This window comes from Ectopseudomonas khazarica (assembly GCF_004521985.1).
Taxonomy (GTDB): domain Bacteria; phylum Pseudomonadota; class Gammaproteobacteria; order Pseudomonadales; family Pseudomonadaceae; genus Aquipseudomonas; species Aquipseudomonas khazarica.
On the sequence record NZ_SBHZ01000001.1, the window covers coordinates 1 to 54,709 of the forward strand.

The 54,709-nt window shown below is 65.8% G+C and carries 52 protein-coding genes and 3 tRNA genes (1 of these 55 cut by a window edge); 26 read left to right on the top strand and 29 right to left on the bottom strand.

Annotated features, from left to right (window positions below; all coding sequences use genetic code 11):
- The coding region (locus tag EPK82_RS00005) for a quinone-dependent dihydroorotate dehydrogenase (RefSeq protein ID WP_134675425.1) at window positions 1-942 on the top strand (942 nt) is incomplete at its 5' end.
- Window positions 943-1,022: 80 nt separating this feature from the next.
- Here the strand turns inward: EPK82_RS00005 and rmf are convergent.
- Window positions 1,023-1,238 carry a ribosome modulation factor gene (gene rmf / locus EPK82_RS00010; RefSeq protein WP_080756998.1) on the bottom strand — a complete coding sequence of 72 codons (216 nt, stop codon included), beginning with the start codon at window positions 1,236-1,238 and terminating at the stop codon, window positions 1,023-1,025.
- Between the two features lie 416 nt (window positions 1,239-1,654).
- Between rmf and rlmKL the strand changes: the two genes are divergently transcribed.
- Window positions 1,655-3,832, top strand: coding sequence for a bifunctional 23S rRNA (guanine(2069)-N(7))-methyltransferase RlmK/23S rRNA (guanine(2445)-N(2))-methyltransferase RlmL (gene rlmKL / locus EPK82_RS00015; protein ID WP_134675426.1), 2,178 nt, complete (start codon window positions 1,655-1,657; stop codon window positions 3,830-3,832).
- 57 nt (window positions 3,833-3,889) lie between these two features.
- On the opposite strand, the gene dacB is transcribed toward rlmKL, so the two are convergent.
- Entirely contained in the window at window positions 3,890-5,326 is a 1,437-nt protein-coding gene (gene dacB, locus EPK82_RS00020; protein ID WP_037053231.1) for a D-alanyl-D-alanine carboxypeptidase/D-alanyl-D-alanine endopeptidase, read from the bottom strand.
- Between the two features lie 185 nt (window positions 5,327-5,511).
- On the opposite strand from dacB, the gene EPK82_RS00025 reads away from it, so the two are divergent.
- Entirely contained in the window at window positions 5,512-5,853 is a 342-nt protein-coding gene (locus EPK82_RS00025) for a YggL family protein (protein WP_037053228.1), read from the top strand.
- Window positions 5,854-5,915: 62 nt separating this feature from the next.
- Here the strand turns inward: EPK82_RS00025 and EPK82_RS00030 are convergent, their stop codons facing one another.
- The 3 genes from EPK82_RS00030 to EPK82_RS00040 all read right to left on the bottom strand — a co-directional run bounded on the left by EPK82_RS00030 (window position 5,916) and on the right by EPK82_RS00040 (window position 11,331).
- Window positions 5,916-8,867 (bottom strand): HD domain-containing phosphohydrolase, encoded by a 2,952-nt coding sequence (locus EPK82_RS00030; RefSeq protein WP_134675427.1) that lies wholly within the window; start codon window positions 8,865-8,867, stop codon window positions 5,916-5,918.
- A 71-nt stretch (window positions 8,868-8,938) separates the two neighbouring features.
- Window positions 8,939-10,003, bottom strand: a complete 1,065-nt coding sequence (locus EPK82_RS00035) for an FUSC family protein (protein WP_037053224.1) — start codon at window positions 10,001-10,003, stop codon at window positions 8,939-8,941.
- Window positions 10,000-11,331, bottom strand: a complete 1,332-nt coding sequence (locus EPK82_RS00040) for a deoxyguanosinetriphosphate triphosphohydrolase (RefSeq protein WP_037053222.1) — start codon at window positions 11,329-11,331, stop codon at window positions 10,000-10,002. Before EPK82_RS00040 ends, EPK82_RS00035 begins: the two co-directional genes overlap by 4 nt.
- Before the next feature lie 254 nt (window positions 11,332-11,585).
- Between EPK82_RS00040 and EPK82_RS00045 the strand changes: the two genes are divergently transcribed.
- Window positions 11,586-12,368 carry an SDR family NAD(P)-dependent oxidoreductase gene (locus EPK82_RS00045; protein WP_134675428.1) on the top strand — a complete coding sequence of 261 codons (783 nt, stop codon included), beginning with the start codon at window positions 11,586-11,588 and terminating at the stop codon, window positions 12,366-12,368.
- 64 nt (window positions 12,369-12,432) lie between these two features.
- Here EPK82_RS00045 and EPK82_RS00050 read toward each other — a convergent pair whose 3' ends face one another.
- From EPK82_RS00050 to EPK82_RS00065, 4 genes are all read right to left on the bottom strand, one after another.
- Entirely contained in the window at window positions 12,433-13,596 is a 1,164-nt protein-coding gene (locus tag EPK82_RS00050; RefSeq protein WP_047586710.1) for an EAL domain-containing protein, read from the bottom strand.
- Window positions 13,597-13,710: 114 nt separating this feature from the next.
- Window positions 13,711-13,998, bottom strand: a complete 288-nt coding sequence (locus tag EPK82_RS00055; RefSeq protein WP_047586713.1) for a hypothetical protein — start codon at window positions 13,996-13,998, stop codon at window positions 13,711-13,713.
- The gene (locus tag EPK82_RS00060) at window positions 13,995-14,366 is read right to left on the bottom strand and encodes a phage holin family protein (RefSeq protein WP_134675429.1); all 372 of its coding nucleotides are present in this window, start codon (window positions 14,364-14,366) and stop codon (window positions 13,995-13,997) included. Before EPK82_RS00060 ends, EPK82_RS00055 begins: the two co-directional genes overlap by 4 nt.
- Window positions 14,363-14,680, bottom strand: a complete 318-nt coding sequence (locus EPK82_RS00065; protein WP_037053213.1) for a DUF883 family protein — start codon at window positions 14,678-14,680, stop codon at window positions 14,363-14,365. The genes EPK82_RS00060 and EPK82_RS00065 overlap by 4 nt, the downstream gene beginning before the upstream one ends.
- A gap of 370 nt (window positions 14,681-15,050) precedes the next feature.
- On the opposite strand from EPK82_RS00065, the gene EPK82_RS00070 reads away from it, so the two are divergent.
- Window positions 15,051-16,259 (top strand): ammonium transporter, encoded by a 1,209-nt coding sequence (locus EPK82_RS00070; protein ID WP_037053212.1) that lies wholly within the window; start codon window positions 15,051-15,053, stop codon window positions 16,257-16,259.
- Between the two features lie 67 nt (window positions 16,260-16,326).
- On the opposite strand, the gene EPK82_RS00075 is transcribed toward EPK82_RS00070, so the two are convergent.
- The 3 genes from EPK82_RS00075 to purM are packed head-to-tail and all read right to left on the bottom strand — an operon-like array spanning window position 16,327 to window position 18,754.
- Window positions 16,327-17,043, bottom strand: a complete 717-nt coding sequence (locus tag EPK82_RS00075; protein ID WP_037053210.1) for a DUF3108 domain-containing protein — start codon at window positions 17,041-17,043, stop codon at window positions 16,327-16,329.
- Window positions 17,044-17,051: 8 nt separating this feature from the next.
- The gene (gene purN / locus EPK82_RS00080; protein WP_037053209.1) at window positions 17,052-17,696 is read right to left on the bottom strand and encodes a phosphoribosylglycinamide formyltransferase; all 645 of its coding nucleotides are present in this window, start codon (window positions 17,694-17,696) and stop codon (window positions 17,052-17,054) included.
- Window positions 17,696-18,754 (bottom strand): phosphoribosylformylglycinamidine cyclo-ligase, encoded by a 1,059-nt coding sequence (purM, locus tag EPK82_RS00085; RefSeq protein ID WP_134675430.1) that lies wholly within the window; start codon window positions 18,752-18,754, stop codon window positions 17,696-17,698. The genes purN and purM overlap by 1 nt, the downstream gene beginning before the upstream one ends.
- A 387-nt stretch (window positions 18,755-19,141) precedes the next feature.
- On the opposite strand from purM, the gene EPK82_RS00090 reads away from it, so the two are divergent.
- The 3 genes from EPK82_RS00090 to hda all read left to right on the top strand — a co-directional run bounded on the left by EPK82_RS00090 (window position 19,142) and on the right by hda (window position 22,044).
- Window positions 19,142-20,182 carry a DUF2066 domain-containing protein gene (locus EPK82_RS00090; protein WP_134675431.1) on the top strand — a complete coding sequence of 347 codons (1,041 nt, stop codon included), beginning with the start codon at window positions 19,142-19,144 and terminating at the stop codon, window positions 20,180-20,182.
- A 72-nt stretch (window positions 20,183-20,254) separates the two neighbouring features.
- Entirely contained in the window at window positions 20,255-21,343 is a 1,089-nt protein-coding gene (locus EPK82_RS00095; RefSeq protein WP_134675432.1) for an AI-2E family transporter, read from the top strand.
- Complete coding sequence (gene hda / locus EPK82_RS00100) at window positions 21,340-22,044, top strand: DnaA regulatory inactivator Hda (protein ID WP_037053203.1); 705 nt, start codon at window positions 21,340-21,342, stop codon at window positions 22,042-22,044. The genes EPK82_RS00095 and hda overlap by 4 nt, the downstream gene beginning before the upstream one ends.
- Before the next feature lie 28 nt (window positions 22,045-22,072).
- Here hda and EPK82_RS00105 read toward each other — a convergent pair whose 3' ends face one another.
- Genes EPK82_RS00105 through arsC form a run of 4 tightly spaced genes read right to left on the bottom strand, consistent with a single transcriptional unit; the run spans window position 22,073 to window position 24,115 of the window.
- Entirely contained in the window at window positions 22,073-22,756 is a 684-nt protein-coding gene (locus tag EPK82_RS00105; protein ID WP_134675433.1) for an alpha/beta fold hydrolase, read from the bottom strand.
- Entirely contained in the window at window positions 22,756-23,166 is a 411-nt protein-coding gene (locus EPK82_RS00110; RefSeq protein WP_037053201.1) for a DUF2069 domain-containing protein, read from the bottom strand. Before EPK82_RS00110 ends, EPK82_RS00105 begins: the two co-directional genes overlap by 1 nt.
- Before the next feature lie 2 nt (window positions 23,167-23,168).
- Complete coding sequence (gene wrbA, locus EPK82_RS00115) at window positions 23,169-23,765, bottom strand: NAD(P)H:quinone oxidoreductase (RefSeq protein WP_134675434.1); 597 nt, start codon at window positions 23,763-23,765, stop codon at window positions 23,169-23,171.
- Window positions 23,762-24,115, bottom strand: coding sequence for an arsenate reductase (glutaredoxin) (gene arsC / locus EPK82_RS00120; RefSeq protein WP_037053199.1), 354 nt, complete (start codon window positions 24,113-24,115; stop codon window positions 23,762-23,764). Before arsC ends, wrbA begins: the two co-directional genes overlap by 4 nt.
- Window positions 24,116-24,252: 137 nt before the next feature.
- Between arsC and EPK82_RS00125 the strand changes: the two genes are divergently transcribed.
- Window positions 24,253-25,470, top strand: a complete 1,218-nt coding sequence (locus tag EPK82_RS00125; RefSeq protein WP_134675435.1) for a YihY family inner membrane protein — start codon at window positions 24,253-24,255, stop codon at window positions 25,468-25,470.
- A 275-nt stretch (window positions 25,471-25,745) separates the two neighbouring features.
- Complete coding sequence (locus EPK82_RS00130) at window positions 25,746-25,946, top strand: hypothetical protein (RefSeq protein WP_037053195.1); 201 nt, start codon at window positions 25,746-25,748, stop codon at window positions 25,944-25,946.
- 48 nt (window positions 25,947-25,994) lie between these two features.
- On the opposite strand, the gene EPK82_RS00135 is transcribed toward EPK82_RS00130, so the two are convergent.
- Window positions 25,995-26,387, bottom strand: coding sequence for a hypothetical protein (locus EPK82_RS00135; RefSeq protein ID WP_037053193.1), 393 nt, complete (start codon window positions 26,385-26,387; stop codon window positions 25,995-25,997).
- 114 nt (window positions 26,388-26,501) lie between these two features.
- Window positions 26,502-27,908: a PilZ domain-containing protein gene (locus EPK82_RS00140; protein WP_134675436.1), complete on the bottom strand. Its 1,407-nt coding sequence runs from the start codon at window positions 27,906-27,908 to the stop codon at window positions 26,502-26,504.
- Between the two features lie 30 nt (window positions 27,909-27,938).
- Here EPK82_RS00140 and EPK82_RS00145 point away from each other — a divergent pair, with 30 nt between their 5' ends.
- The 4 genes from EPK82_RS00145 (at window position 27,939) to EPK82_RS00160 (ending at window position 31,964) form a co-directional block, all read left to right on the top strand.
- Window positions 27,939-28,415, top strand: coding sequence for a TlpA disulfide reductase family protein (locus EPK82_RS00145; RefSeq protein ID WP_167494311.1), 477 nt, complete (start codon window positions 27,939-27,941; stop codon window positions 28,413-28,415).
- 100 nt (window positions 28,416-28,515) lie between these two features.
- The gene (locus tag EPK82_RS00150; protein WP_134675437.1) at window positions 28,516-29,688 is read left to right on the top strand and encodes an MFS transporter; all 1,173 of its coding nucleotides are present in this window, start codon (window positions 28,516-28,518) and stop codon (window positions 29,686-29,688) included.
- Between the two features lie 219 nt (window positions 29,689-29,907).
- A complete protein-coding gene (locus tag EPK82_RS00155; protein WP_037053189.1) occupies window positions 29,908-30,585 on the top strand; it encodes a response regulator transcription factor in 678 nt (225 codons plus the stop codon).
- Entirely contained in the window at window positions 30,582-31,964 is a 1,383-nt protein-coding gene (locus EPK82_RS00160; RefSeq protein ID WP_134675438.1) for an ATP-binding protein, read from the top strand. Before EPK82_RS00155 ends, EPK82_RS00160 begins: the two co-directional genes overlap by 4 nt.
- A gap of 231 nt (window positions 31,965-32,195) precedes the next feature.
- On the opposite strand, the gene EPK82_RS00170 is transcribed toward EPK82_RS00160, so the two are convergent.
- On the bottom strand, window positions 32,196-33,194 hold the full coding sequence (locus tag EPK82_RS00170) for an AraC family transcriptional regulator (protein WP_037053181.1): 999 nt from the start codon (window positions 33,192-33,194) through the stop codon (window positions 32,196-32,198).
- Between the two features lie 165 nt (window positions 33,195-33,359).
- Between EPK82_RS00170 and EPK82_RS00175 the strand changes: the two genes are divergently transcribed.
- The 3 genes from EPK82_RS00175 (at window position 33,360) to EPK82_RS00185 (ending at window position 36,223) form a co-directional block, all read left to right on the top strand.
- Window positions 33,360-34,499: an acyl-CoA dehydrogenase family protein gene (locus tag EPK82_RS00175; RefSeq protein ID WP_047590734.1), complete on the top strand. Its 1,140-nt coding sequence runs from the start codon at window positions 33,360-33,362 to the stop codon at window positions 34,497-34,499.
- A gap of 91 nt (window positions 34,500-34,590) precedes the next feature.
- Window positions 34,591-35,772, top strand: coding sequence for a CaiB/BaiF CoA transferase family protein (locus EPK82_RS00180; protein WP_134675439.1), 1,182 nt, complete (start codon window positions 34,591-34,593; stop codon window positions 35,770-35,772).
- A gap of 55 nt (window positions 35,773-35,827) precedes the next feature.
- Entirely contained in the window at window positions 35,828-36,223 is a 396-nt protein-coding gene (locus EPK82_RS00185) for a lysozyme inhibitor LprI family protein (RefSeq protein WP_134675440.1), read from the top strand.
- A gap of 18 nt (window positions 36,224-36,241) precedes the next feature.
- Here the strand turns inward: EPK82_RS00185 and EPK82_RS00190 are convergent, their stop codons facing one another.
- From EPK82_RS00190 to EPK82_RS00200, 3 genes are all read right to left on the bottom strand, one after another.
- Entirely contained in the window at window positions 36,242-36,736 is a 495-nt protein-coding gene (locus EPK82_RS00190) for a SprT family zinc-dependent metalloprotease (RefSeq protein ID WP_037053176.1), read from the bottom strand.
- Window positions 36,737-36,905: 169 nt separating this feature from the next.
- A complete protein-coding gene (locus EPK82_RS00195; protein WP_037053175.1) occupies window positions 36,906-37,505 on the bottom strand; it encodes a Yip1 family protein in 600 nt (199 codons plus the stop codon).
- 167 nt (window positions 37,506-37,672) lie between these two features.
- A complete protein-coding gene (locus EPK82_RS00200; protein ID WP_047590731.1) occupies window positions 37,673-38,266 on the bottom strand; it encodes a DNA-J related domain-containing protein in 594 nt (197 codons plus the stop codon).
- A 101-nt stretch (window positions 38,267-38,367) separates the two neighbouring features.
- On the opposite strand from EPK82_RS00200, the gene ttcA reads away from it, so the two are divergent.
- The 4 genes from ttcA (at window position 38,368) to EPK82_RS00215 (ending at window position 41,820) form a co-directional block, all read left to right on the top strand.
- Window positions 38,368-39,192: a tRNA 2-thiocytidine(32) synthetase TtcA gene (gene ttcA, locus EPK82_RS00205; RefSeq protein ID WP_037053173.1), complete on the top strand. Its 825-nt coding sequence runs from the start codon at window positions 38,368-38,370 to the stop codon at window positions 39,190-39,192.
- A 399-nt stretch (window positions 39,193-39,591) separates the two neighbouring features.
- Window positions 39,592-39,723 (top strand): hypothetical protein, encoded by a 132-nt coding sequence (locus EPK82_RS25095; RefSeq protein WP_268988776.1) that lies wholly within the window; start codon window positions 39,592-39,594, stop codon window positions 39,721-39,723.
- Between the two features lie 261 nt (window positions 39,724-39,984).
- Window positions 39,985-41,046: a 3-deoxy-7-phosphoheptulonate synthase gene (locus tag EPK82_RS00210; protein WP_134675441.1), complete on the top strand. Its 1,062-nt coding sequence runs from the start codon at window positions 39,985-39,987 to the stop codon at window positions 41,044-41,046.
- A gap of 102 nt (window positions 41,047-41,148) precedes the next feature.
- Window positions 41,149-41,820: a DNA-3-methyladenine glycosylase I gene (locus tag EPK82_RS00215; protein ID WP_134675442.1), complete on the top strand. Its 672-nt coding sequence runs from the start codon at window positions 41,149-41,151 to the stop codon at window positions 41,818-41,820.
- On the opposite strand, the gene EPK82_RS00220 is transcribed toward EPK82_RS00215, so the two are convergent.
- The 5 genes from EPK82_RS00220 to EPK82_RS00240 form a co-directional block, all read right to left on the bottom strand.
- A complete protein-coding gene (locus EPK82_RS00220) occupies window positions 41,810-42,061 on the bottom strand; it encodes a YheU family protein (RefSeq protein WP_037053170.1) in 252 nt (83 codons plus the stop codon). The two genes, EPK82_RS00215 and EPK82_RS00220, sit on opposite strands and share 11 nt — an antisense overlap.
- Before the next feature lie 71 nt (window positions 42,062-42,132).
- The gene (locus EPK82_RS00225) at window positions 42,133-44,877 is read right to left on the bottom strand and encodes a hybrid sensor histidine kinase/response regulator (RefSeq protein ID WP_134675443.1); all 2,745 of its coding nucleotides are present in this window, start codon (window positions 44,875-44,877) and stop codon (window positions 42,133-42,135) included.
- Between the two features lie 157 nt (window positions 44,878-45,034).
- Window positions 45,035-46,234 carry an osmoprotectant NAGGN system M42 family peptidase gene (locus EPK82_RS00230; protein WP_037053167.1) on the bottom strand — a complete coding sequence of 400 codons (1,200 nt, stop codon included), beginning with the start codon at window positions 46,232-46,234 and terminating at the stop codon, window positions 45,035-45,037.
- 64 nt (window positions 46,235-46,298) lie between these two features.
- Complete coding sequence (ngg, locus tag EPK82_RS00235) at window positions 46,299-48,038, bottom strand: N-acetylglutaminylglutamine synthetase (RefSeq protein ID WP_134675444.1); 1,740 nt, start codon at window positions 48,036-48,038, stop codon at window positions 46,299-46,301.
- Between the two features lie 126 nt (window positions 48,039-48,164).
- Complete coding sequence (locus tag EPK82_RS00240; RefSeq protein ID WP_134675445.1) at window positions 48,165-49,934, bottom strand: N-acetylglutaminylglutamine amidotransferase; 1,770 nt, start codon at window positions 49,932-49,934, stop codon at window positions 48,165-48,167.
- A gap of 108 nt (window positions 49,935-50,042) precedes the next feature.
- On the opposite strand from EPK82_RS00240, the gene EPK82_RS00245 reads away from it, so the two are divergent.
- The 4 genes from EPK82_RS00245 (at window position 50,043) to EPK82_RS00260 (ending at window position 50,973) form a co-directional block, all read left to right on the top strand.
- Complete coding sequence (locus EPK82_RS00245; RefSeq protein WP_134675446.1) at window positions 50,043-50,516, top strand: MarR family winged helix-turn-helix transcriptional regulator; 474 nt, start codon at window positions 50,043-50,045, stop codon at window positions 50,514-50,516.
- A gap of 97 nt (window positions 50,517-50,613) precedes the next feature.
- Window positions 50,614-50,689 (top strand) — tRNA-Val (locus tag EPK82_RS00250).
- 32 nt (window positions 50,690-50,721) lie between these two features.
- A tRNA-Asp gene (locus EPK82_RS00255) sits at window positions 50,722-50,798 on the top strand.
- Window positions 50,799-50,896: 98 nt separating this feature from the next.
- Window positions 50,897-50,973: transfer RNA gene (locus EPK82_RS00260), tRNA-Asp, on the top strand.
- A 189-nt stretch (window positions 50,974-51,162) separates the two neighbouring features.
- On the opposite strand, the gene EPK82_RS00265 is transcribed toward EPK82_RS00260, so the two are convergent.
- Together EPK82_RS00265 and EPK82_RS00270 are read right to left on the bottom strand one after the other, a co-directional pair.
- Complete coding sequence (locus EPK82_RS00265; RefSeq protein WP_134675447.1) at window positions 51,163-52,248, bottom strand: AraC family transcriptional regulator; 1,086 nt, start codon at window positions 52,246-52,248, stop codon at window positions 51,163-51,165.
- Window positions 52,245-53,270 carry a carbon-nitrogen hydrolase family protein gene (locus EPK82_RS00270; RefSeq protein WP_134675448.1) on the bottom strand — a complete coding sequence of 342 codons (1,026 nt, stop codon included), beginning with the start codon at window positions 53,268-53,270 and terminating at the stop codon, window positions 52,245-52,247. Before EPK82_RS00270 ends, EPK82_RS00265 begins: the two co-directional genes overlap by 4 nt.
- 202 nt (window positions 53,271-53,472) lie before the next feature.
- Between EPK82_RS00270 and EPK82_RS00275 the strand changes: the two genes are divergently transcribed.
- Window positions 53,473-54,709, top strand: partial view of an NADPH-dependent 2,4-dienoyl-CoA reductase gene (locus tag EPK82_RS00275; protein ID WP_037056259.1) — the 5' portion only. Its footprint extends 797 nt past the window's final position; 1,237 of the gene's 2,034 nt are visible here — the first part of the coding sequence; the start codon lies at window positions 53,473-53,475; its stop codon lies off the right edge, out of view.

Sequence of the window (54,709 nt, forward strand, 5' to 3'; positions counted from 1 at the left end):
GGGGGGCGTCTGGGGCTCAATGGTTTGCTGACCAAGGCGCCGGCCAGCTTGCCGGTCAACGTGATGGGCCTGCAGTTCGCCAACCCGGTGGGGCTGGCGGCGGGGCTGGACAAGAATGGCGACGCCATCGACGGCTTTGCCCAGCTTGGCTTCGGTTTCGTCGAGATCGGCACCGTGACGCCTCGGCCGCAGCCGGGCAACCCCAAGCCGCGCCTGTTCCGCCTGCCGGAAGCCGAGGCAGTGATCAACCGCATGGGTTTCAACAACCAGGGCGTCGATCATCTGCTCGAGCGGGTCAAGGCTGCGAAATTCAAGGGTGTACTGGGCATCAATATCGGCAAGAACTTCGATACCCCGGTGGAGCGTGCGGTGGATGACTACCTGGCTTGCCTGGACAAGGTGTACGCCCACGCCAGCTACGTCACGGTCAATGTCAGCTCGCCCAACACGCCCGGGCTGCGCAGCCTGCAGTTCGGCGACTCGCTCAAGGAACTGCTGGAAGCCTTGCGTCGCCGTCAGGAGGACCTGGCCCAGGAGCATGGCAAGCGCGTGCCGCTGGCGATCAAGATCGCCCCGGACATGAGCGATGAAGAAACCGCGCTGGTGGCGTCGGCGCTATTGGGCGCGGACATGGACGCGGTGATCGCGACCAACACCACGCTCAGCCGCGAAGGTGTCGAGGGGCTGGCCCATGGCGACGAAGCCGGTGGCCTGTCCGGTGCACCGGTGCGCGACAAGAGCACGCATATCGTCAAGGTGCTGGCTGGCGAGCTGTCCGGCCGACTGCCGATCATCGCCGTTGGCGGTATCACCGAAGGTCGGCATGCGGCGGAGAAGATCGCTGCCGGCGCCAGCCTGGTACAGATCTATTCGGGGTTCATCTACAAGGGGCCGGCGTTAATCCGTGAAGCGGTGGATGCGATCGCGGCACTGCGTAAATAAATAGGGCTCCCGAAGGAGCCCCTGGGCTTGCGCCCGCCGCCCGGATGGGGTCGGCATGGTGAAGTCGGGTGTGATCCTGATCAGCCGACAGCGTGAAGTTCGTTGAGTCGATGAATACCGGCCGCGCCGGTCAGCCCATCCCAGTTGTCACCACGGCCCTCACGCCAGCCATTGAGCCAGGCTTGACGTACCGATGGCAGGGTAAAGGGGCAAAGTTCGCGGGATTTACCATTGATGCCGTACTGATAGCCGCGCAAGAAAGCTCGTTCTAACGGATCACGCTTAAGTCTTCTCATAGGGTGTTGCCCTCACTGTTGACTGTTATGTCCCGTTGGCCTTGTGGCAAGGCCGGGCAGAAAATGTCTGCCTGCGAAGGCCCGCTGCCGGCGTGGCGGACCTTCTGTGCACTCGCCGTTGCAACGAGCGCCTTAGGTAGTGTTCTAACGAATGCACCGAGGCCTGTGAATGATCGATTTGTCATAAGGGCGTAACCTAAATGAGGGTGGCGCCATAAGGGGGCTGGGCATACATCCAGGCCCATTCGGCCAGACGCCGTGGGGCCTGGCTGAGCGCAGGCATGCCTGCAAAGTGCTAGTGCGAATGAGAGCGCTTGCTTATTCCGACGAAGGGTCGCCGTGTGACGTTTTGTCACTTATTTTTGAGTCGAGGTGCGCCGCCGCATCTCCCGGATTGCCATAGGCAGTAGGACACCATGTCTGATCGTTACGAAATCGTGCTGACTTGCCCCAAGGGGCTCGAAGGTCTGTTACTGGAAGAGGCCAGGGGGCTGGGGCTGGAGGAAGCGCGCGAGCAGACGGCGGCAGTCCGTGGCCATGCCGAGATCGAGGTCGCCTATCGCCTGTGCCTGTGGTCGCGCCTGGCCAACCGTGTGCTGCTGGTGCTGTCGCGTTTCACCATGAACAGCGCGGAGCAGCTGTATGACGGGGTCAAGGTGGTCGACTGGCGCGATCACCTGGAGCCGGCCGGCAGCCTGGCGGTGGAGTTCAGCGGCCAGGGCTCGGGCATCGACAACACCCATTTCGGCGCGCTCAAGGTCAAGGATGCGATCGTCGATCGGCTGCGGACCGCCGCCGGCGAGCGTCCGAGCATCGACAAGGTCAATCCCGACTTGCGCGTTCACCTGCGTCTGGACCGGGGGGAGGCGGTGCTGTCCCTGGACCTGTCCGGGCACAGCCTGCACCAGCGCGGATACCGCCTGCAGCAGGGCGCGGCGCCGCTCAAGGAGAACCTCGCGGCTGCGGTGCTGATCCGGGCCGGTTGGCCGCGTATCGCCGCCGAGGGCGGCGCCCTGGCCGACCCCATGTGCGGTGTCGGTACGTTCCTGGTGGAGGCCGCGCTGATGGCGGCGGACGTCGCCCCGAACCTCAAGCGCGAGCGTTGGGGCTTCTCCAATTGGCTCGGGCACGTGCCGGCGCTGTGGAAGAAGCTGCATGCCGAGGCCGAGCAGCGTGCGGCGGCTGGCCTGGCCAAGCCACCGTTGTGGATTCGTGGCTACGAGGCCGATCCCCGCCTGATCCAGCCGGGGCGCAACAACGTGGAGCGTGCCGGGTTATCCGACTGGGTGAAGATCTATCAGGGCGAGTTGGCTCACTTCGAGCCGCGTCCGGACCAGAACCAGAAAGGCCTGGTGATCAGCAACCCGCCCTATGGCGAGCGCCTGGGGGATGAAGCCAGCCTGCTGTACCTCTACCAGAACCTCGGCGAGCGCCTGCGCCAGGCCTGCCTGGGCTGGGAGGCTGCGGTGTTCACCGGGGCGCCTGAGTTGGGCAAGCGCATGGGCCTGCGCAGCCACAAGCAATATGCCTTCTGGAATGGCGCGCTGGCCTGCAAGCTGCTGCTGATCAAGGTGCAGACCGAACAGTTCGTGACCGGCGAGCGCCGGGCGAAGAACGTCGATGAGGCCGAGCAGGAAGCGCCGCAACAGGCGCGCCTGTCGGAGGGCGGGCAGATGTTCGCCAACCGCCTGCAGAAGAACCTCAAGCAACTGGGCAAGTGGGCGCGCCGCGAGGGGGTCGAGTGCTATCGACTCTACGATGCGGACATGCCGGAGTATGCCCTGGCGGTCGATCTGTACCGCGACTGGGTGCATGTGCAGGAGTACGCCGCGCCGCGCTCGATCGATCCGGAGAAGGCGCAGGCGCGCCTGCTCGATGCGCTGGCGGCGATTCCCCAGGCGCTGGGCGTGGCGCAGAACCGTGTGGCGATCAAGCGCCGTGAGCGCCAGGCCGGTACCAAGCAGTATCAGCGTCAGGCGGCCCAGGGCCAGTTCATGGAAGTGAACGAGGGCGGGGTCAAGCTGCTGGTCAACCTCACCGACTATCTGGATACCGGGCTGTTCCTCGATCACCGGCCGCTGCGCATGCGCATCCAGCGCGAGGCGGCCGGCAAGCGCTTCCTGAATCTGTTCTGCTACACCGCCACGGCTACGGTCCATGCGGCCAAGGGCGGGGCGCGCAGTACCACCAGCGTCGACCTGTCGAAAACCTACCTGGACTGGGCGCGGCGCAATCTGTCGCTGAACGGTTTCTCCGACAAACAGCGCCTGGAACAGGGCGATGTGATGGCCTGGCTGGGCGAGGACCGGGGCGAGTACGACCTGATTTTCATCGACCCGCCGACCTTCTCCAATTCCAAGCGTATGGAAGGGGTGTTCGATGTGCAGCGCGACCATGTCGAGCTGCTCGACCTGGCCATGGCGCGCCTGGCGCGCGGCGGCGTGCTGTATTTCTCCAACAACTTCCGCAAGTTCCAGCTGGATGAGAGCCTGATGGCTCGCTATCAGGTCGAGGAGATCAGCGCGCAGACGCTCGACCCGGACTTTGCGCGCAATGCCAAGATCCATCGCGCCTGGCGCTTCAGCGCGCGTTGATTGCGTAGCCGGTGCAGTCCGCAGGTTGGCCCCCGGACTGCACCGGCCACGGCATCGTCAGCGCTTGGGCTGCGTGTAGGTGTCGAGCAGCACCTGGTCGAGAATCGAGGTCGCGCCCCAGGGCTTCGGGTCGTTGAGGATGGCCACTACCGCCCAGTCCTGGCCGTTGCTGTCGCGGCTGTAGCCGGCGATGGCGCGCACGTTGTTCAGCGTGCCGGTCTTGATGTGCGCCTCGCCCACCAGCGGGGTGCGTTGCAGGCGCCTGCGCATGGTGCCGTCCATGGCCACCAGCGGCATGGAGCTGCGGAACTCGGCGGAATACGGGCTGCGCCAGGCCGCCTGGAGGATCAGGGCCATTTCCCTGGCGCTGATGCGTTCCGCGCGCGACAGCCCGGAGCCGTTCTCCAGCACCAGATGCGGCGCGGTGATGCCCTTGCGCGCCAGCCAGTCACGGATCACCCGTTGCGCGGCCATGGCGTCGTCCTTGTCCGCGTCGGTGCGGAACTGCGCGCCGATGCTGAGGAACAGCTGCCGGGCCATGGTGTTGTTGCTGTACTTGTTGATGTCGCGGACGATTTCCACCACGTCCGGTGACAAGGCGCGAGCCAGCAGGCGCGCGTCTTCGGGCAGCGGGGCGAGGCGGTCCTTGCCGAGGATCTTGCCGCCCAGTTCCTTCCAGATGCTGCGCACCGCGCCAGCGGTGTAGCTGGGGTGGTCGAGCAGCGACAGGTAGGTCTGTGCGCTGCAGCCTTCGGCCAGCTGGCCGCTGACGATCAGCGTGGTGCCGTCGTACTGCTGCACCGCGTTGTAGCGGATGTCCGGCCAGGACGGGCAGGTGGACGCCTTGAGCAGGCGCACCTGGTTGTCGATGCGCACGCTGGCGATGGGCGGGTCCATGGCGATCTGCACCTTGCCGTCTTCGGCGCGGGTGATGAAGCGTTGCGCCTTGAGGTTGACCAGCAGCGAATCGGGGGCGACCAGGAAGGGCTTGTTGCTGTCGCCGCCATCATCGTTGAAGGCAGGCAACTGGGGCGCGACGAAGAAGCTGCGGTCCAGCACCAGGTCGCCCTGGACCTGACGCACACCGTTGATGCGCAGGTCGCGCAGCAGCAGCCAGAGTTTCTCCATGTTCAGTTTCGGATCGCCACCGCCCTTGAGGTAGAGATTGCCGTGCAGCACGCCGTCCTTCAGCGGGCCGTCGCCGTAGAACTCGGTTTGCCACTGATGGTTGGGGCCGAGCAGCTCCAGCGCGGCGAAGGTGGTCACCAGCTTCATGGTGGAGGCCGGGTTGACCGAGACGTCGGCGTTGAACTGCAGGCCGCCGGTCTGTCCGCCCAGTGGCACGGTCATGACCGACAGCGAGCCATCGGGAATCTTGTTGGCCTTGAGGGCTTTCTCGACGTTGTCAGGCAGGGTGCCGTTGGCCGCCTGGCAGGCGAGGGCGAGGGGAAGTAGCACGGCGCTCAGCGCCAATTGACGAAACCGCTGGATCATAGTGGAGAACCTTGCGCCTCCGGGCGCTTGCAACGAGGTCTGGGGCAGACAGCACGAACCGCATTAGGGACTGTCTGGCGCAGGAAAAAGTTGCCTCTCATTATGCAGCAAGGGCGCTGTGCTGCGAGCGGTAACTCCGCCGATCTGCTAGAGTGCCGCGCGTTATCACCTTTGAGGATTGTTTCATGGCGACCAACCGTTCCCGCCGTCTGCGCAAGAAGCTCTGTGTCGATGAATTTCAGGAGCTGGGCTTCGAGCTGACCCTGAACTTCAAGGCCGACCTGAACGACCAGACCATCGACGATTTCGTCGATCAGTTCCTCGACCACGCGATCGCCGGCAATGGCCTGGACTACGTGGGCGGGGAAGACTACGGCCTCGTGTGCCTGGCCAAGCGTGGCTCGGTGGCCGAAGAGCAGCGCACTGCAGTCGAAGCCTGGCTGAAAGGGCGTGACGAGCTGCAGGGTTTCGAGATCAGTCCGCTGCTGGACGTCTGGTACCCGGAAAAGCCGATCAACCAGGCCTGATCGACAGGCGGCGCTGGTCTCTCCAGCGCCCCCGGCCTACCAGGCTTCGTTCCGAGGCCTGGTCAGGCAAGCCCCGCCTTATCCAGTAGCGCCTGCTCGTCCACCGCGTCGATCTGATCCGCCTGCATGAAACGCTCGGCATAGCGCCGGTAGATCTTCTGGCGCACGAACAGGGCGAACAGCTGCGGGTCGACATGCGCGCCCCGGCACATCCCCGCCATGATATCCAGCGCTTCCGAAAGCGACTTGCCCTTCTTGTAGGGCCGGTCGGCGGCCGTCAGCGCCTCGAAGATATCGGCAATCGCCATCATCCGTGCCGGCAGGCTCATCTGCTCGCGCGTCAGGCGTTTCGGGTAGCCGCTGCCATCCATCTTCTCGTGGTGTCCCCCGGCGATCTCGCTGACGTTCTGCAGGTGCTTGGGGAAGGGCAGGCGGTCGAGCATCAGGATGGTCTGCACGATGTGATGATTGATGATGTAGCGCTCCTCGGCCGTCAGCGTGCCGCGGGCGATGCTCAGGTTGTGCAGCTCGCCACGGTTGAACTTGTACGGTGGCACCTCCAGGCGGAACCCCCAGGGGTTGTCGGGACCGATCGTGTCCTGCTCGTCGCGTTCGATCAGGTGCTCGGGGCAGTCGGCCAGCAAGGGTTCGTCGACCGGCAGGCAGTCCGGCGTCGAACGCTGCAGGCGCTTGGCCTCTTCCCAGGACACGCCCAGGCGCTTGTCGAGGGTACGCGACCAGCGCCGTTCGGCGATCTGCCGCAGGCGAGCCTGGTCCGCATCGGCCATGCTCTCGCCGCCCAGGTTGATGCGTGCGATGAAGGCGAATTCGTCGTCCAGCTCCGCCAGCAGGTGGTCGCGCAGCGCCGCCAGCGCGCGCTCTTCGCCGCCCTCGCTGAGACCGCGCCAGTAACTGATCCAGGCATCGCGCTTGAGCACTTCGAAACGCATGCGCACTTCATGGATGCGGTCGTACAGGGTCTCCAGCTTGGTCGCCTTGTCGACCACGTACTCGGGCGTGGTGACCTTGCCGCAGTCGTGCAGCCAGGCGGCGATATGCAACGCTTCCCAGTCCTCGTCGCTGGGGTTGTAGTCGCGAAACTCGGGCCGTTCGCTGTCGGCAGCCGCACGGGCGAGCATCAGGGTGATCTCCGGTACACGCTGGCAATGCCCGCCGGTATAGGGGCTCTTGGCATCGATGGCACCGGCGATCAGCTGGATGAAGGCGTCCAGCAGCTGCTTCTGCCTGGCCAGCAGGCGCTGGCTCTCGATGCACAGGGCCGCGCTGCCGGAGACGGCATCGACGAAGGCGACGCGGTCCGGGCTGAGCATGCTCTCGCTGTTCTCGCCGCTGTCGCGCTGCAGCAGCACCAGCACGCCGACGGTGTCGCCCTGGCGGTTGTGCAGGCCGGCCGAAATCAGGTGCAGGCGGGGGCTGTCCATCGCCGACAGCAGCCCCTGGAAGCTGCCGGCCTGATCGAAGCCGATGGAGGTGGCAATGCTGTCGCCGCCCGTGGCGGGCCGCTGCAGCCAGCCGGGCAGGGCGGGGTCGTCATGGGCCACGCCGTCGATGCCCAGCTCGCTCAGGCCGCGGCTCTGGCCGTCGATGACCAGGCCCTGCGGTTCCAGGCGGCCAGTGTCGTTGTCGAGCAGATAGAGCAGACCGCCCTGGGCATCGCTGATGGATACGGTGGCGTCCAGTACGCGCTTGAGCAACGCTTCGAAATGGGTCTCGGCGGAAAGGCTGGCGGCGATGTCGAGGAATCTCGACAGGCGATCCTTCATGCTGCTCATCGAGACCGCCAGTTGGTCGACCTCCAGGATGGGCGAGCGGCCGCTGGCCGGAAAGGCGAAATCGAAGCGGTGAATCGCCTGCGCTTCCAGTACCAGGCTGCGCAGGGGCTTGACCACCAGGCGCGAGGTCAGCCAGCCCAGCGGCAGGCAGAGCAGCAGGGTGGTCAGGGTGATCAGCGCACCCTGCCAGCGGATGCGATAGGCGTCCGCCAGCAGTTCGTGCTCGGGCACCAGCAGCGCCAGGTGCAGGCCCTGGGGGCCACCTTCGCGCAGGTGCCGCTGGGACATGACCCAGCGCTGCTTGGCCAGCTCGACGATGCCGTCTTCCTGTTCCGAGAGCTTGCCGGACAACAGCTCGCCGAGGGCCGGGTTGAGATCTCTGACCTTGACCCGCTCGGTCTTGCCATCCACCTCGCGCAACAGGCGGCTGCTGTCGGGGTAGGCGACGGCATCGCCATTGGCATCGGCCAGCACCACTTCGCTGTTGGGAGTGACGCGGTGCTTGGCCAGGGTGGCGGAGAGGTCGTCCAGGGTCAGGTCGGCGCCGAGGACGGTGGTCAGGCCCGTGCGTCTGGCCAGCGTGGTACCGATCTCCTGGGTGGAGAAGAACAGGTAGGGCGCGGTGGTGATCTGCCCGCCATCGCCCCGTGCGCGGATGAACCACTCGCGCTTGCGTGGATCGTATGATTCCTTGAGGTTCTGGCGGCGGCTCAAGGGGTTGAGCGAGCCGTCGTAGAACAGGTAGTCGCTGGCCGTTCCGGTGGCGCTGCGGTCGATGCTCCAGACCTGGTAGGCGGCCTTGTCCGGCGCGTCGAAGCGCTGCTTGAGCGCGTCGCTGCGCAGCGGGCGGACCATGAAGAAGTCACCGTCCTCGTAACCCAGGTAGAGCGAGGCGAGCTTGGGGTTGTCGCGCAGGGCCTGGGCGAACAGGGGCAGCAGTTTCAGGCGTTCGTCGAGCTCCCTGGCCTGGGTGGCGGGATGCAGGGCGATCAGGCTGAGCACGTGGCGTATGGGGCGGTAGGTGCTGTCGAGGTCCCGTTCGACGTCCTGCTGGATGCGTTCGAACAGGGTCGCGCTGCTGGAAAAGATCAGCTGACTGGTCTGTCGGTAGTTGAACAGACCCAGCACGACGCCGGTGAACAGGAGCAGGAGGGTGAACAGAACGCTGATATGGACGTGCAGGGGAAAACGGCGTTCGCGGGGAACGGCGGTATTGAGCATCGCACTTCACTCCTTGCGGGCGCTGCAGGCTCACTCAGCATAGTGAAGGCTTGGCGATTCTGCCGAACGCTCTAGGACGGTTTTTCCGGCGTTGCCGTCGTCGTCACGGTTTTGCTCAGGTGCACGCGCAGGCCATGCACCAGCAGGGCGACGGTCAAGGCCAGGGCGACGCCGATCAGCGCATTGAGCAGGCGCACTTCCGCCAGGTGCCAGTCCCTGGCCAGGCTTTCGGTCAGCAGCACGAAGCACAGGCTGGTCTGCAGCACGAACAGGCCATAGTGGTTGGCCTGCAGGGCGCGGCTAAGGAAGACCAGCAGCAGGAGCGTGCCGACCATCACCGGCGGGCTCTGCAGGCTGTGTCCGAAGGCGATCAGCAGGCCTGCTGCGGCCAGGCTGGCGAGGCTGGCCTGCAGGGCGCGCACCAGGCTGCCCTGGAATTCCAGTTGCAGGGTGGTGATGACGGTCAGGGTCAGCCAGTAACCGCGTGACAGTCCGGCCAGGTTGACCAGCAGGCCCGAGGCCGAGAAGGCGAGCACGCAGGCCAGCGCGTGCAGCCGCCATTGCTGGCGCGGCAAGCGCTGGGCATGGCGCTTGAGTACCTTGAGAACGCTGATGAAACGCGGCATGTAGGGCCACATGCGCAGGCCGTGTACGCCGCGCAAGCCGAAGGCCAGCAGCATGACCCAGAGCCCGCCGAGGATGAACAGCATGGCCACGGCGTAAGGGTTGTGCAGATGGCCGGTGCCGAATTGCCCCTGGCCCAGGCACAGGCAGATGCACAGGCCGATGCCCAGCTTGCCGGCTTCGCTGCCGAAGCGTTGCAGCCAGGCCAGCAGCAGGCCGAAGGCGGCGAAAATGCCCAGGCTGATCAACGGATGCGTGGCCGCCCAGAAGCCCAGCCCGGCACTGCAGGCACCCAGCAGGGTGAGCAGCAGCATGCGCAGCATGCCGAAGCGATGCAGGGGGTTGGCCTGTGCTGCCTGGAACGCGCCCGCAGAGGCCCACAGGAAGCCGGTATGGGCGGTGAACAGACCCAGCAGCAGGGGCAGTGCGCAGCCCAGCCCGGCGACGACGGCCGGGCCCCATGCCGGCGGGCCGGCATGCCAGGTGAAACTGCTGCGGATCAGGTTCTTCATGAGGTCGCGGAACGCCCGGTCATTTCTCTCGCCATTTCCGTAGCGTAGCTGTCGGTCATGCCGGCGATGAAATCGATGACCCGCATGAACGAGCGGTACAGCGGCCAGCCGGGTTCCGGGGCGTAGTAGCTGAGCAGATCGAGGATGCGCCGGTGCTTGAACGACAGCGGGCGGCCGCTGTGCTGCTCCAGCGCCGCGCCGCAGAACGCGTTGAGGAGAATCTCCAGGGTGGTGTACGCGCCGATCTCGTGCAGGGTCTTGCGCTTGTCGTGGAAGATCTTCTCCCGGGCCAGTGACTTGGCGCTCTGCACGCAGTGCTTGGCCGCGCCGTGCATGTGCTCGACCAGATCGCCCTGCAGGCGCCCGGCAAGCAGATCGTGCTGCTGTTCGACGAAGGCGTTGGCGGCGGCATTGGTCAGGTGCTCGATGGCCTTGCCGCGCAGGATCGCCAGTTTGCGTCGCCGCGAGTCCCGTGGGCCGAGCTGGCGATAGGTTTCCGGCAGGTCATCGCCCACCAGGGCGAGCAGCAGCGCCTCGACTTCGGCATAGTCGAGCAGCTCCATCTCCACGCCATCTTCCAGGTCGATCAGGCCGTAGCAGATGTCATCCGCCGCCTCCATCAGGTACACCAGCGGGTGGCGCGCCCAGCGCTGCGCCTCCAGCTGGGGCAGCTCGAGCTTGGCGGCGATCTGTTCGAGCAGCGGCAGCTCGCTCTGGTAGCAGCCGAACTTGTGCTTCTTGTAGCCCAGCGCTTCAGCGTGGCGGGCCGTCCAGGGGTATTTGAGGTAGCTGCCCAGGGTGGCGTAGGTCAGCCGTGTGCCGCCGTCGAACTGGTGGTACTCCAGCTGGGTGAGGACGCGGAAACCCTGGGCATTGCCTTCGAAATTGAGGAAGTCGCCGCGCTCGGCGTCGCTCATCGCATCCAGCCAGCCGCGTGCCGCCGCCTGCTGGAACCAGTGGCGGATGGCATCTTCTCCGGAATGGCCGAATGGCGGGTTGCCGATGTCATGGGCCAGGCAGGCCGACTGCACGACCATGCCCAGATCGCTTGGCGTGCACCAGCTGGGCAGCGTCTCGCGCAGCATCTCGCCCACGCGCATGGCCAGCGACCGCCCGACGCAACTGACCTCCAGCGAGTGGGTCAGGCGGGTATGGATATGGTCGTTGCTCGAGACCGGGTGCACCTGCGTCTTGCGCCCCAGGCGGCGAAAGGCACCGGAGAAGATGATGCGGTCGTGGTCTTTGTGGAAGGGGCTGCGCCCGAGCTCGTCAGAGCTGGGGGCGGGTTTGCCGAGACGTTCGCGGGTGAGCAGGGTATGCCAATCCAAGGCCGATCCTCGCCTGTTGATCCGGGCTCCTAGCTTGGGTGTTCGAGCGGGCGCCTGCAAGTGCAGGGTGCCGATGGGGGCGATGTTTCCGCTCTGCGTCGGGTGCCGCTGAGTCGCTGCCTCTAGTCCATATCGACGATGCACGGCAGGACGCTCTGCGTATGCTGACTGCGCATTGCCGGCCCGATATTCGTCAGGCGCCTGCTGCCAATCGCCTTGGCACCTTGCAGTGTACCGCCAACAGGAGTTCCTCGATGTCATCGACTCACGCACCTGCCGCCCTCACCAGCCCGGTCATCGTGACGGGGGCTGCCTCGGGCATTGGCCTGGCGTGCGCCGAGTTACTGGCTGAGGCCGGCAGGCCCGTGGCGCTGTGGGACCTGCAGGTCGACAAGGCGATCGTTGAAGCGGTGCGCATCAGCGAGACCACCGGAGTGGCGACGACCAGTCTGGGCGTCGATGTGGCGGACCTCGGCCAGGTGACTCGGGCGATCGACCAGAGCCGCGCAGCGCTGGGCACCATTGGCGGCCTGGTGCACGCTGCCGGCGTTCCCGGTACCTGCCCGCTGGAACAGCTGAGCCCGGCTGCCTGGGCGCAGGTGATGGATATCAACCTGCGTTGCTGGCCGTTCATGATTCAGGCCTTGCTGGAGGACTTCAAGGTCAGCAAGGGGGCCGCCTGCGTGGGGATCGCCTCGATCAACGCCACCCTCGGCAATGCCTTCAACCCTACCTACAGTGCCTCCAAGGCCGGCATGCTCGGCCTGAACCGCGCCTTGGCCGATGAGCTGGCGCGCTTTGGCATTCGCATCAACGCCGTCTCGCCAGGCCAGATCATGACCCAGATGATCGCCGATGCCATCGCGGCAGCGTCGACGGGGCTCAAGGAGCGTTTCGAGAGCCGCATCCTCCTGGGGCGCCTCGGTCAGCCACGTGAAGTGGCGACTGCCGTGCGCTTCCTGCTGTCGTCCGAGGCCAGCTACATCACCGGCGCCGAGCTGGTGGTCGATGGCGGCAATATCTCCTCGCAGCGCTGACTGCTGGGCTCGTCGCCCCGTGCGGGCCCGAGTGATCGGCCATGCAGAAACAGGGATGGGTCGGTCAGAGCCCGGCGGCGTCGATGTCCACCAGCAGCAGGCGCCGGCCGTTGTCGATGAACTGGCCGGCCGTCAGGCAGTACTGGTTGCTGGTGGCGTCGCGGTAGGTGGTGGAAAGCGTCAGGCGGCGCTCCTCCCAGCCTTCGGCGAGCAGCTGGTAGAAGTACGGGCGCCACGACCAGTTGTGGCCCAGATAGCGGTCGTCGGCGTGCCAGGACTGCTGGCGCCACTCCAGGTTCGGCGTGAGCTGGGTGCCGTGACGGTCGCACTGGTAGATGCGCAGCAGCCACGGGTAGTTGTCGGGGGCCTTCAGGCTGGAGGCCGGGGCGCCGCTTTCCGCCCACAGTTTCAGCTCGCCCATCAGTTCGGCCAGTTGCTGGCGCAGGTTGACCAGGCGCGCCCGCTCGGCCAGTTTCTGTTGCACGTAGCTGTCGCGCAGACGGGCGAAGCGGCCGACGAAGGCGTCGCTGGCGAACAGCTCCACTTCCGGCTTGGCGAACAGGAAACCCTGCACGTAGCGGGCGCCGCACTCCAGCGCGAAGTTCAGTTCCGCCTCGGTTTCCACGCCCTCGGCGATGATCCAGCAGCCGGTCTTCTCCGCCATCTGCGCGAGGGCCTTGACCACCTCGCCACTGGGGCCGCCCCGCGCGGCCTCCTGGAACAGGCGCATGTCCAGCTTGAGAATGTCCGGCTGCAGCGCCAGGACACGGTCGAGCTGCGAGTAGCCGGCACCGAAGTCGTCGATGGCGATGCGTGCGCCGGCCTCGCGGTAGCGCGACACCACGTCGGGCAGGCGCTGGCTGGCGCCGCCCAGCTCGGTGATCTCGAAGACGATGCGTGTCGGGTCGATGGCGCTGCGCTGCAGCTGGATCAGGCTCGGCAGCGGTTGCGCCGGGCGCAGGCGGCTGATCCAGCGAGGGGAGATGTTGAGGCTGAGGAACCAGTCCGCCGGCGCCTGATGGAAGCGGCGCAAGGCATCCTCGCGAACCTGGCGGTCGAGTCGGCGCAGCGCCGCCGGTGGCGTTTTCGGATCGGCGAACAGTGGCCCGGCCGAGTGCATCCGGCCATCGGCGTCACGCAGGCGAGCCAGCGCCTCGACACCTGCGATACGGCCCGTGGCGGTGTCGATGAAGGGTTGGAAGACGGCGAAAGGCAGTCCGTCGATCACCTGGGTGTCCTTAGCGTCAGCGGTTGAGCCACCGAGTGGTGGAGGATCACTCGAGCAAGCAAGATCGCGGCCAGCTCAGGACTAGACCAGCCATGCTGGCCGTTTGCCTGCCTTTCAGCGACGTCGCAGGAGTGGCGCGACGATCAGCGCCAGGCGCGCCCAGCGACGCCAGCCCCGTTTGCCGCCCAGCAGGCCGGCCAGCGCCAGCACGCCGCCGGTGAGCAACAATGGTGCATTGCCGGTGCGCAGGCGTTTGCCGTATTCGCGCACCTGCTGCAGCGGTTCGCTGATCTGCAGCACTTCATGGCGCACCTCCTGGCGATGCATTTCCAGGCGCATGCGCAGCACGGCCTTGCGCAACTGGCGGCGCGAAGCGCCCGGGGGCAGGGTAGGCAGGGTCATGGCAGCAGTTGCTCGCGGTCTCGTTGCAGTTCCTCCAGGCTGGCGCTGAAGGGCGGTTCTGCGTTGCGCAGGCTGAGCAGCAGCCAGGCGACGCAGCCGAGCAGGCCCAGGCCGTAGAACAGGCACAGGCCGATGGCGACTTCCAGGCGATGGCTGTCCCAGTAGAGGATCAGCAGCAGCGCGGACAGACCGATCAGCAGCAGCAGGGCGAAGCCCAGGCACAGTCCGCCCAGAAGCAGCGAGCGCAGGGCCTGGTTGCGCTGGTCTTCGAGTTCGTGGGCGAACAGTGCCACGTGCCCCTGCAGCAGGCCCAGCAGCGCTGCGCCGAGGCGACGTGGCGATGGCCCGGTGGGCGTGGGCGCGCTCAACGGCGGCTGATCAGCAGGCCGATGACCAGGCCGATGGCGGCCGACAGACCCAGTGCCTGCCACGGGTGCTTGTGCACGTAGTCCTCGGTGGCATCGACCGCGATCTTGCCTTGCTCGCGCACGCCGGCCTCGGCCTTGTGCAGCGTGTCGCGGGCGCGGCCCAGACTGCTGCGGATGTCGTCACGCAGCGCCTCGGCTTGCTCGCCGGCCAGGCTGGCGGAGTGTTGCAGGAGCTTTTCGGTGTCGCTGACCAAAGCCTGGAATTCATCCAGCAGGGCGTCCTTGGTGCTAGGCGTAGCGGCTTTGCGTGGCATAGAGCAGTCCTCTGCGTAGGGTGTGTAAGGGTTACGAGTGTTCTGCGGCGCGAGGGTTCCAAAAGGATAGTCGGGAAGTGACTGGCTTGGCGTTTGGTATAGCGCTTGCAACTTGTCGGTGCGCGAGGGTGGCCGAATGCTCCCTGATGGGGCTGTTTCGGCCTGGCTCAGGATGGCCGGATTCGCACATAACTATTTGATTAACAAGAATTAAGCATCGATTGACGAGTTTCTGGTGGTGCCATTTTGGGGCCGCCTGCCAGCACTCTTCGAGGGCGCGCACAATCGCCTGGCTGCATTGTGGTGCGTGATTTCGGGGTCGTGCCTTCGTTTGGTGCCTTTTCTTCTGCCTCTGGAGTTTTCTCGCCCGATGGAAAACATCAACAGTGCCGTGGCCACGCTGATCCACGGCTCCAATACCCTGTTCATCCTGCTGGGTGCGATCATGGTTCTGGCCATGCATGCCGGCTTCGCCTTTCTCGAAGTGGGGACGGTACGGCAGAAGAACCAGGTCAACGCGCTCTCCAAGATTCTCTCGGACTTCGCCATCTCGGCCCTGGCCTATTTCTTCATCGGCTACTGGATCGCCTACGGCATCACCTTCCTCGAGCCAGCCGCAGTGTTGACCGAGAACCACGGCTATGGGCTGGTGAAGTTCTTCTTCCTGCTGACCTTCGCCGCTGCCATTCCGGCGATCATCTCCGGCGGTATCGCCGAACGGGCCAAGTTCGGTCCGCAGCTGTGCGCCACGGCGCTGATCGTCGCCTTCGTCTATCCCTTCTTCGAGGGCATGATCTGGAACGGCAACTACGGCCTGCAGGCCTGGCTGGAGGGGCGCTTCGGTGCGGGCTTCCATGACTTCGCCGGGTCGGTGGTGGTCCACGCGGTAGGTGGCTGGCTGGCGTTCGGCGCGGTGACGCTGCTGGGGCGCCGTAATGGCCGCTATCGCGATGGCAAGCTGGTCGCCATGGCACCGTCGAACATCCCGTTCCTGGCGCTGGGCTCGTGGATCCTGATCATCGGCTGGTTCGGCTTCAACGTGATGAGTGCGCAGACCCTTGAGGGCGTCAGCGGGCTGGTCGCCGTCAACTCGCTGATGGCCATGGTCGGCGGTACCGTCGCAGCGTTGCTGGTCGGGCGCAACGACCCGGGCTTCCTGCACAACGGCCCCCTGGCCGGCCTGGTGGCCGTCTGTGCCGGTTCGGACCTGATGCATCCGGTGGGGGCACTGGTCACAGGGGCCATCGCCGGCGCGCTGTTCGTCTGGGCATTCACCGCGACCCAGGTGAAGTGGAAGATCGACGACGTGCTCGGCGTATGGCCGCTGCATGGCCTGTGCGGGGTGTGGGGCGGCATCGCCTGCGGCATCTTCGGCCTCGAGGCCCTGGGCGGTCTGGGCGGGGTGAGCCTGGCCAGCCAGGTGATCGGTACTGCGCTGGGCGTTGCGGTGGCCCTGGCCGGCGGTTTCCTGGTGTATGGCGTGCTCAAGGCATCCCTGGGTATCCGTCTCAGTCAGGAGGAGGAGTACAACGGCGCCGACCTCTCGATTCACAAGATCGGTGCGGTCAGCCAGGACTGAGCACGGCGCCGCGAGGCTGGGGCAATAAAAAACCGGGCACTTGCCCGGTTTTTTATTGCCTGTGAGATCAGTCGCGGCGACCTTCGACCTGCTTGCCGTCGACCGTGCCTTCCTTGAGCATGATCTGGTATTCCTTGCCGTCGGTTTCCACCTGGTGCAGGCGCACCAGCAGGTGCCCCCAGTCCTTGGCGAACCACAGCACGGTCTTGCGGCTGCTCTGCGTGGGGTCACGGACGCGCTCGACCTTGATCGCATCGATCAGGCCGGCCTTGGTGCGCACCACTTCCTCGCCGAGCACGCGGAAGTCGTAGGTCTCGATCTCGTCGCCATCGACCACCTGGTAGCTGACGCTCTTCTTGCCGGCGGCGACGTCCTGTTGCAGGGCGATCTGGTAGGTCGACTTGTCCAGCAGGCCACGATTGAGCGGGAAGGTCACGGCGTCGCCACGGTCATTGCCGATGACTTGCTTCTGCTCCCAGTCGAAGTCCTGCTCGACCTTCTTGCCCTTGCCCAGACCGCTGCGATTCAGGCGGTAGGTCAACGGCATGAGGGTCTGGTTGTCGACCCGGAAGGTGCTCTCCTCGGTCAGGCCGGCGACCAGCATCGAGGCTTCGAAGTTGAGGGTCCAGCGGCCGTCGGCATCCTGCTTGAGGCTGCGTTCGGCGCTGCCGCTGACGGGCAGCTGTTTCCAGTCCGCGGTGTAGCTGGCGGAGAAGGGCAGCAGGTCTTCGGCAAGAGCGGGCAGGCTGAGCAGGGTCAGGGCGAACAGCAGGGCACGACGCATAGAGTCTCCTAGGTTCGGATCAGGTGGCCGCCAGCGGGCAGCGGCTTGCCGTCCAGCATTGCGCCTTGCGCACCAAGACGCAAGCGACCTTCGGCAAACCAGCGAACCGCCAGCGGGTAGATCGCATGTTCCTGCTGGTGCACGCGACGGGCCAGGCTCTCGGCCGTGTCGTCCGGCGCGACCGGCAGCACTGCTTGTACGACCAGAGGGCCACCATCGAGTTCCTCGGTGACGAAGTGCACGCTGCAGCCGTGCTCGGCGTCTCCGGCCTCCAGGGCGCGCTGGTGGGTGTGCAGGCCCTTGTGCCTGGGCAGCAGCGAAGGGTGGATGTTGAGCAGGCGACCGCTGTAGTGGGCGACGAAACCAGGGGTGAGGATGCGCATGAAGCCGGCCAGCACCACCAGCTCGGGCTGGTGGGCGTCGATGGCCTGGATCAGTGCGGCATCGAAGGCTTCGCGGCCATCGAACTGCTTGTGGTCGAGCAGTTCGGTGGCGATGCCAGCCTGCCTGGCGCGTTCCAGGCCATAGGCATCGGCGCGGTTGCAGACCACCGCAGCGATGCGAGCCGGGTTGCCGTCGTGGGCGATGCTGTCGATCAACGCCTGCAGATTGCTGCCTGAACCGGAGATCAGGACGACGACATTGCAGGGCATCAGTGGCCTTTCAGGTTGTTCAGCTGAACCTGCGCCGCGCCTTCGGCCGCCGCGTTGATCTGGCCGATGACCCACGGCTCCTCACCGCTGGCACGCAGGCTGGCCAGGGCGGTTTCGACCTGATCCTGGGCCACGCAGATGACCATGCCGACGCCGCAGTTGAGTACGCGGTGCATTTCGTGCTCGTCGACGTTGCCTTGTTCCTGCAGCCAGTCGAACACCGCCGGGCGCTTCCAGCTGGCCACGTCGATCATGGCCTGGGCGCCTTGCGGCAGCACGCGCGGGATGTTGTCCAGCAGGCCGCCGCCGGTGATGTGGGCCATGGCCTTGACCGCGCCGGTGTCCTTGATCAGCTTGAGCAGCGGCTTGACGTAGATGCGCGTCGGCGCCATCAGCAGGTCGGTCAGCGGCTTGCCGTCCAGTTGTACCTGCTCGATGTCGGCGCCGGAGACTTCGATGATCTTGCGGATCAGCGAGTAGCCGTTGGAGTGCGGGCCGGAGGAGGGCAGCGCGATCAGCGCGTCACCGGTGACCACCCTGGAGCCGTCGATGATCTCGCTCTTTTCCACCACGCCGACGCAGAAGCCGGCCAGGTCGTAGTCCTCGCCTTCGTACATGCCCGGCATCTCGGCGGTTTCACCACCGACCAGGGAGCAGCCGGCCAGCTCGCAGCCGGCGCCGATGCCGGTGACCACGGTGGCGGCCACGTCGACGTTGAGCTTGCCGGTGGCGTAGTAATCGAGGAAGAACAGCGGCTCGGCGCCACAGACCACCAGGTCGTTGACGCACATGGCGACCAGGTCCTGACCGATGCTGTCGTGCTTGTTCAGGTTCAGCGCCAGGCGCAGCTTGGTGCCGACACCATCGGTACCGGAGACCAGAACGGGCTGCTTGTAGCCGGCCGGGATCTCGCACAGGGCGCCGAAGCCACCCAGGCCACCCATGACTTCCGGACGGGCGGTGCGCTTGGCCACGCCTTTGATGCGTTCGACCAGGGCTTCACCGGCATCGATGTCGACACCTGCGTCCTTGTAGCTGATGGAGGGTTGCTTGCTCATAGATCCGGGCCTTTGGATGGGGAGTTCGTGTAGGCGCCGACTGGGCGCGGGCTCATGCACAGAGCCCGGCGCGCATAGCGGCTGGCGAAGGCGCGCGATTTTATCAGGCTTGCCCGGTAGCGGCCACTCGCACGCATGCGCTTTGTCGCCGGGCCTGCCTGCGGTTGCCGGGGCACCAGCGGCTGTTTAAGGTATAGGCCTTTGCGCACGCCGGCAGACCGTTGCATGACTGCCTGCGTTGCCATTGCTGCGTCGAAGCCGGCCCGCAATGCTCGTTCACCCTGCGTGAAATCGAGCGCTGCGGGCCGGCTTTTGCCTGGCACTGGCCGACGCTCGGGCTGTTCAGCTGCCTGCGCCGCGTGCCGCCATCCCTAGCGAGAGTTCGCCATGCGTCTGTCTGTCCGCCTGATGTTCATCTGTCTCACCTGCCTGGGCCTGCCGGCCATGGCCGCGCCGGTCGCCGAGCTGTACCAGGTCCGTGAGGCGGTTGCCGACCAGCAACCGGAAAACCGCGATGTCGCCATGCAGCAGGCGCTGCAGACCCTGGTCCAGCGTCTGACTGGTGACACCAAGGCGCTGCAGAGCGCTGGCCTGGAGGGATTGCGCAAGGACCCGCAGCAGATCGTCAGCCGTTACGGCTACGAAGGCGATGCGCTGGTGGTCGAGTTCGACCCGGCCAGCACCGACCGCGAGTTGCGCAAGGCTGGTCTGGCGCTTTGGGGCAGCAATCGCCCGGCGATCCTGACCTGGTGGCTCAGCGAATCCGTTGGCGGCAGCCAGTTGATCGGCGAGAGCCAGGGGGCGGCAGCGATGCTGCGCGCGGCGGCTCAGCACCGTGGCTTGCCGTTGCGTCTGCCGCTGGCCGATCTCAGCGAGCAACTGGTGGCAACCGGCGAAGCCCTGGCGGCCAATGACCCGCAGGCCTTGCGCGAGGCCTCCGAGCGCTATGCCGCCGACGCCATGCTGGCTGTGCAGGCCACCGAGGCAGGTGGCGCCTGGCAGGCGACCTGGCGCCTGTGGCTGGGCGATGAGCGCGAGCAGGGCAAGGCCGAGGCGGCCGACCAGGCGGCGTTGGCCGATGCCGTGATGCTGGCGGTCAATCAGCGTCTGGCGCCACGTTTTCTGGTCAAGCCAGGCGCGGCGCAGAGCCTGACGGTGGTGATCGAGGGGGCCGACCTGGGCCGCTTCGCCGCGCTGGAGCGCCTGCTCGAGCCGTTCGCCGCGCGCCTGGTGGACGTCGACGGGCAGACGCTGACCTACCAGGTCAGCGCCACCGCCGAACAACTGCGTGCACAGCTGGCCCTGGGACACCTGCAGGAAGTGACCGAGCCAGTGGACGCTGGCGAGCCGGTCGCCGGGCCGGACGGGAGCGGCAGCGAAGCGCCGCAGGTGAAACCGCGCACCGATCAGCTGCGATTCCGTTGGTAGACTACAGGGCGGGCTGAGTGTGCAGCCCTGTCACGCGGCGCCTGGGCGCCGTTTCGCATCGAGGACGCGAGCATGACCGATTCCACTCGTTGGCTATGGATGGCCGGGCTGTTTCTGCTCGGCTGGCTGCTGTACCTGCTGCACCCGATTCTTTCGCCTTTCCTGATCGGCATCCTGCTGGCCTACCTCGGCGATCCGCTGGTCGATCGCCTGGAGCGTCATCGCCTGTCGCGCACCGGCGGTGTGGTCGTGGTGTTCGCCCTGTTCGCGCTGGTGCTGCTGATCCTGTTGCTGGTCCTGGTACCCATGCTCGGCCGCCAGCTGGTGCGCCTGTATCAGCTGGCGCCGGAGATGCTCGACTGGCTGCAGGGCACGGCGCTGCCCTGGACCCAGTCGCACCTGGGGCTGCAGGATGTGCTGCAGCTCGATCAGCTCAAGCAGGTGTTCACCGAGAACATCGGCAAGACCACCGACGTGCTCAAGCTGGTGCTGGCCCAGGCGACGTCCTCGAGCCTGGCGTTCCTCGCCTGGCTGGGCAACCTGCTGCTGATTCCGGTGGTGAGCTTCTACCTGATGCGTGACTGGGACCTGCTGGTCGAGCGCATGCGTCGCCTGTTGCCGCGCCAGCGTGAAGGGCTGGTGGTGAAACTGACCAGCGAATGCCATGAGGTACTGGGCGCCTTCCTGCGTGGGCAGCTGCTGGTGATGCTGGCGCTGAGCGTCATTTATGCCTCGGGGCTGATGCTGGTCGGCCTGGAACTGGGGCTGTTGATCGGCCTGCTGGCCGGCCTGGCGAGCATCGTGCCGTACATGGGCTTCATCGTCGGGATCGGTGCGGCGCTGACCGCCGCGCTGTTCCAGTTCGGCCTCGATCCCTACCCGCTGCTGGGCATCGGCGTGGTGTTCATGATCGGCCAGATGCTCGAAGGGATGGTGCTGACGCCAATGCTGGTGGGGGATCGCATCGGCCTGCACCCGGTGGCGGTGATCTTCGCTATCCTCGCGGGCGGCCAGCTTTTTGGCTTCACCGGGGTGCTGCTGGCGCTGCCGGTGGCTGCCGTGATCATGGTTTTGCTGCGTCATGCTCATGATTTATATAAACTTTCCGGTCTTTACGGAGAGTCCAATAGCGGTTCCGATGAACCGCCGAGCCCTGCATGAAACCAATCCAGCTTCCCTTGGGGGTGCGTCTGCGTGACGACGCGACCTTCGCCAACTACTACCCCGGTGCCAATGCGGCGGCGCTGGGCTATGTCGAGCGTCTGTGCGAGGCCGATGCCGGCTGGACGGAGAGCCTGATCTACCTGTGGGGTGGCGAAGGCGTAGGGCGCAGTCACCTGCTTCAGGCGGCCTGCCTGCGTTTCGAGCAGCGCGGCGAAGCGGTGGTCTATCTGCCGCTCGGCGAGGTGGTGCAGCACGGCCCGGAACTGCTCGACAACCTCGAACTGTGCGAGCTGGTCTGCCTCGATGACCTCGATGCGGTGGCCGGGCGCAGCGATTGGGAGGAGGGCCTGTTCCACCTGTTCAATCGCCTGCGCGACAGCGGCCGGCGCCTGTTGCTGGCCGGCACCATGTCGCCGCGCGAGCTGCCGATCCAGCTGCCGGACCTGAAGTCGCGGCTGACCCTGGCGCTGGTCTTCCAGCTGCACGAGCTGTCCGACGAAGACAAGCTGCGCGCCCTGCAGCTGCGTGCCTCGCGACGCGGCCTGCAGATGAGCGATGACGTCGGTCGCTTCATTCTGACCCGTGGTGAGCGCAGCATGAGTGCGTTGTTCGAGCTGCTGGAACGCCTGGATCAGGCTTCGCTGCAGGCCCAGCGCAAGCTGACCATTCCCTTCCTCAAGGAAACGCTGGGCTGGTAGGGGCTGGCGTGGGTATCTGCCACAGTCGCTAGCCTTGCTGCTGCGCGATGTCCGCCATGAAGGTGCGAATCGCCTGTGCGCAGGCGTGTGGGCGTGCTTGCAGAATGAAATGCGGCCCGTCCAGGCGGACCTGGCGCAGGTCATCGCAATGCGCGGCAAGGCTGCCGGCTGCCCTGGCCGCAACCAGACGATCCTGTTGTGGCCATAGCTGCAGGGCGGGCACGGCGAGACGTCCTTGCGCTGCCCGCAGTCCTGCCAGGCTGCCGAGGCGGGCACGTAGCAGCGCTTGATCCAGACCGCGAATTTCCTCCTGTACCCGTCTCAGTACTGCATCCTCGACGTCGCGACCCAGGCACAGCGCGCGCAGTATCGGCGCGTGCGTGAGCAGTGCCGGTGGCATGGGCATGTGCCTGAGCAGCGCGAGGAATGGGGACGGGCGGGTCAGGAAGGTGGCGGCGAAGATGACGGCGCGCAGGCCTTCGGGTTTTCGCAGCGCCAGGCGAAACGCCAGTGGGCCCGAGAAGGATTCACCCAGCAGCACGAAGGGGGCATGCCCCAGTTCAGCGAGCAACCTGTCGGTCAGGCTGGCGTAATCCTGCGGGCCTTGATCCGGGAGTGCGAGCGGCTGGCAGTCGACATCCCGCAGCGCTTCGAGCAGAGGGGCGAAGAGGTTGCTGCTGCCGTTGAGTCCTGGCAGCAGCACCAGACGCATCAGGCGTCTCCTGCCAGCTTGCGGTCGTACTGGAAGCGCCAGCGGGTGTAGAGCAGGGCGCAGCAGAACAGGTTGAAGCTGATCAGCGCCTCCAGCACGCCGAACAGGGCGCGTGCCGGGTCGATGGCGGCGAGCACGCCCTGGATGAAGTAGAGGTTGACCACGAAGCAGGCCCAGGCGTGGGCGCGGGCGTTGCCCAGGACGATGCCGGGGGCGAGCAGCGCCAGCGGCAGCAGCTGGATGGCCAGGACCACGCCGATGCGTGCGCCGTGCAGGTCGGCGAAGGCCAGGTTCCAGACCAGCAGCAGGAGCAGCAGGGCGACGAAGCTGAACAGGCTGAGCGCGCGGCTGAGCTTCATGCGTGGTTGCAGCCACTCGAGGCTGGGCAGGGGTTTCTTCTCACGGGCCACGATCAGCGCTCCAGTTTGCTGGCGGTCTGGGCCAGGCGTTGGCCAAGTGCGCGGCACAGGGCGGTTTCATGTTCGTCCAGTGCCCGTTTGCCATCGCCGCCGGCATGGTGGCTGGGGCCGTAGGGGGTGCCGCCGCCGCGTGTGTCGAGCAGCGCCGACTCGCTGTAGGGCAGGCCGCAGAGCAGCATGCCGTGATGCAGCAGGGGCAGCATCATCGACAGCAGCGTGGCTTCCTGGCCGCCATGCAGGCTGGCGGTGGAGGTGAACACGCCGGCAGGCTTGCCGACCAGCTCGCCGGTCAGCCACAGGTTGCTGGTGCCGTCGAGAAAATACTTCAGCGGCGCGGCCATGTTGCCGAAGCGGGTCGGGCTGCCCAGGGCCAGGCCCGAGCAGTGCTTGAGGTCATCCAGGGTCGCGTACATCGCGCCGTCCGCGGGCACGTCGGGGGCGACCGCCTCGCATTCGCTGGAAACCGCCGGCACCGTGCGCAGGCGCGCTTCCAGACCGGCCATCTCCACGCCGCGGGCGATCTGTCTGGCCATCTCCGCGGTGGCACCATGACGGCTGTAGTAGAGCACCAGGATATAGGGCGAACTCATGCCAGCAGCTCCAGCACCTTCTCCGGCGGGCGACCGACCACGGCCTTGTCGCCGGCGACCAGGATCGGACGTTCGATCAGCTTCGGGTGGCTGACCATGGCGTCGATCAGCTGCGCCTCGTCGAGGCTGGCGTCGGCCAGGCCCAGGGCCTTGTACTCGTCTTCGCCGGTGCGCAGCAGGGCACGGGCGCCGATGCCGAGCTTGCCGAGGATGCTCGCGAGCTGTTCGGCAGTGGGCGGCGTTTCCAGGTAGCGCACGACGGTGGGCTGCAGGCCTCGGGCCTCGAGCAGTTCCAGGGCACCGCGCGATTTGGAGCAGCGCGGGTTGTGATAGAGGGTCAGGTCGGTCATGGTGGCTCGCATCCGGCGTGAAGTGGCGGGTATTCTAACCGCCTGGTGCGCGGATGCACGAAAACCACCGGGTGACTCGGGTGCGACCTTTTCTCGCGGCGCACGGTCTGTTCAGGTTTGAAGGCTAAGGAGAGGTCATGCAGCGTCATCTCAGGGACTGGCTGGGGTTCTGGCTGAGTCTGTACCAGCGTTTCATGGAGAACCGCGGGGCGGGTAACGCGGCGGCGCTGACCTACACCACGCTGTTCGCCGTGGTGCCGATGATGACCGTGACCTTCGCCATGCTGTCGGCGATTCCGGCATTTCAGGGCGTCGGCGAAGAGATTCAGGCGTTCATCTTCCGTAATTTCGTACCCTCGACCGGCGAGACGGTGCAGGAATACCTGCGCGAGTTCACCACCCAGGCGCGCCAGCTGACCTGGTTCGGCGTCGGGCTGCTGGCGGTGACGGCCTTTCTCATGCTGGTGACCATCGAGAAGACCTTCAACGTGATCTGGCGCGTGCGTCAGCCGCGTCGCGGGATGTCCAGCTTCCTGCTCTACTGGGCGATCCTCAGCCTGGGCCCCTTGCTGCTTGGCGCGGGGTTCGCGGTGAGCACCTATATCGCCTCGCTGGCGCTGATTTCCGGGCCGGATGCCGTGCTGGGAGCCAAGACCCTGCTGGCCTTCGCGCCGCTGCTGTCCAGTATCGCAGCCTTCACCCTGCTGTACGCGGCGGTGCCCAACACGCGGGTTCCCTTGCCCCATGCACTGCTCGGCGGGCTGTTCGCCGCGATTCTGTTCGAGGTCGCCAAGGCACTGTTCGGCCTTTATGTCCGCCTGTTCCCCGGTTACCACCTGATCTACGGGGCGTTCGCCACCGTGCCGCTGTTTCTAGTGTGGATCTACCTGTCCTGGCTGATCGTGCTGTTGGGTGCCGAGCTGGTGTACGGCCTGTCGCAGCCTCGCCACTGGCGGCGAGAACCGATCGCCAAGGCGCTGATCCTGCTGGTGATCCTGCGCTTGCTGTTGAAGCGTCAGCAGAAGGGCGAAGCGCTGCACCACGGCGACCTGCAGCGCGCCGGCTGGCGTCTGCCGGAGGACCAGTGGGCCGAGGTGCTGAGCTTTCTCGAGCGCGAGCGCCTGGCATGCAAGGTCGGTAATGCGGGCTGGGTGCTGTGCCGCGACCTGCACAACTTCACCCTGCATCAGTTGCTGGAACTCAGCCCGTGGCCATTGCCGAACGTCTCGCAGCTGCCCGCGCAGCTCGACGAGCCCTGGTACCCGAGCCTGTGCAAGGGCCTCGAGCACCTGCAGAACGAGCGCGAAGAACAGTTCGGTATCAGCCTGGCGCTCTGGTTGCCGGGCAAGGAGTGAGCGCACGCCGTCGCTGAGGGTGGCGTGAAGGATCACCGGCATTTCCGGGAGAAATGCTTGACGTCGCGTAGCGACGGCCCGGAGGGGCACTGCCAGGGATGGCAGGTGACAAAAAACGTCAGTTTGCGGCGTCACTACTCCGTGCTTTCATCAATGCAGCAGGCGTGACGCCGAGTAACGGCGTGATACACAGGGCTGGCATGTTTCTGGCAACGGCAGTTTCAGTTGCTATCGAACTGCCAGCAGGGCAGGGATCGCTGAGGACGCATGCAGGAATGACTGGCAGAAACAAAGTAATCCATCTCCATCGACGCGACCCGCAGGACGCGCTGGAGCGTCTCAACCGCATCACCGGGCTGCGTTTCGCGCGCTGGCCCGAATCGCTGCTCGAACAGGTCGCCCCCGAGAATCTGCCGCAGGCTGCGGAGCCGGCCGTCGAGCAGCCTTCCTCCAACCCGGAGGCTTCCTCCGGCTGAAACGAAAACCCCGCGCAATGCGCGGGGTTCTGGTCTTGCCGCTTCGCCTCAGGCGAGTGCCTGGCGACTTTCGCTGCTGGCCTGCTCGACGGCTTGCACGAAGAACTCCTCGACCACCAGGCTCTGCGCCGGCACGGCGGAGCGCAGGCGCACCTGCATGTCTTCGACTTTCTGCCGCACCGGCATGCGTGCGATGCCGGACAGCAGGATCTTGCCCTGGGCATTGACCTTGCCGTGGTCGACATTCACTTCGCGGCGCTTGTCACCGTCGCGGTAGCTGACCAGCAGCGATACCGGCAGGTTGGCCAGGCCCGGCAGTTGCAGCCAGGTCGCGACGTTGTATTCGGCCACACGACCCTCGTAGGGCGTGACCACCAGGCGAGCGACGTCGACGATGCGTGAGGGTACGGAGCCGATCAGCTTGTCTTGCGCTTGGGACATGATGCTATTCCAGGCAGGTTGAGACTTCAGTGCCAGGAATTATAAGCAGCCCTCGCGTGACGAAACTGTGCGCTCGACAGACAGGATGCGTGATTGGGATCGCACTTTTGTGTATCAAGCCAGACGCAAAGGATGGCGCGTGACCGACGAGGTTCCCAGGTTGCTTTCGGGCAGCGGCAGGATGGCCTGGTTGTGCACGCTGGCGAGTTGCAGCCAGAGGTGTTCTCCGGTGGCGAACTGGCCGTTGGGCAGCCACAGGCCGTGATGCCAGCCGTTGCCAGGGGCCGGGGTGCTCTGCAGCACGCCGGGGTGGGTTTGCGCGTTGGGTGCCCGCCGCAGCCACACCGGACGCGGCAGGCCCTTGAGGTAGCGCAGGCCCAGGTGCAGGCCTTCGGCGTTGAGGTGGCGCCAGCGCACCAGGGCCAGCGTGGGCGTGCCATAGGTGAGCAGCAGCACCAGTTGCCCGACCTGCAGTTGCCCCCCTTCGTTGGCATTGCACAGCAGCCTGGCGCCGCCGGGGCTGGCGTCGAGTATCTGCGCCTCGGTGCGTTGCGGCAGCTTGTCGAGCAGTTGCGCGTGAATGGCCGGCAGCCCGACCACCAGGCTGCACTGGCCGTCGAGTTCGGCACGTTCATGGCGACGTTGCTGGCGCGTCAGCCAATGCTGGCGCACGCGCTCGAGCAACTGACGTTCCTGGCCGCTCTGCAGCGGGGCCGGCTCGTGCAGGGCGATCAGCAGGGCACCCAGTTCGAAGCGGCGAAGATTTTCCGGCTCGCCCTCGGCCTGCTGTTCGAATGCCAGGCAGGGCTGCGACTCGCTGAGATCGACCAGTGGGCCCTCGGCTTCGTCTTCCTCGTCCCAGGGCAGCAGCCTGGCCAGTGCCGCGAGCGGGGCGAGCGCACTGAACAGCGTCAGGCACTCACCTTCGTCCAGGTGGAAGGGGTTGCTCTGCGCCAACAGCAGCATCTGCTGGTAGAGGCCGCGCAGGGTGCTGGCCGGCTTGGGATCGAAGGCCGCCGCGACCGGTTCGTCCAGGCACTGCTGGTGCTCGCCGATCCAGTACAGCAGGTGGCTGTCGCGCCACAGGGCCGCGGGTGGTTCCTGGTACAGCTGGTAGTGGCGCAGCAGCTGTTGTGCGAGAAAGTGCTGGGCCATGTACAGGCACCAGGCCAGGTGCGGCAGGGATGGCTGGCGGCCTTGCAGGATCTGCAGCAGCAGGCGCTTGAAACCGGTCGCCAGCTCGCCGCACAGGCGTACGAACAGCGCGCTGGGCGGTGGCTGGCGATTCGCCAGGCTGGCGTAGTAGCGATACTCGTCACTGAAGCTTTGCAGCGCACGTTGCCTTTCCAGTAAGGTCAGGCCGCTGCGATTGAGCGTGAACAGCAGGCCCAGCACTTGCTGCAGGCCGTGTTCCGCCTCGAGCAGGCGCGCGGCGGCGAGTCGTTCGACGATCTCCGCTGGCGATACACTGCTGTCCTCGCGGATGTCCGGTACTTCCAGACGCAGGGCATCCAGCGTCATATCAACCCCGAGAGGACGAGGATCGAGTACATGGGCTTACGGCTCCGGATTGTCGGCAAGGCTGTTCTGGGTATTTGCGCCGGTCTAGTGTTGGCCGGTTGCAGCGAAGACTTCGGACCTGATCAGCATGGACGAAAGGTAACGGCTGACAGCCTGGATGGCCAGTGGCTGGTCATTAATTATTGGGCCGAGTGGTGCGCGCCTTGCCGCACGGAAATTCCCCAGCTCAATGCATTGGCGAAGGCGCTGGAAACGCAGTCGGCGCAAGTCATCGGCGTCAACTTCGATGGCTTGCAGGGCGATGCGCTGAAGCGTGCTGCGGATGGCTTCGACATTCGTTTCACCGTGCTTGCCGAGGACCCAGCAGCGCGTTTCGAACTGCCGCACAACGATGTGCTGCCGGCGACCTACATCGTCGATCCCGAGGGCAGGTTGCGTGAGCGCTTGGTCGGCGAGCAGACCTCGGCGGGGCTGCAGGCGCATCTGCAACGCCTGCGCGAGGAGTGACGCGCCGATAAAAAGCACTGCGACGAGCAGTCGCAGTGATAGATAGCATGCTAAGCTTTTGTCGCGGCCGAACCTGCGCCGTGTTCCATGAGCTTGCCCGATGTCCACACCCCATCTCGTTCGTGGCAGCGCCGGTTACCGGCGTGCCACCCTGGCGCTGTTCTGCGCCGGCTTCGCCACCTTCGCCATGCTCTATTGCGTGCAGCCGCTGCTGCCGCTGCTGGCTGCGCACTTTCGCGTCTCGGCGGCCAGCAGCAGCCTGGCCCTGTCGCTGACCACCCTGAGTCTGGCCCTGTGCCTGCTGGTATCCGGCGCCCTGGCGGAAAGCTGGGGGCGCAAGCCGGTGATGGCTGCTGCACTGGGGCTCGCTGCACTGTTGGGAATGGCCTGTGCGCTGGTGGACGAGTGGAGCAGCCTGCTGTTGTTGCGCGCCCTGCTGGGCCTGGCCCTGAGTGGCCTGCCGGCGCTGGCCATGGCCTATGTCGGCGAGGAGTTCGATCCCGAGGCGCTGCCCGCCGCCATGGGCCTGTACATCGGCGGTACGGCCCTGGGTGGACTGCTCGGGCGTTTGCTCGCCGGGCTGTTGAGCGACCTTGGCGGCTGGTCCTGGGCCCTGGGCGGGATTGCCTTGCTGGGCCTGCTGGCGCTGCTGCTGTTTCTCTGGTTGCTGCCGCCGTCCCGGCATTTCTCCGCCCAGCCACTGTCGCTACGCGGGCTGCTGCGCAACTTCATCCTGCACCTGGGCAACCCGCGCCTGCGTGTGCTGTTCGCCCTGGCATTCCTGCTGATGGGCGGTTTCGTCGCGCTGTTCAACTACGTGGGCTTTCGCCTCGCCGCCGAGCCATTCAACCTGTCCGCCACGGTGATCGGCCTGCTGTTCACGGTCTACCTGCTGGGCATCTTCAGTGCCGGCTGGGCAGGGCGGCTGGTGCCGCGCTTCGGTGCGCGTCAGGTGCTGTCCGGGGGCATCGCCCTGATGCTGCTGGGCGTCGCCCTGTGCGTCGGGCCCTGGCTGGGTTCGGTGGTCGTCGGGCTGGCCCTGTTCACCCTGGGCTTCTTCGCCGCGCATGCGGTGGCCAGCGGTCAGGTCGGCGCTCATGCGCAGGGCGCCAAGGCGCAGGCATCGGCGCTCTATCTGTGTGCCTATTACATGGGCTCCAGCGTGGTTGGCTATGGTGGAGGGTATGTCTGGGAGCATGCCGGCTGGCTGGCATTGCTCGGCGTATTGGCCATGCTGTTCGTGCTGGCGGCTGTCCTGGTGCGACGCCTCTAGGCTGTTTGGCGCTCATTCAGTAGGTGTTCAAGGAAGGTTCAGCGCCTGTTCAGTAGTCTTCCCGCAGGCTTGGCGTCGAGTCGTTGATGGCCGCGCCGAGGCCTGCAACCCTGGCGTGGCGCTTCGCTACCGACAGCGGTTGTGGCTGTCGCCGACTTTTTCGTTATCTGGCCGGGTATCTGCCCGGCCTTCGCAGTCTTGAGTAGAAGGGAGAAGAACATGAAGTTGCTGGTGGTGGAGGATGAGGCGCTGCTGCGTCACCATCTGTTCACTCGCCTCAGCGAGAACGGGCACGTGGTGGATGCCGTGCGCACGGCTGAAGAGGCGTTGTACCGTGCCGAGTCGTTCAATCATGACCTGGCGCTGGTCGATCTCGGCCTGCCGGGCATGAGCGGTATCGACCTGATCCGGGAGTTGCGCAGCCAGGACAAGCATTTCCCGATCCTGATCCTCACCGCACGTGGCAACTGGCAGGACAAGGTCGAAGGGCTGTCCTGCGGGGCGGACGATTACGTGGTCAAGCCGTTTCAGTTCGAGGAGCTGGAGGCGCGCCTGAATGCCTTGCTACGTCGCTCGTCGGGGTTCACCAAGTCGACCATCGAGGCCGGTGCGCTGGTGCTGGACCTGAACCGCAAGCAGGCGAGCGTCGATGAGCAATCCCTGCAGCTGACGGCCTACGAGTACCGCATCCTCGAGTACCTCATGCTGCATCATCAGCAGGTGGTGGCCAAGGAGCGCCTGATGGAGCAGCTCTATCCGGGCGACGACGAACGCGACCCCAATGTCATCGAGGTGCTGGTGGGGCGTCTGCGGCGCAAACTGGAGGCGCTGCTGAACGGCAAGCCGATCGAGACGGTGCGTGGCCAGGGCTACATGTTCAACGAGCGCTGCAAGTGAAGCGACTGCGCAGCATCCTGCGCAAGCTGCGCATCCGCCTGGGCTCGCTGCGCCTGCGGCTGATGCTGGCCAGCGCGGCCCTGGCGATGCTGTTCATGCTGTCGCTGATGCCGGTGCTGCAGGGCGTTTTCCTCATGGCCCTGGAACAGACGGTGGAGAAGCGCCTGGCCTCCGACGCGGCGGCGCTGATCTCGGCCGCGCGCATCCACGATGGCGAGCTGCACATGCCGGAGAAGATGCCCGACGAGGAGTTCGACAACCTCGATTCCCATCTGCTGGGATTCATCTTCGACCGGGACGGCACGCTGCTCTGGCGTTCGCGCTCGTCCATCGACGAGCTGGTGCGCTACCTGCCGCACTATGACGGCCAGGGCCACGAATTTGCGCGTATCCGTGACGACAGTGGCCATGAGTACTTCGTCTACGACATCGAGGTGGACCTGCTGCGCGGCGATGAAACGGCGCTGAGCATCGTCACCATGCAGCCGACGCGTGAATATCAGGTGCTGTTCAACGGCTTCGCCTGGCAGTTGCGCCTGTGGCTGGGCATCGCCCTGCTGGTGCTGCTCGGCTTGCTGTGGTTCGGCCTGACCTGGGGCTTTCGCAGCCTGCGCGGGCTCAGCGATGAACTCGATGGCGTGGAGGCGGGCACGCGCCAGCGCCTGAGCGACGATCACCCGCGCGAGCTGCTGCGCCTGACCAATTCCCTCAACCGCCTGCTCGACAGCGAACGGCGCCAGCGCGAGCGCTATCGCGACTCGCTCGAAGACCTCGCCCATAGCCTGAAAACGCCGCTCAGCGTGCTGCAGGGCATCGGCGAGACCCTGGCCGTTCAGGAGGGCAATCGCGAGCAGGCGCAACTGATGCAGGCGCAGATCGAGCGCATGAGCCAGCAGGTCGGCTACCAGCTGCAGCGTGCGAGCCTGCGGCGCAGCGGCCTGGTGCGCCATCGCGAGCAGATCTGGCCGCTGCTGGAAGGCCTGTGCCGTTCGCTGGACAAGGTCTATCTCGACAAGCAGGTGGAGGCGACGCTGGAGGTGCCCGAGCACAGCCAGGTCACCATGGAGCGTGGTGCCCTGATGGAGCTGCTCGGCAACCTGCTGGAGAACGCCTATCGGCTGTGCCTGCAACGGGTGCGGGTGAGCGTGCAGCCGTTGCTCGACGGCTGCCTGATCACCGTCGAGGACGATGGCCCCGGCGTGCCGCAGAATCAGCGTGAGCGCGTGCTGCAGCGGGGCGAACGGCTGGATGCGCAGAATCCGGGGCAGGGCATCGGCCTGGCGGTGGTCGAGGACATCATCGAGAGCTACGACGGAGAGCTGAGCCTGGAGGATTCCGAACTGGGCGGCGCCTGTTTCAGGGTGCGCCTGTACGACTGAGGCGCATGCCTCAGTCAACCCACTGCGGGTTCCACAGCGCTTCCCAGAGATGCCCATCCGGGGCCTGGAAGTAGCCGGCATACCCGCCCCGGAAGGTGGCCTGCGCCGGTTTTACGAGCGTCGCGCCTGCGTCATGAGTGCATCGACCTCTTCCGCGCTGGCCAGATTATGGCCAAGGGTGATGACGCTGATACGGGATCGCATGGGCGCGCTCCTGTTATGCCGTGGCGGTCAGCCCTCCTGGGCACGATAGGCGCCAGGGGTCAGCCCGGTCCACTTCTTGAACGCCCGATGGAATGCAGACGGCTCGGAAAAGCCCAGCTGTTCGGCGATGTCCTGGATGGCCAGTTCGTCGCGGCCCAGGTGATAGATCGCCAGGTCACGGCGCAGGTGGTCCTTGAGTTCCTGGAAACTGGTGCCTTCCTCGCGCAGGTGACGGCGCAGGGTCTGCGGGCTGGTGTGCAACTGGTGAGCGACCTGCTCGAGGTCGGGCCAGGTACGGCAGTCGCGCCCGAGCAGGCGGCGAATCTGGCTGATCAGGCTGTCACCGCCGTCGGGGCGTGCCAGCAGATCGGCCGGGGAGTGCTCGAGAAACTGCTTGAGGGTGCGCTCGTCCTGCAGCAGCGGCATGGCCAGGTAGCGGGCATGGAACAGCAGGCTGGTCTGCCCGGCGGCGAAGCGTCGGCTGCAGGGAAACAGCAGTTCGTACTCGGCGACATGTTCCGGCTCGGGGTAGGCGAAGGTGGCTTCCTCGAGGCGGATGCGCTGGCCGATCAGCCAGCTGCCGAGGCGGTGCCAGATCACCAGCAGGCTTTCCACCAGAAAGTGATCCGGGTCCCACAGCGTGCTGTCGTCCACGCTCAGCCGCGCCCAGTCGCCCTCGCGCTGCAGGTGGATGCTCGGTGCATCCGGGAACAGGCCATAGAACAGGGCACCACGGCTCAGGGCCTTCTCCAGGCTGCGGCAATGGATGATGGCGTGGCCCATCATGGCGAAGGTGCCGCGTTTGCTGGGCTGGCGCCCGAAGCCCAGGTACTCGTCGTCCAGTGCCTCCCAGAGCAGCTGCATCAGCCGGGCGAACTGCTCGGGGGCGATGCGTGCACGCGGTTCCACCAGCACCGCCGGCTGGATACCGGCCTGGCGCAGTAGCGCGTCGCAGGCGAGGCCGCGGCGCCCGGCACCGCGCAGCGCGGCGCGGACGAAGTGGCTGGCGATGGTGCGTTCGCGCATGCTGGCTTTCCAAGGTCGAGGGGCACCGATGGTAGGCGGCTGGCGTTCGCGGCGGCAAGCCAGCCGAGCGATTGGGTCAATTCAGGCTGAGCGCATGGGTCATTGAGGGGGCAGCGGGGCGGCACTTACCCTCTGGCTCATAAAAAACAGCGGAGGACCCGCCCCATGCAGCGCACTCATTTCGACACCGAACACAACCTGTTTCGCGATGCCTTCGCGGCATTCCTGGACAAGGAGGTGGTGCCCCATCAGGAAGCCTGGGAAGAGGCCGGAGTGGTGGATCGCAGCGTGTGGCGCAAGGCGGGCGAAATGGGCTTCCTGCTGCCCTGGGCGGACGAGGAATATGGTGGCACGGGGCTCAAGGACTTCCGCTACGAGCAGATCATGTGCGAGGAGCTGGCGCGTATCAACGAGCCCGGTTTCATGATTCCGCTGCACTCGGCGCTGTGCGGCCCCTACATCGCCGAATACGGCAATGCCGAGCAGAAGGCGCGTCTGCTGCCAGGCATCATCCGTGGCGAGACCATCCTGGCCGTGGCGATGACCGAGCCGGCCGCCGGCTCCGACCTGGCCGGCATGCGCACCACGGCGGTGGACAAGGGCGATCACTGGCTGCTCAACGGCTCCAAGGTGTTCATCTCCAACGGTTACCTGGCCGACGTGGTGATCGTCGCGGCCAAGACCGATCCGGCCAACAAGCACGCCATGGGCCTGTTCCTGGTCGAGCGTGGCATGCCGGGTTTCGAGCGCGGCAAGAAGCTGAAGAAGCTCGGCATGCACAGCCAGGACACCGCCGAACTGTTCTTCAACGAGGTCAAGGTGCCCAAGGAGAACCTGCTCGGTGATGCGAAGGGCGGCTTCTTCTACCTGATGAACATGCTGGCCCAGGAGCGCCTGACCAACGCCTGTGGCGCGGTGGCCGGGGCCGAGGCGGCGCTGCAGGCGACCGTCGAGTACGTCAGGGAACGCCAGGCCTTCGGTCGCCCGGTGGCGCACTTTCAGAACACCCGCTTCAAGCTCGCCGAGATGCGCACGCAGATCGACGTGGCGCAGGTGTTCACCGACCGCTGCGTGATGGACCACAACCAGAAGCAGCTCAGCCCCGAAGTGGCTGCCGAGGCCAAGCTGTTCACCACCGAGCTGCTCGGCAAGGTCGTCGACGAGGGTGTACAGCTGCATGGCGGTTGGGGCTACATGTGGGAGTATCCGATCTGCAAGATGTACGCGAACGCGCGCATCCAGCGCATCTTCGCCGGTACGTCGGAGATCATGAAGGAAATCATCAGCCGTGGCATGAAGCTGTAAGGTCGCGCAGGAGCGATCAGCGCATCGACGTTGCGGGGGCGTATGAACGCTGCCGCCGCGTCGGCCAACCGGTCACTTATCAGGAGACGCCATGAGCGGCCCACTGTCTTCGTTGAAGGTTCTCGACTTCTCCACCCTGTTGCCAGGGCCATTCGCTTCCTTGCTGCTCGCCGACATGGGCGCAGAGGTCCTGCGCGTCGAGTCGCCGACGCGCATGGACCTGGTGCGCGTACTGCCTCCACACGATGGCGGCACCTCCACCAGCCACGCCTACCTGAACCGCAACAAGCGCAGCATCGCCCTCGACCTCAAGCGCGCGGAGGCGGTCGAGGTGGTCAAGCAGCTGGTGCGTGAATACGACATCGTGCTGGAGCAGTTTCGCCCCGGTGTGATGGACAAGCTGGGCGTCGGCTACGAGGCGCTCAAGGCGATCAACCCGAGGCTGATCTACGTGTCGATCACCGGTTATGGCCAGAGCGGGCCGTATCGTGATCGCGCCGGGCACGACATCAACTACCTCGCACTGGCCGGCATCGCCAGCTATACCGGGCGTGCTGACAGCGGCCCGCTGCCGCTGGGGGTACAGCTGGCGGACCTGGCCGGCGGCTCGCTGCATGGGGTGATCGGCCTGCTTGCCGCCGTGGTGCAGCGCCAGGTGAGCGGCCAGGGCCAGCAGGTCGACGTGAGCATGACCGATTGTGCCTTCAGCCTGCATGGCATGGCGGGCGCAGGCTACCTGGGCGCCGGTGTGGAACCCGACATGGAGAATCAGGCGCTCAACGGTGGCAGTTTCTATGACTACTACCGCACGCGCGATGGCCGCTGGTTCTCGGTCGGCAGCCTGGAGCCACAGTTCATGCAGCAGTTCTGCGCCGCCATTGGTCGTCCCGAGCTGGCGGCACGCGGGCTTTCGCCCAAGGCGGACGACCAGCGTGCGCTCAAGCGCGAGATCGAGATCGAGATCGAGAAGCGCGACTTCGCCGAGTGGAGCGAGGTGTTCGCCGCGCTGGATGCCTGCGTCGAGCCCATGCTGCCCCTCTCCGAGGCGGTGGTGCATCCGCAGATCAGGTCCCGTGAATTGGTGGTCGAGGTGCCGCGCGAGGGGCTGCCGGCGCAGGCGCAACTGGCCTGCCCGCTGAAATTCTCCGACGGCCTGGCGCCACCCCGGCATGTCGGCGCAGCAGTCGGCGCGCACACCGAGCAGGTGCTGCAGGAACTGGGTTACGACGCCGAACGGATCGCCGCGCTGCGCGAGGCGCGCGTGTTCGGTTGAGTCGCGCTGGAGCGCCGCTTAGGATAGCCGCCCATATCCTGTTGGAGCGTTGGGCATGAAAGGAATCGCAAGGGGCGCACGAGGCGCCGTCGCGCTGGCGATGTTCGTCATTCTGTCCCCGGTCCTGGCTGCCGAGGACCCGGACGACCCCTGCCAGCAAGGCAGTGCCATGGCTGCCTTCATGTGTCAGGGGCCGGTCTGGAAGGCTGCGGAACAGCAGCTGCAGGTCACGTACGAGCGTGTGATGACGTCACTCAGGCGCTACGACTCTGTGCTCGCTGACGATTTGCGTGATGCCCAGCGGTTGTGGATCAGGCAGCGTGAACTGGATTGCAGCCTGTACGCGCGCAACCGGGTAGAAGGGTCGCCCTGGACCGGATTCTGGGAGTCCGAGTGTCACGCCGAGCAGGCGCGGATACGCACCGCGTGGTTGCAGTCACTCGAATACTGAGTTCCGCGGCGAAGCGGGTCATTCCTGGCGCTGTTCACCGCTGAAGGTCAGCGTCACCTTGCAGCGTCTGCAATAGTAGCGGCGGCCCTTGGCGACCAAGGCATGGCGCTGGGCCGAGAAGGGGAACTCGCCGTCCGTGCAACCGCAGCGGTAGATGAAGCGATTGACCTTGCGGCGCTCGACCTCGTAGCTGTGGCAGCGATGCGGCGGCAGCTCGTAGACGCCCCGCATGATCAGCTGCCACTCCTCGCCATGCGGCTGGATGCGTGGGCCGAACAGCTGGTGGGCGATCATGTGGGCGACTTCGTGAGGCACCGTCTGGCGCAGGAAGTCCTCATGGTTGTCCCGGTACAGCTGCAGGTTGAAGCGCAGTTTGTTCTCCGTCAGGTGGGCGACGCCCGCCTTCTGCCCGCGCAGCTTGAAACTGATCTGCGGGCGGGCGAAAGGTTGCTTGAAGAAGGCCTCGGCCTGTTGGTAACAGGCTTCGACACGGGCATGGATCTGTTCGGGCATGGCAGGTAGCGGCTGCGGTTCGACGGGGGATTATGCCGCAAGCGCCAGGGATACGGCGAAGTTGCCCGGACCTGCGGACCAGGTGCCGCCTTCCGGGCCGACGAATGGCGGCCCAGATGCAAGAAGGGCCGACATCGCTGCCGGCCCTTGCTGTCGACGCGCTTCAGCGCTAGCTGGTGTAGACCGGGCCGACGCCCATGCCCCAGAGAATCACCGAACTGGCGATCATCGCCACCAGTACCACCAGACCGACCGCCAACACCGAGCTGGAGAACATGAAGCCTTCGTCCTCGGGGATGCTCATGAAGGTCGGTATGCCGACGTAGAGCAGGTAGACCGTGTAGCAGATGGCGATCGTACCCACGACCATGCCCAGCCACAGGTGCGGGTACAGGGCCGCCAGGCCGCCGATGAACAGCGGGGTCGCGGTATAGGCGGCGAAGACGATGCATTGGGTCAGGCTGGGATTGGCATCGTAGGTGCGCGCCATCCAGTGGATGAAGGCGCCCATTACCGCGACGCCAGCGAGCATGGCCAGGTAGGACATGATGGTCATCACCATCGCACTGCCTTCGGTGAGCATCACCGGCGCTCGATCACCGATGGCCCAGCCGACCTGGGTGGTGCCGATGTAGGCTGAGATCGCGGGGATGGCCGCGAGGATCAGCACGTGGGTCAGGTACATGTGGCTGATGGATTCTTCCTCGCCACGGATTTCTTGCCATTCTTGGTCGGGATGGGTGAAGAGCCCCCAAACGTGGTGGATCATGCCAGACACCTCCTCATTCTTATGACGGTCGCCCCCCGCGGACGCCCGGCGCGCATGGGCAGCGCCACCGGGTGACCAAGCCGAATCAATGCGACCTTATGTCGCAGTATAGGCAGGGGCTGGAGCAGGCGTGGTGCCTGGCTTTAGAGCAAATCGCTCTCTCTGGATCAGCGGTAATAGCGCTCTAGAATTTCCATCGCCAGATTGATCGACTGCAACCGCTCTGTGCTGCCGCCTCGGTCGGGGTGGTGCTGGCTGACCATCTGCCGATAGCGTTGCTTGATCCTTGGCAGGTCGAGGGCCCGCTCGTCGTCCAGTTCGAACAGCTCCAGCGCGGCCTGCTTCTCGTCGCCACCCTGCATGCGCGTCCAGAAGCTGGTCAGCAGGCGTTCGACGTCGCGCTCGTCGGTATCGCGCAGCTGGCTCATGTCGAGGTAGTAGTCACGCAGCTCGTCACGCTCGCTCAGCGCAGCGGCGCCGGGCTCGTACGGCAGCAGGCGAATGCACAGCGGGCTGATCTGCAGCAGGTGACTGCCCTGCTGCCAGAGCCGCTCGCGCAGGCGATACAGGGCGTTGAACAGCAGGAAATGGGTGCGGAACAGCACCAGCTTGTCGGCCAGCGGCAGGTTGGGGATATGGCCGCTGTGGCGCTCTTTCAGTTGCTGGATCAGCGCGTATTCGGCAAGCCCCTCGGGAGCGGCCTGCAGCAGTTGCAGCACCTGTTCGGCGAGGTCCTGGGTGGGGTCTAGGTCGTCATTCATCGGCCGAGCCTAGCATTTCGTTGCCGGTGGGGTAGGGGCGAGACGCCATTGTGCGTAAAATGTCGCGCTTTCGTTCCCACCCCCTCGGATCTCGACGCACCATGGGCACCCTTTCGGTCAACCAGAACAAACTGCAGAAGCGCATTCGCCGCCTGGCCGGCGAGGCCATCACCGATTTCAACATGATCGAGGATGGCGACAAGGTGATGGTCTGCCTGTCCGGCGGCAAGGACAGCTACACCATGCTCGACGTGCTGCTGTACCTGCAGAAGGTGGCGCCGATCAAGTTCGAGATCGTCGCGGTGAACATGGACCAGAAGCAGCCCGGTTTCCCCGAGCACGTGCTGCCGGCCTATCTGGAATCCATCGGTGTGCAGTACCACATCATCGAGAAGGACACCTACTCGGTGGTCAAGGAGAAGATTCCCGAGGGCAAGACCACCTGCTCGCTGTGCTCGCGCCTGCGTCGCGGCACGCTGTACACCTACGCCGACGAGATCGGTGCGACCAAGATGGCGCTGGGCCACCACCGCGACGACATCCTGGAAACCTTCTTCCTCAACATGTTCTACGGCGGCACGCTCAAGGCCATGCCGCCCAAGCTGCTCTCCGACGACGGCCGCAACGTGGTGATCCGCCCGCTGGCCTACTGCGCCGAGGCGGACATCGAGGCCTACAGCCAGCTCAAGGAATTCCCCATCATCCCGTGCAACCTGTGCGGTTCGCAGGAGAACCTGCAGCGCCAGGTGGTCAAGGAGATGCTGCAGGAGTGGGAGCGCAAGAGCCCCGGCCGTGTCGAGATCATGTTCCGCGCCCTGCAGAACGTGCACCCGTCGCAACTGGCCGACCGCAACCTGTTCGACTTCAGGAGCCTGAAGATCGACGATAGCGCCACCCCGCGCTTTCTCGATGTGATGAGCCTGTAACCGGGGTGGGGTGGATCACGCTTCACCAATCCACCGTGCGGCCGTTGGTGGATGTAAGAAGCGACATCCACCCTACGGGTCGACGACAGCGCCACCCCGCGCTTTCTCGATGTGATGAGCCTGTAACCGGGGTGGGGTGGATCACGTTTCACCGATCCACCGTGCAGGGGCATTGGTGGATGTAAAAGGCGACATCCACCCTACGGGTCGACGACAGCGCCATGCTGCGCTTTCCCGATGTGTGAGCCTGTAACCGGGGTAGGGTGGATCACGCTTCACCGATCCACCTTGCTGGGGCCATCGGTGGATGCAGGAACCGACATCCATGCCGCGTCGCATGGGTGCTTGCCAGGCCGCCAGGGCCTGGAGTAAGGTTCAGCCATCGTTCTGGAGAATTCCATGTCTGTCAGCCACAACCTCCTGTCCATGCTGCAAGCCGGTGCCTCTCGCGCCGCGCTGGCTCGTGCGCAGGCGCTCGTGGCGGCGGCGTATTATTTCTTTGGGTATTGGTTTAGCCACAGGCGCGCCTGATACCCCACAGGCGGCCTAGCAGAACAGGGTCGCCACCAGAGACGTTTTCCAGAAAACCCCCGGTCGGCAACCCGACCGGGGGTTTTGTTTTTTCGGTCGAAAAAGACCACGTATCGAGGACATGCAGATGAACCGTTATTACCGCAACTACCGCTACGACTGGCGATTTAGCAGCGTTACCGCCGCCCCGACACCTTTGCAACGAACACTCAGCTAGCGCCGCCGCGGCACCGACCGCGCCGGCCAAGGAACCGCCAGATCATGAACGCATCCGTCTCCGCTCAACTCGCTTCCCACGCCACCTCCATCGTCCGTCGCAGCGCCCAGCCGCTGCCCAGTCCCGCCGTCCTGCGCCAGCGCCTGCCGTTGCCCAGTCTGCTTGCCGAACGCATCTGCGCCGACCGTGCCGCCATCCGTGCCGTGCTCGATGGCGAGGATTCGCGTCTGCTCGTCGTCGTCGGCCCGTGCTCCCTGCATGACCCGGTCTCGGCTCTCGAGTATGCCGAGCGCCTGGCGGAACTCGCGCCTCAGGTCGACGACCAGCTGTTGCTGGTGATGCGCGCCTACGTGGAGAAGCCGCGTACCACCGTGGGCTGGAAGGGCCTGCTGTACGACCCGCATCTCGACGGCAGTGGCGACATGGCCGAGGGGCTGCGCCAGTCGCGGCAACTGATGCTGGATATCCTGGCGCGCGGCCTGCCACTGGCGACCGAGTTGCTGCAACCGCTGGCTGCCGGCTACTTCGATGACCTGCTCGGCTGGGCGGCGATTGGCGCGCGCACCAGCGAATCGCAGGTGCACCGCGAGATGGTCAGCGGCCTGGACCTGCCGGTCGGCTTCAAGAACGGCACCGATGGCAGCGTCGCCATCGCCTGCGACGCCATGCGTTCGGCTGCGCACCCGCACCAGCACTTCGGTATCGATGAGCTTGGCCACCCGGCACTGCTGCACACCGCCGGCAACCCCGATACCCATCTGGTGCTGCGCGGTGGCCACGGTGCGCCCAACCACGATGCCGCCAGTGTCGCCGCCGCGCGCGACGCGCTGCAGCGTCAGGGCATAGCGCCGCGCATCATGGTCGATTGCAGCCATGCCAACAGCGGCAAGGACCCGCTGCGTCAGCCGGCGGTGCTGGACAGCGTGATCGACCAGCGCCTGGCCGGCGATCTCAGCCTGCGCGGGGTGATGCTGGAGAGTCACCTGTTCGACGGCTGCCAGGCGCTTTCCGGCGAGCTGCGCTACGGTGTCTCGATCACCGATGGCTGCCTGGGCTGGAGCGCGACCGAGGTCGCCCTGCGTCAGGCGGCCGAACGCCTGCGCTAGGGGCGCCCGCCGATCCGCGAGCGGCAGTGCCTTCGGGCGGGACTTGAGTGTTCGGCGAACTGCGTGCAGGCTTCGTCACTGGTTTCAGCAAGGATTCGATTCATGCGTGATTACAAGTGGCTGCACGCGTTCTGCCTCAATCGCTTCGGTTCGGAGAAGGCGCTGCAGGCGATGCTGCCGCAGCCGTGCAGCGAGGCCGAGCTGCGCGCATTGAGCGACGACCGCTACCTGTCGTTGATCAGCCTGCGCATCTTCCGCGCAGGGCTCAAGCACAGCCTGGTGGACGCCAAGTGGCCGGCGTTCGAGGAGGTGTTCTTCGGTTTCGACCCGGAGAAGGTGGTGCTGATGGGCGGCGAGCGCCTGGAGAACCTGATGCAGGACGCGCGTCTGATTCGCCATCTGGGCAAGTTGAAGAGCGTGCCGCGCAACGCCCAGTTCATCCTCGATGTCCGTCGCGAGAAAGGCAGCTTCGGTGCCCTCGTCGCGGACTGGCCGGCAAGCGATATCGTCGGTCTGTGGAAGTACCTGGCCAAGCACGGCAGCCAGTTGGGCGGGCTGTCCGCACCGCGCTTCCTGCGCATGGTCGGCAAGGATACCTTCGTGCCCACCGATGACATGGTGGCGGCGCTCAAGGCCCAGGGCATCATCGACAAGGCGCCGACCAGCCAGAAGGATCTGGCTGCCGTTCAGGCGGCCTTCAATCAATGGCACGCCGAGAGCGGCCGGCCACTGTGTCAGCTATCGGTCATGCTGGCGCATACGGTCAATCACTGAAGTCGTCGTTCAGCGCATCCAGCCACTCTTTCGGCACGTCGCGTTTCATCGCCAGCTGGCACTGCTGGCTGTCGGGATCGAACACGATCACCGCCTCGCCCTTGTCCAGGGCGCGGCGCACGCGCTGGACGCGGGTCTCCAGCGGGGTTTCGTCACCGTTGTCGGTACCGTCGCGGGTGACGAAGTCTTCGATCAGGGCGGTGAGGGTGTCGGCTTGCAGCAGGTGGGCGGGAATCAGCACAGCGAACGGGCTCCAGTGGCAGGCGCTCATGATAGAGGCAGAGCGCCTGCCGCCGCGAGCCTCTGCCGATGTCAGGCGCCCTGCGGGTCGAGGTAGCGCTCCAGGGTGCTGTAGAGCACGCCGCTGTCCAGCGGTTTGCCGAGGAAATCGTCCATGCCGGCGTCCAGGCCGTGCTGGCGGTGCTCTTCGAGGATGTGTGCGGTCAGGGCGATGATGGGCACGGCGGCCAACTGCTGGCCGCGTTCCAGGCGACGGATCTGCCGGGTGGCCTCGAAACCGTCCATCACCGGCATCTCGCAATCCATCAGGATCAGCTGCACGGCGGCGGGGTCGCGCGCATATTCGTCGACGGCCGCCTGGCCGTTGGTCACCAGGCGCACGCTGTAGCCGCGTTTCTTGAGAAAGCCCTGAACCACCAGCTGATTCACCGGGTTGTCCTCCGCCACCAGGATGCACGGGGCGTTGCCATTGTCGCTGCGTACTTCTCTCACCAATCGATGTACCTGTGCTCTGGGTTCTTCATACAGCCCGCTCAGTGCCTGGCGCAGGGCGTTGATCGCCACGGGCTGGGCCAGGTGTTGCAGGCGCAGGCCGTGACTGGCCGGTAATTGCTGGCAGGCTTCGGGCGGGCAGACCAGCAGCACGCGCTGCTGCGTCTGCAGCATGGGCCTGAGCGAGTCGAGCCAGTGGTTCACCCCGCCCGGCCAGGGCGCCATCAATATCAGCAATGGCGGCGCGGCGAAATCCTCCAGATAGCCTTGCAGGCGCTCCGGTGTCTGGCAGCGCTCGGTGCGCATGCCCCAGCGCCCGAGCAGACGGCTCATGGCATCCAGGCCCAGGCCGTCCAGCGAGGCGAGCAGGGCGGTGCGTCCGGCCAGCAGACGGCTGAGTTCGTCGGGCACGTCCGGTTCGGCCAGCAAGGGTATATCGAATGCGAAGCGCGTGCCTTGGCCGAGGGTGCTCTGGACCTCGATCCGTCCGCCCATCATCTCCACCAGCTCCTTGCTGATGGCCAGGCCCAGGCCGCTGCCGCCGTAGCGGCGGGTGGTGCTGGAGTCGCCCTGGGCGAAGGACTCGAACAGCTGCGCCAGTGCCTGCTCGCTGATGCCGATACCGCTGTCGCTGACGGCGAACACCAGGTGCGGTTCGCCGTGACTGTCGCTGCGGCGGCTGACGCTGAGCGCGACATGGCCTTCGGCAGTGAATTTCAGGGCGTTGCTGAGCAGGTTCATCAACACCTGCTTGAGGCGTGTCGGGTCGCCCTGAATCCGCCGGGGCACGCCGTTTTCCAGGCTGACGTAGAGGCGCAGGCGCTTGTCCATGGCCTGCCCGGTGAACAGGCTGAGGGTGTCGGAGATCATGTCCTCGAGGTCGAACTCGATCTGTTCCAGGCTGAGCTTGCCGGACTCGATGCGGGCGTAGTCGAGGATGTCGTTGATCACCGCCATCAGCGAGCTGCCGGAGCTGGAGATGGTGTCGACGTAGAAGCGCTGGCTGCGATCCAGCGGCGTCTCGCGCAGCAGTTGCAGCATGCCCAGCACGCCATTGAGCGGCGTGCGGATCTCGTGGCTCATCTTGGCCAGGAAGCGGCTCTTGGCCTGGCTTTCGAACGCCGCCTGCTCGGCGGCGCGGCGCGACTGGAAGCCTTCTTCCTTGAGCAGGTTGATGCGGTCGGCCAGGCCGATGGACAGGGTGATCAGCTCGATGGTGACGCCGATCTTCACCGCCGTGGCGCCGAACACGCCGAACACCTCCAGGCCCAGCGAGCCGGTGGTGGCCTGGATGAAGGCGAACAGCAGGATGGCCCAGGCCAGGGTGTAGTAGGAGCCGTAGCGCACGCCCCGGCGCCAGATGTAGATGCCGGTAAGCAGCAGGATCAGCGACACCACGGAGACGGTGACGCTGGCCAGGATGTTCCAGGCGGCGAAGCCGATCAGCGGCACCGACAGCAGGCAGCCGATGCACACCAGCATCAGCAGGCGCAGGCCGGTGTCGAGTGTCGGAAAGTACTGCCGCGCGTGGAGGAAGTGGCGGCTGAACTGGATGGCCGTGAGGCAGTGCACGTACATCAGGATGTAGATGCTGACCGACTGGAAGGCCACGTGCTCGGGGAGCAGCTTGAACAGCATGCCGTCGAAGCAGGCGGCGAGCAGGCCGACGTTGAGGTTGTAGGCCAGGTACCAGAGGTAGGCCGACTCGCGCAGTGACAGGTAGAGGAACAGGTTGTAGCAGAACATCGCGAACAGCACGCCGTAGAAGGCGCCGGCGAACCCCATCAGGTTCTCCTGCGCCGCCGCGCTGGCGCCGTAGGTGGCGAAGAACAGCGGCACGAACACCGTGCTGCTGGTTTCCACGCGGATCAGCAGCGTGCTGACCCCCGGCTCCATCTGCATGGGGAACCAGAAGTTGCGGACCTGCACCGGGCGTTGCGAGAAGGCGAAGCGGTCACCGCTTTCCTGGGCCTGGCGCCGGCCCCGGGGATCGATCAGGTAGACCTGCAGGTGATCGAGAAGCGGGTAATTGACTTCGAGGTAGCCGCCGAGCGGGTGATCGAGGCTGCTGACCAGGCGCACCTTGAACCACCACACGGAGGCATTCTTGCCGAGATTGGCATGCTCGCCGTCCAGGTCGTGGAAGGCGCCATCGTCCAGGGCCTGGACCTGCTCGACGCTCAGGCTGCCGTCCGCGTCCTCGTAGTAGCCGGTGTAGGGGCCCAGGGAAAAACGCAGGTCGTCACTGCCCAGCGGCACGGGCGTGAGGGCCCAGCTCGGACATGCAAGCCAGAACAGCAGCAAAGCCAGACATAGACGAGGCATCCGTGAACCTCAGAAGGCCATGTGCATGGCCGGAAGTCGTTTTAACGTCGCATGGCGACGACCCGCAGGTTGGCCAAGGTGCTGGCGGCCATAAAAAGGGGAGCCTGAGCTCCCCCTGTCGTCCTTCGTGCCACTTTGCCCTTATGTGGGAAACCCTTCAAGCATCCCGATCATGTTGCTTGACCAGGCTGTCCACCGGCGGCACCCGGGTGCCGCTTTCCATCTGCGCATCGTGCTCCAGCTGATGGCTGAAATGCTCCAGCGAACCCTGGGCGGGCTGGGCGTCGCTGGCGAACACAGGCGGGCTCATCATGTAGGCGGTGAGCAGGCTGCTGAGCGCCTTGAGGCTGTCGATGTGCGTACGCTCGTAGCCGTGGGTGGCATCGCAGCCGAAGGCCAGCAGCGCCGTGCGGATATCGTGGCCGGCGGCGACGGCGGACTGGGCATCGCTGTGGTAGTAGCGGAACAGGTCGCGGCGCACCGCCACCTCCTGTTCGGCGGCCAGGCGCAGCAGCTGGCGGGACAGGTGGTAGTCGTAGGGGCCGCCGGAGTCCTGCATGGCCACGCTGACGGCATGCTCGCTGGATTGCTGACCGGGCGCGACCGGGGCGATGTCGATACCGACGAATTCGCTGACGTCCCAGGGCAGGGCGGCGGCGGCGCCGGAGCCGACTTCCTCGGTGATGGTGAACAGCGGGTGGCAGTCGATCAGCGGTTGCAGGCCGTGGTCGCGAATGAGCTTGAGCGACGTCAGCAGGGCGGCCACGCCGGCCTTGTCGTCCAGGTGACGGGCGCTGATGTGACCGCTTTCGGAGAACTCCGGCAGGGGGTCGAAGGCGACGAAGTCACCCACCGAGATGCCCAGCGAGTCGCAGTCGGCACGGGTGGCGCAGTAGGCGTCCAGGCGCAGCTCGACGTGGTCCCAGCTGATCGGCAGGGTGTCGACCGCCGTGTTGAAGGCGTGTCCGGACGCCATCAGCGGCAGCACGCTGCCACGGATCACGCCGTTGTCGGTGAACAGGCTGACTCGGCTGCCCTCGGCGAAGCGGCTCGACCAGCACCCCACCGGGGCCAGGCCGAGGCGGCCGTTGTCCTTGATCTCGCGGACGATGGCGCCGATGGTATCCAGGTGTGCGGAGACGGCGCGGTCAAAGCGTTCGTATTCGCTCTGGCGCCCGCGCAACGTGGCGCGGATGGTGCCGCGACGGGTCAGTTCGAAGGGGATTTCCAGCTCTTCCAGGCGCTCGGCGACGTAGCGCACGATGGTGTCGGTGAAGCCGGTCGGGCTGGGGATGGCGAGCATCTCCAGCAGCACCTTCTGCAGGTAGTCGAGATCGGGTTCGGGTAGTTGTTGCATACAAGCTCCTCGGCGTTTGAGTCTTCCCACTCCCGTTCGCGGGAGTGGGCCGGGGGAGTGGGGTTCAGCTCGTGGCCTGGCTCAGCGGGAACAGCAGGTCGACGAAGCGCTCGGCGGTCGGCTGCGGTTCATGGTTGGCCAGGCCGGCGCGCTCGTTGGCTTCGATGAACACGTAGTCGGGCTGGTCGGCGGCCGGCACCAGCAGGTCGAGGCCGACCACCGGGATCTCCAGCGCACGCGCTGCCTTGATCGCGGCATCGCGCAGCTTCGGATGCAGGATCGCGGTGACGTCCTCCAGCGTGCCGCCGGTGTGCAGGTTGGCGGTCTTGCGCACCGCCAGGCGCTGTCCGGCGGGCAGCACGCTGTCGTAGTCCAGGCCGGCGCCGTGCAGGGTGCGCAGGGTCTCGGCGTCCTTGGGAATGCGGCTCTCGCCGCCGGTGGCGGCCTGGCGGCGACGGCTCTGCGCGTCGATCAACTCACCGATGCTGTGGCGGCCGTCACCGATGATTTCGGCCGGGCGGCGGATCGCGGCGGCGACGACTTCATAGCCGATCACCAGCACGCGCAGGTCGTGGCCGGCGTGGTAGCTCTCCAGCAGCACGCGCTGGTCGAACACCCGTGCGCGTTCGATCGCTTCCTGCACCTCGCCGGGCGTGCGCAGGTCCACGGCGACGCCCTGGCCTTGTTCGCCATCGACCGGCTTGACCACCACCGAGCCGTGTTCGGCGAGAAACGCGGCATTGTCCTCGGCGCTGCCTGCGAGGCGCTGGTCGGGCACGCTGAGCTGTGCCCGCGACAGCGCGCGGTGGGTCAGGCGCTTGTCCTGGCACAGGGTCATGCTCACCGCGCTGGTCAGGTCGCACAGCGATTCGCGGCAGCGGATGCGCCGGCCGCCATGACTGAGGGTGAACAGCCCGGCCTCGGCGTCGTCCACCTGCACCTCGATGCCACGGCGCAGGGCTTCGTCGACGATGATGCGTGCATAGGGATTGAGTTCGGCCTGCGGTCCGGGGCCGAGGAACAGCGGCTGGTTGATCCCGTTCTTGCGCTTGAGGCTGAAGGTCTGCAACTCGCGGAAGCCCAGCTTGGCGTACAGCCGCTTGGCCTGCTTGTTGTCGTGCAGCACCGACAGGTCGAGGTAGCTCAGGCCACGGCTCATGCCGTGCTCGATCAGGTGGCGCACCAGCACTTCGCCGACGCCCGGCCGGCTGCACTGCGGGTCGACCGCCAGGCACCAGAGGCTGCTGCCGTTTTCCGGGTCGCGGAAGGCGCGCTGGTGATTGAGACCCATGACGCTGCCGATCACCGAGCCGCTGTCCTCGTCCTCGGCCAGCCAGTAGGTCGGGCCGCCGTCGTTGTAGGGAGTGAGCTTGTCCGCATCGATCGGCAGCATGCCGCGGGTCTGGTACAGGCAGTTGATCGCCTGCCAGTCCGCCTCGCTCTGCGCGCGGCGGATGCGGAAACCGCGAAAGCTGCGACGTGCCGGCCGGTAGTCGGTGAACCACAGGCGCAGGGTGTCGGACGGGTCGAGGAACAGCTGTTGCGGGGCGTGGGCCAGCACCTGGTGCGGGGCGGCGACGTACAGGGCGATGTCGCGCTCGCCGGGTTGTTCGTTGAGCAGGGCTTCGGCCAGCGCCGTGGCATCCGGGTAGGTGTGGCCGATCAGCAGTCGCCCCCAGCCGCAGTGGATGGCCTGCGGCTGGCTGGGCTGGCTGCTGTGGTCCTCGGCCAGACGCGCCTGCAGACGTTCGTAGGAGGGTGTCTGGCCGCGGATCAGGCGTTGGTTAAAGGCAGGGGAGCGCATGAGTTGTCCTTAATCTCTACCTCCGGTCTGGGCCGGATCGAGTGTTGAGTCGCGACAACCCCGGATGACATCCGGGCTACGACCGTTGATCCGGCAGGCGCGCCGCGAGCGCCGCGCCTGCCCGCTTTACAGACCCTGTTCGCTCAGCCACAGGTTGAGCGCCGCGAGCTGCCACAGCTTGGAGCCGCGCAGCGGCGTCAACTGGCTCTGCGGGTTGGTCAGCAACTGGTCGAGCATGCTCGGGTTGAACAGGCCGCGATCCTGGCTGGGGTCGAGCAGCAGGTCGCGTACCCAGCCGAGGGTGGCGCCTTCCAGGTGCTTGAGGCCCGGTACCGGGAAGTAGCCCTTGGGCCGGTCGATCACCTCGCTGGGGATGACCTTGCGTGCCGCTTCCTTGAGCACGTGCTTGCCGCCGTCGGGCAGCTTGAACTGCGCCGGAATGCGCGCCGACAGTTCGGCCACGCGGTAGTCGAGGAACGGCGTGCGCGCCTCCAGGCCCCAGGCCATGGTCATGTTGTCCACGCGCTTGACCGGGTCGTCGACCAGCATCACCGTGCTGTCCAGACGCAGGGCCTTGTCCACCGCCGCCTCTGCGCCTGGTTGGGCGAAGTGCTCGCGGACGAACTCGCCGGCCATGTCGCCAGTCAGCCAGGCCGGCTGCACGCAGGCGGCGTACTCGTCGTGCTCGCGGTCGAAGAAGGCAGCGCGGTAGGCGGCGAAGGCATCCTTGGCGCCGTCGACCTGCGGGTACCAGTGGTAGCCGGCGAACAGCTCGTCGGCGCCCTGGCCGCTCTGCACCACCTTGCAGTGCTTGGCCACTTCACGCGAGAGCAGATAGAAGGCGATGCAGTCGTGACTGACCATCGGCTCGCTCATGGCGCGGAAGGCCTGCGGCAATTGTTCGAGAATCTCGTGCTCGCCGATGCGCAACTGGTGATGGCGAGTGGCGAAGCGCTGGGCGATCAGGTCCGAGTACTGGAATTCGTCACCACGTTCGCCGCCGGCATCCTGGAAGCCGATGGAGAAGGTCAGCAGGTTCTCCACACCGGCTTCACGCAACAGGCCGACCAGCATGCTCGAGTCGACGCCACCGGAGAGCAGCACGCCGACATCCACGGCGGCGCGCTGGCGGATCTCCACCGCCTGGCGCATGGTTTCCAGCGTCTGCTCGCGCCATTCTTCCAGGCCGTAGCCGGTTTCGTCGCCGCGCGGGCCGAATTGCAGCGACCACCAGCTCTGCTGCTCGACCTTGCCATCCGCGTCGACGCGCATCCAGGTCGCTGGCGGCAGTTTCTCGACGCCGGCCAGGATGGTGCGCGGCGCCGGCACCACGGCATGGAAGTTCAGGTAGTGGTTGAGCGCCACGGCATCCAGCGTCTTGGCGATGTCGCCGCCTTGCAGCAGTGCCGGCAGCGACGAGGCGAAGCGCAGGCGCTGACCGGTGCGCGACAGGTACAGCGGCTTGACGCCGAGGCGGTCGCGGGCGATGAACAGGCTCTGCGTGTCGCGCTCCCAGACGGCGAAGGCGAACATGCCGTTGAGCTTGGGCAGCAGTTGCTCGCCCCAGGCGTGATAGCCCTTGAGCAGCACTTCGGTGTCGCCGCCGGAGAAGAAGCGATAACCCAGCGCCTCCAGTTCGGCGCGCAGCTCGGGGTAGTTGTAGATGGCGCCGTTGAACACCATGGACAGGCCGAGGTCGCTGTCGATCATCGGCTGGCCCGAGGCTTCGGCCAGATCCATGATCTTCAGGCGGCGATGGCCGAGGGCGATGGGGCCCTGGCTGTGGAAGCCGTGGGCGTCGGGGCCGCGAGGGGCCAGGTGGTGGGTGATGCGTTCGACTGCCGCCAGGTCCGCGGGGCGTCGATCAAAACGTAGTTCTCCAGCTATTCCGCACATAGTTCCTTACCGGTGTTTCCGTTGGGGAGTGGTCCGTTCCCGGACCTTTTACACCAAAACAAAAAAATGCTTTCATGTCAAAGTTTTGGTGGCTATGAATTGGTGCTTATGAGCGATAAAAAAGTTCCTGCTGAAATAGATTTGTCATCTGTCATGGCATTCGAGATGCCGCTTTTCCAGGCCTTGCGGCGCTTGCAGCAGGCGGGGGAGGTGCACGCCAAGCGTCTGGCCCGCTTCGGTGGGCTGACCCCCATGCAGCTGATGATCCTGCAGGTACTGGCCAGCGAGACGCGCTTGACCGCCAGCGTGCTCAGCAGCCGGGTCAGCCTGACGGCGGCGACGCTGTCCGGTCTGCTCGATCGCCTGGAGGAGCGCGGCCTGCTGCAACGCCAGCGCGACGATCAGGATCGCCGTCGCCAGTGGTTGCTGATCAGTGAGGCCGGCCGCGAACTGATCCAGCAGGCACCGTCGCTGATGCCACCGGAATTCAACCGGCGTTTTGCCGCCCTTGCCGACTGGGAGCGCCACGCTCTGACGGCGGCGCTGTTGCGTGCCGCCGAGCTGTGCGGGGAAATGGATTGAGGCGCGGCGGGCGGCGCGTCTTTTTCAGAAAAAATTCAAGCAGGGTGTTGACTTAGCGTCGCCACCTGCATAAAGTGCGCGCCTCGCTAAGGCACATGGGTGGTTAGCTCAGCCGGGAGAGCATCTGCCTTACAAGCAGAGGGTCGGCGGTTCGATCCCGTCACCACCCACCATTAGCGAATTCGGACGCAAGTCCGGCCGACGCGCAGCGGTAGTTCAGTCGGTTAGAATACCGGCCTGTCACGCCGGGGGTCGCGGGTTCGAGTCCCGTCCGCTGCGCCATTATTTCCCAGATCGACCTTGGTCGGTTTGAGATGGCAAGGCCCGCAAGGGCGCTATCAGATGTAACAGAGTTTTCTGGACGCAAGTCCAACCGACACGCAGCGGTAGTTCAGTCGGTTAGAATACCGGCCTGTCACGCCGGGGGTCGCGGGTTCGAGTCCCGTCCGCTGCGCCATATACGAAACCCGTCGATCGCCAGATCGACGGGTTTTTTATTGCCTGCGCTCCGGCGTCGCCGTCCTGCGGCGTTTCGTCATCTTGTCTTCATGCTGACAACGTAGCTTGCTAACGAAAGACGCAATGACCCAGGAGAACGGGCAATGGATGACTATCAGGAAGAACTGCTCGAGCGTGACGGCTTCGATCAGGACGTGATCGACGTGGACGACGACGCCACGGAGCTCTGAGCTTCGCTATCGGCCCGGCGCTGTGCGTGGCGATAGTCGCCGGGCGTCTGTCCGAGCCAGCGCTTGAAGGCGCGCTGGAAGGCTTCGGCCGAGGCGAAACCGAGCAGGTAGGCGATTTCACCGAAGGCCAGTTCGGTATCGCGGATATAGGCCGTCGCCAGGTCGCGGCGGGTGTCATTGACGATGGCGCGAAACTGCGTGCCTTCCTCGGCCAGCTTGCGACGCAATGTCCAGCTGGGCAGTTGCAGGTTGCGCGCGACTTCCTCCAGGTCCGGTTCGTGCCCGTGCAGCATGGGGCCGAGCAACTGGATGACCCGTTCACGCAGGCTGCGCGTGCGGGTCAGCTGATCCAGTTCGCGTTCGCACAGTTCCAGCAGGTGCCGCCAGGTGCCGGGGCAGTGCTGCGGGTTGCGCAGCGCCAGGGTGTCGCTGCTCAGGCGCAGGCGGTTGGCGCTGGCCGCGAATTCTACCGGGCAGCCGAACAGACTCTCGTAGCGCTCGCCGTATGCCGGCAGCGGAAATTCGATCTCGACCTTTTCCAGGGCGATGCTGCGGCCGACCACTTGCCCCAGGTTCTGTTGCCAGCCCGCCAGTACCGAGTCCACCACGAAGCGGTTGTAGGTGTTGTACGGACTGATGGAATAGAAGTGCAGCCAGGCACCACGGGCATCCTCGCTGAAGCCCGAACGCCCGCGGTAGTTGGCGGCGTACAGCGGCTCGAAGCGGGTCAGGGTGCGTGCCGCTTCGCGCAGGTCGGGCGCCTGCATGGCGCAGACGCCGGCCAGGCCGACCTGGCCGAGGCGACTGTGGCGCCCCATGTCCAAGCCCAGTGCGGGGTTGTTGCACAGGGCGATGGCGCTGTGGCCCAGGCGCATGAAGCGAGGGATCGACAGGCGTGCGCGCGGCTCGCTCAGGCGCGCAGCATCCAGGCCGAACTGTTCGAGCAGGGGCTCGGGAGCCTGGCCCTGCTCGCGCAGGGCTTCGGCCAGGGCCTGGGTGAAGCCGACGGACAGGTCGCCGAGGCGTACGCGTGAAGTTTTCATAACCACAGGTTGACCAGTTGTGCACCGCTGGTGCTCGCGCCCAGGGCGCTCGTCCCGGCGCGGAATGCCAGTGCCGGCGGTTGCCCCTGATGCTCCCAGAGTCGTCCGCGCAGATGGACCTGCATGCCGGCATGGATGCCGCTGCGCAGCAGCTGTTCATGCAGCAGGGTGGCGTCTGCGGCGGCCTGCAGGTCGCTGGGCATGGCCAGCAGGTCGAGCCGGCTGGCAGCCAGTGTCCGTGCGTCCGCCAGGCGGGCGAGGTCGCCGCCCAGCAGCACGCCGAGTCGGCCGGCTGGGGTGTCCAGGACCTGCAGGGCAGTGGCCGTGGTCGTCGTGCTGGCTTCGGCATCGTAGGCATGCCGCTGGGGTTGTCCCAGGGGCTTGCCAGCGCGGTCGAACACCAGGCTGACGTTGTACAGCGGGCCGCGCCCGACCTGCAGGCGGCCGTGTTCCACGCGTGGCTCCGGCAGGACGATGGAGCCTGCCACCAGGGTGATGCCGTAGTCGCGCGCCAGGTCGCCGAACAGCTGCTGGTAGTCGTGCGCCATCGATTGCGCCTTGGTGCGCAGCAGCGCATCGCTCACGCGCGACGGGGCCTGGGCGGCGAACAGGGCGCCGAGAAAGTCCAGCGGGTTGCTGGCCGCCAGCCAATGCAGGGCCTGGCGCTGTCCGGGGGCGTGATAGAGCTCGTCCTTCTCGCCCACGGCCAGCAGCCAGGTGCCGATGTGTTCGGGCAGCACGACCACCGTGCGCGCATTGAGCATACCGCGCTCGCGTGCATGGTCCAGGTAGGCGGCCAGCTTCAGGCGCAGGCGCGACAGGCTCTGATAGTCACCGGCGAACAGTTCCGGCTGGATGCCCAGCAGGTTGCCGCGAGCGCCGGGTTGGCCGAGGTCGAGTGCGACCTGGCTGCGCAGGTCGGACAGGTAATGGCTGACAGGGCGTTGCTGGCACCAGCGGGCGTAGCTGCCGAGGCCGGCCAGCAGCGTGAGCGTCAGCGCGAGGATGATCAATGGACGCATGCAGGTTCTTTCGACTGAGTTGTGTTGCAGGTTAGGTCGATCGCGCCGGGCTGCCAAGGCTAATTGCAAGTTTTGATCATTATCTTGTCAGTTTTGATCATTGAGCATGTCTGGCCGCCTCTTTATCGTCTGGCTCCATAACCGACCGCGTGCCCATGAGACCGCGGCAACCCGTGAACTGCACCGCGATGTGGAGATTTCCATGACTGCTCGTTACCCGAACCTGCTGGCCCCGCTCGATCTCGGCTTCACCACCTTGAAGAACCGTACCCTGATGGGCTCCATGCACACTGGCCTGGAGGAGAAGCCGGGCGGTTTCGAGCGCATGGCGGCCTACTTCGCCGAGCGCGCCCGTGGCGGTGTCGGCCTGATGGTCACCGGCGGCATCGGCCCGAACGAGGAGGGTGGCGTCTATGCGGGCGCAGCCAAGCTGAGCACGCCGGAAGAGGCCGACAAGCACAAGGTCGTGACCCAGGCCGTGCACGAAGCCGGTGGCAAGATCTGCATGCAGATCCTGCATGCCGGGCGCTACGCCTACAGCCCGAAGTCCGTGGCGCCGAGCGCCATCCAGGCGCCGATCAACCCGTTCAAGCCGCGCGAGCTGGACGAGGAGGGGATCGAGAAGCAAATCGCCGATTTCGTCAATTGTGCCGCGCTGGCGCAGCAGGCGGGCTACGACGGTGTCGAGGTGATGGGCTCGGAAGGCTACTTCATCAACCAGTTCCTGGTCGCCCACACCAACCATCGCACTGATCGCTGGGGCGGCAGCTTCGAGAACCGCATGCGTCTGCCGGTGGAGATCGTCCGCCGTGTACGCGAGGCGGTGGGCAGCGACTTCATCATCATCTATCGCCTGTCGATGCTCGACCTGGTCGAAGGGGGCAGCACCTGGGACGAGATCGTCCTGCTGGCCAAGGCCATCGAGCAGGCTGGCGCCACCCTCATCAACACCGGTATCGGCTGGCACGAGGCGCGCATCCCGACCATCGCCACCAAGGTGCCGCGCGCGGCCTTCACCAAGGTCACCGCCAAGCTCAAGGGCGAGGTGTCGATCCCGCTGATCACCACCAACCGCATCAACACCCCGGAAGTGGCCGAGCAGGTGCTGGCCGAGGGCGATGCCGACATGGTGTCGATGGCGCGCCCGTTCCTGGCCGACCCGGATTTCGTCAACAAGGCCGCCGAAGGCCGTGCGGACGAGATCAACACCTGCATCGGCTGCAACCAGGCCTGCCTGGATCACACCTTCGGCGGCAAGCTGACCAGCTGCCTGGTCAACCCGCGTGCCTGCCACGAGACCGAGCTGAACTACATCCCCACGACCACGGTGAAGAAGATCGCCGTGGTGGGCGCCGGCCCTGCCGGGTTGGCGGCTTCCACCGTCGCTGCCGAGCGCGGTCACGCGGTGACCCTGTTCGACGCGGCCGGCGAGATCGGCG

Bases quoted from the DNA above. Each gene is read 5' to 3' on its own strand.
- rmf (WP_080756998.1), bottom strand. From the start codon at position 1,238: ATGAGAAGACTTAAGCGTGATCCGTTAGAACGAGCTTTCTTGCGCGGC.
- rlmKL (WP_134675426.1), top strand. From the start codon at position 1,655: ATGTCTGATCGTTACGAAATCGTGCTGACTTGCCCCAAGGGGCTCGAA.
- dacB (WP_037053231.1), bottom strand. From the start codon at position 5,326: ATGATCCAGCGGTTTCGTCAATTGGCGCTGAGCGCCGTGCTACTTCCC.
- EPK82_RS00025 (WP_037053228.1), top strand. From the start codon at position 5,512: ATGGCGACCAACCGTTCCCGCCGTCTGCGCAAGAAGCTCTGTGTCGAT.
- EPK82_RS00030 (WP_134675427.1), bottom strand. From the start codon at position 8,867: ATGCTCAATACCGCCGTTCCCCGCGAACGCCGTTTTCCCCTGCACGTC.
- EPK82_RS00035 (WP_037053224.1), bottom strand. From the start codon at position 10,003: ATGAAGAACCTGATCCGCAGCAGTTTCACCTGGCATGCCGGCCCGCCG.
- EPK82_RS00045 (WP_134675428.1), top strand. From the start codon at position 11,586: ATGTCATCGACTCACGCACCTGCCGCCCTCACCAGCCCGGTCATCGTG.
- EPK82_RS00055 (WP_047586713.1), bottom strand. From the start codon at position 13,998: ATGACCCTGCCTACCCTGCCCCCGGGCGCTTCGCGCCGCCAGTTGCGC.
- EPK82_RS00065 (WP_037053213.1), bottom strand. From the start codon at position 14,680: ATGCCACGCAAAGCCGCTACGCCTAGCACCAAGGACGCCCTGCTGGAT.
- EPK82_RS00070 (WP_037053212.1), top strand. From the start codon at position 15,051: ATGGAAAACATCAACAGTGCCGTGGCCACGCTGATCCACGGCTCCAAT.
- EPK82_RS00075 (WP_037053210.1), bottom strand. From the start codon at position 17,043: ATGCGTCGTGCCCTGCTGTTCGCCCTGACCCTGCTCAGCCTGCCCGCT.
- purN (WP_037053209.1), bottom strand. From the start codon at position 17,696: ATGCCCTGCAATGTCGTCGTCCTGATCTCCGGTTCAGGCAGCAATCTG.
- purM (WP_134675430.1), bottom strand. From the start codon at position 18,754: ATGAGCAAGCAACCCTCCATCAGCTACAAGGACGCAGGTGTCGACATC.
- EPK82_RS00090 (WP_134675431.1), top strand. From the start codon at position 19,142: ATGCGTCTGTCTGTCCGCCTGATGTTCATCTGTCTCACCTGCCTGGGC.
- EPK82_RS00095 (WP_134675432.1), top strand. From the start codon at position 20,255: ATGACCGATTCCACTCGTTGGCTATGGATGGCCGGGCTGTTTCTGCTC.
- hda (WP_037053203.1), top strand. From the start codon at position 21,340: ATGAAACCAATCCAGCTTCCCTTGGGGGTGCGTCTGCGTGACGACGCG.
- EPK82_RS00105 (WP_134675433.1), bottom strand. From the start codon at position 22,756: ATGCGTCTGGTGCTGCTGCCAGGACTCAACGGCAGCAGCAACCTCTTC.
- wrbA (WP_134675434.1), bottom strand. From the start codon at position 23,765: ATGAGTTCGCCCTATATCCTGGTGCTCTACTACAGCCGTCATGGTGCC.
- arsC (WP_037053199.1), bottom strand. From the start codon at position 24,115: ATGACCGACCTGACCCTCTATCACAACCCGCGCTGCTCCAAATCGCGC.
- EPK82_RS00125 (WP_134675435.1), top strand. From the start codon at position 24,253: ATGCAGCGTCATCTCAGGGACTGGCTGGGGTTCTGGCTGAGTCTGTAC.
- EPK82_RS00130 (WP_037053195.1), top strand. From the start codon at position 25,746: ATGACTGGCAGAAACAAAGTAATCCATCTCCATCGACGCGACCCGCAG.
- EPK82_RS00135 (WP_037053193.1), bottom strand. From the start codon at position 26,387: ATGTCCCAAGCGCAAGACAAGCTGATCGGCTCCGTACCCTCACGCATC.
- EPK82_RS00140 (WP_134675436.1), bottom strand. From the start codon at position 27,908: ATGACGCTGGATGCCCTGCGTCTGGAAGTACCGGACATCCGCGAGGAC.
- EPK82_RS00145 (WP_167494311.1), top strand. From the start codon at position 27,939: ATGGGCTTACGGCTCCGGATTGTCGGCAAGGCTGTTCTGGGTATTTGC.
- EPK82_RS00150 (WP_134675437.1), top strand. From the start codon at position 28,516: ATGTCCACACCCCATCTCGTTCGTGGCAGCGCCGGTTACCGGCGTGCC.
- EPK82_RS00155 (WP_037053189.1), top strand. From the start codon at position 29,908: ATGAAGTTGCTGGTGGTGGAGGATGAGGCGCTGCTGCGTCACCATCTG.
- EPK82_RS00170 (WP_037053181.1), bottom strand. From the start codon at position 33,194: ATGCGCGAACGCACCATCGCCAGCCACTTCGTCCGCGCCGCGCTGCGC.
- EPK82_RS00175 (WP_047590734.1), top strand. From the start codon at position 33,360: ATGCAGCGCACTCATTTCGACACCGAACACAACCTGTTTCGCGATGCC.
- EPK82_RS00180 (WP_134675439.1), top strand. From the start codon at position 34,591: ATGAGCGGCCCACTGTCTTCGTTGAAGGTTCTCGACTTCTCCACCCTG.
- EPK82_RS00185 (WP_134675440.1), top strand. From the start codon at position 35,828: ATGAAAGGAATCGCAAGGGGCGCACGAGGCGCCGTCGCGCTGGCGATG.
- EPK82_RS00190 (WP_037053176.1), bottom strand. From the start codon at position 36,736: ATGCCCGAACAGATCCATGCCCGTGTCGAAGCCTGTTACCAACAGGCC.
- EPK82_RS00195 (WP_037053175.1), bottom strand. From the start codon at position 37,505: ATGATCCACCACGTTTGGGGGCTCTTCACCCATCCCGACCAAGAATGG.
- EPK82_RS00200 (WP_047590731.1), bottom strand. From the start codon at position 38,266: ATGAATGACGACCTAGACCCCACCCAGGACCTCGCCGAACAGGTGCTG.
- ttcA (WP_037053173.1), top strand. From the start codon at position 38,368: ATGGGCACCCTTTCGGTCAACCAGAACAAACTGCAGAAGCGCATTCGC.
- EPK82_RS25095 (WP_268988776.1), top strand. From the start codon at position 39,592: ATGTCTGTCAGCCACAACCTCCTGTCCATGCTGCAAGCCGGTGCCTCT.
- EPK82_RS00210 (WP_134675441.1), top strand. From the start codon at position 39,985: ATGAACGCATCCGTCTCCGCTCAACTCGCTTCCCACGCCACCTCCATC.
- EPK82_RS00215 (WP_134675442.1), top strand. From the start codon at position 41,149: ATGCGTGATTACAAGTGGCTGCACGCGTTCTGCCTCAATCGCTTCGGT.
- EPK82_RS00225 (WP_134675443.1), bottom strand. From the start codon at position 44,877: ATGCCTCGTCTATGTCTGGCTTTGCTGCTGTTCTGGCTTGCATGTCCG.
- EPK82_RS00230 (WP_037053167.1), bottom strand. From the start codon at position 46,234: ATGCAACAACTACCCGAACCCGATCTCGACTACCTGCAGAAGGTGCTG.
- ngg (WP_134675444.1), bottom strand. From the start codon at position 48,038: ATGCGCTCCCCTGCCTTTAACCAACGCCTGATCCGCGGCCAGACACCC.
- EPK82_RS00240 (WP_134675445.1), bottom strand. From the start codon at position 49,934: ATGTGCGGAATAGCTGGAGAACTACGTTTTGATCGACGCCCCGCGGAC.
- EPK82_RS00245 (WP_134675446.1), top strand. From the start codon at position 50,043: ATGAGCGATAAAAAAGTTCCTGCTGAAATAGATTTGTCATCTGTCATG.
- EPK82_RS00265 (WP_134675447.1), bottom strand. From the start codon at position 52,248: ATGAAAACTTCACGCGTACGCCTCGGCGACCTGTCCGTCGGCTTCACC.
- EPK82_RS00270 (WP_134675448.1), bottom strand. From the start codon at position 53,270: ATGCGTCCATTGATCATCCTCGCGCTGACGCTCACGCTGCTGGCCGGC.